The sequence below is a fragment of the Mesorhizobium sp. C264A genome (assembly GCF_040324515.1).
GTDB lineage: Bacteria > Pseudomonadota > Alphaproteobacteria > Rhizobiales > Rhizobiaceae > Mesorhizobium.
The window spans coordinates 168,783-223,660 of the sequence record NZ_JAMYVY010000001.1 but is presented as its reverse complement, the minus strand read 5'-3'; the positions used below and the strand labels follow the sequence as shown (position 1 = coordinate 223,660).

Sequence of the window (54,878 nt, the reverse complement as noted above, 5' to 3'; positions counted from 1 at the left end):
CAGCAAGGTGATCGTTGGCGAAGGACCGGAACTGGCCAGGCTCAGGGCGAAATACCCGCAGGCGCATTTTCTCGGCCATCGCCCGAACGATGAGCTGGCCGAGATCTACGCCTCGGCTGATGTTTTCGTTTTCCCCAGCCGCACCGACACGTTCGGCAACGTCATCATCGAGGCGCTGGCCAGCGGGACGCCGGTGGCCGCCTATCCGGTCACCGGACCGATCGACATTGTCGGCGACGGCATCGGCGGCGCGGTGTCGACCGATCTGCGCAAGGCCTCGCTCGCCGCGCTCAATGTCGACCGCGCCGAGGCGCGCGAACGCGCCATGCGCTACAGCTGGAAAGCCTGCGCCGAGATGTTCATGGACACGGTCGAAGAGGCGCTCGGCACCACGCGCAAGCTGGCCGCCTGACGCAATCTTCCTAAAATAGTCGCCCGCCGTCCGGCACCTTGCGCTCGATGGCGCCAAGCACCACGGCGCCTTCTTCATCAGGGAAGCCGAGCGTGAGCACTTCCGACATGAACGGACCGATCTGGCGCGGCGGGAAATTCACCACCGCAAACACCTGCCGTCCCACCAGCGTTTCCGGCGCATAGTATTTCGTGATCTGTGCCGAGGATTTCTTCACGCCGATCTCAGGGCCGAAATCGATCTTCAGCTTGAAGGCGGGTTTGCGCGCCTCGGGGAAAGGCTCGGCCTCGACGATCGTGCCGGCACGGATGTCGACACGATCAAAATCGGCAAAGCTGATCTCGGGCTTGCGCGCGCTGCTCGAACTCATGGAAGCTCAAGCGTTGCCATAGGTCTCGAACAGGACACCGGCCAGCGCATCCTTGGCCGAGGTTCCCGACCAGACAACGAACTGGAAGGCCTGGAAATAGCATTCGCAGGCTTCAAGCGCCGACGACAAAAGCACCTCGACCTGCTGGCTCGACGGTTCGACCCCGCCGGCGAGCAGCAGTGACTGGCGAAACATGATCGCGCCCTCCTGCTCCCAGAGATCGAAATGGCCAAACAGCATCTGCTCGTTGATCAGCGACAAAAGCCGCATCACTTCCAGCGCGCGGGCTTCCGGCACCTTGATGTCGAAAGCACAGGCCAGATGCAGCGCCTCGAAGTCCTCCATCCACGAGAAGGAGACGTGATAATCGGTCCAGCTGCCGGCAACCGAGATCGAGATTTCGTCGTCGCCGGCCCGTTCGAAGGACCAGTCATTGTTATGGGCGACCTGCTCGATGACATCCACCGGATGGATTTCGCGGGAGAATTCGAGTTCGAGAAGTTCCATGGAATGCTTCCTGTGTTCAGGGGAGCGCCACACGCTCCGCGGGGCACACACGACGAACAATCTTGTCTTGAACTCGGACGGCCAGGACTTCACGACACAAAGACCCCGGACCGGACCCCACCGCCCGGCCGCATGACCCTGCTCCGAATCATGCAACAAATTCAGTCTATTGATCGGGAGTCGCGTGAACAGCCTAATTTTTCGCACTGCGTCATCAGCATGTGGAAAGGCGCTGTCACAAAGATTCATGCATCGCCGGTAAACGATTCACGGCAAAGCATTTTTTCGGATTGTGCTTTGTGGAAAAGTTCAAATTTATTTTTTTGCTTTGGGCTTTGCCGCAGCCACAGGTGCGGCCTGTCCGGTCAATTCGGCAAGCCTGGCCTCGAGCGCATCGATGCGGGCGGCCAGCCTGGTGTTTTCTTCGCGGGCCTTGGCAGCCATGTCGCGGGCAGCCTCGAACTCCTCGCGCTGCACCACATCCATGGTGTTGAGGATGCGCTCGGCCTGCCCCTTGAAGGCAGTCTCCACCTCGCGGCGCACGCCTTGTGCGGCACCCGCGGCATCGGTCATCAGCTTGGCGAATTCATCGAGAATGCGGTTCGGTCCGGTCGACATGGCAAATCCTCGCTTGCTGGAATTGACGTAGTGGCACTGCCTGCGGAATGCAAGAACGTTGAAGCTGGTGCGGCTTCATGTCGGACGCGATTTGGCTCACGGTCCGGCCGACAGATTGCTATTATCGCAAATGGATTCTTGGAACGACGGTTGCCGTGACGGACAGTGCGGACTTGGAGAAGCGCTTTGCAGCACTCGATGCAGCACTCGCAAAGGGCATTTCGGATGCCAGTGCGGGCCGGGTCTAGCCTGGCGACGAGGTGCTGGACAGGCTTGAAGCCAAATACAGGGCAATGGCAGAGAGAACCAAGTGAAGTTACTGGTCTTCACAGACCAGCGGCCTAGTTTTCCTCACGACTTGCTCCAGGCAAGAGTCACTCTCATTCAGGATCAACCGATGGCAACGCCCCCGCGCCGACCGACCAATCCGATGGAAGCCGCTGAAGCGGCCTTCAAGCCGGTCAAGAAACCCGCGCCTCCCATTCGCGAACCCTCCGCCGCACCAAACGTTCGCGAGCTTGTCTCGATCAGGATCGATCGCGCCGTGCTCGACCATTTCCAGGAAGATGGCCCCGGCTGGCAAGACAGGATCAACGATGCGCTCAGGCAATTGGTCGCCGGCAAGCCGCAGGGTTGAGCCCATTATCTCTGACGATCAGGCTGTCGTCACCTTGCCTTGACCCCGCCAAAACCCTGCCGCATGGTCCGCGCCCTAACGCGAGCCCTCCCAGGAGATCCTGTTGAACGACTATTTCCCGCTGCCGATGGCGTCGCTGTCCTTCCCCAACATCGACCCGATCCTGGTTCAGATCGGCCCGCTGGCTGTGCACTGGTACGGCATCGGCTATATCGTCGGCATCCTGTTCGCCTGGTGGTACGCCAAGCGGCTCGTCACCAACACAAGGCTGTGGCCTGATGGCGTCTTGCCGATGAAGCCGATCGACCTCGACGATTTCATCGTCTGGGCCGCCGTCGGCGTCGTGCTCGGCGGACGCACCGGCTATGTGCTTTTCTACGATTTAAAGCGCTATATCGACCACCCGCTCGACATCTTCGCCGTCTGGCAGGGCGGCATGTCGTTCCATGGCGGCCTGCTTGGCGTCATCCTCGCCATGACGCTGTTTTCCCTCAAGCGCGGCATCCGCACCTGGACGCTGTTCGACGTGGTGGCAGCCGGCGTGCCGGTCGGGCTCGGCCTCGTCCGCATCGCGAACTTCGTCAATGCCGAACTCTGGGGTCGCGTGACCGACGTGTCGTGGGGCGTCGTCTTCTGCAACGAGCGTCTCCAGCAGACCGTGGCGGGTTGTGTCGCGGGCCTGGAGCCTCGCCATCCGAGCCAGCTCTACGAAGCGCTGCTCGAGGGCGCGGTGCTGTTCCTGGTCCTGCGCTTCCTCACCCATTCGCGGCTGAAGCTGAAGACGCCGCGCTTTGTCGGCGGCGCCTTCATTTGCGGCTACGGCCTGTCACGCATCTTCGTCGAGTTCTTCCGCGAGCCCGACCAGCAGCTCGGCTACCTCCTCGGCGGCTGGCTCACCATGGGCATGGTGCTGTCGCTGCCGATGGTGCTGGCCGGCATCTGGGCGATGGCCACAGCCAAACCGGCGCCGCAACCACAGCCGGCATGACACGGCTGAAGACCCGCATCGTCGACCTGATCGGCGCGCTCGGCCCCCTCCCCGTCAACGAGTACATGGCGCTCTGCCTGTTCGATCCCAGCGAGGGCTACTACACCACGCGCGAGCCGTTCGGCGCCGCCGGCGACTTCGTCACCGCACCCGAGATCAGCCAAATGTTCGGCGAACTCGTCGCCGTCTGGCTCTATCAGGCCTGGCTGGCGATCGGCCGACCCCTGCCGGTCACCATCGCGGAGATCGGGCCTGGCCGCGGCACGCTGATGAAGGACATGCTTCGCACCCTGACGCGGCTCGATCCGGCTATCGCCGCCGGAGCATCCTTCGCTCTGGTCGAGACCAGTCCGCGGCTGACTGAAATCCAGAAGCAGACGCTTGCCGAAACTTCGGTTGAGCTCGGCTGGCACGAAACCATCGCCACACTACCGCAGGCGCCGTTGCTGATTGTCGGCAACGAATTGTTCGACGCTGTGCCGATCCGCCAGTTCATCCGCGCCGGCGCCGGCTGGCGCGAACGGGTGATCGGCCTCGATGTCTCAGACGAGTTGAGCTTCTTCGCCGGCGCCGGCTCGGTCGAGGCGACGCTGCTGCCGGAAGACGCCGCCGAGGCGCCACAAGGCTCTATTTTCGAAATAGCACCGGCCCGCGCGGCACTGATGGCGACCATTGCCGAACGCATAGCCGACCACGGCGGCGCCGGGCTGTTCCCCGATTACGGCCATCTCCAGCCCGGTTTCGGCGACACATTGCAGGCCGTGCGCAGGCACGCCCCCGAAGATGTGCTGGCCAATCCCGGCGAAGCCGATCTCACCGCCCATGTCGACTTCGCTGCACTGGCCGCCGTCGTGCGGGCGCATGGCCTCGATGTGGAATTGGCGACGCAGGGCGACTTTCTGCTTGGCACGGGATTGCTTGAGCGAGCTGGCCAGTTGGGCAGCCAGGCAAGCCAAGAGGCACGACAAACCATTGCCGATGCCGTCGAGCGCCTGGCCGGCCCCGACGGCATGGGCACGCTGTTCAAAATCCTGAAAATCCTACCGCATCAGCCAGTCTGACCCTCAGAGATCGTTACAAGCCGTCTCGCCATGTCGCTTGTGGTCGCATGCCTGCTTTTGGCCAATGCAAAGTCGACGCGGCAGCACTGTCGCAATCACTCGGCCGAACTTCGCCTTGACGAAAACGCCGGCGCGGACAACAAACCCATCCATGCTGAATCAGACCAAACCGGATCCTGTTCGCTCGCCGCTGCTGGAAGCGGCCAAGCCGCGAGGTATCCGCCATGGCTATTTCACCCGTATCGGCGGCGTCTCCGGCGGCATCTATCAGGGACTTAACATCGGCACCGGCTCGGATGACGATCAGATGCTGGTCGCCGAGAACCGCCGCCGCGTCGCTGCCTGGATGGGTGTGCCGGCCAGCCATCTCCTGACCGCGCATCAGGTCCACTCGCCCGATGTCGTTATTGCCAGGGAACCCTTTCCCGGCCCGCGGCCCAAGGCCGACGCCATCGTCACCGACCGGCCGGGCATCGCCATCGGCGCCTCGACGGCCGATTGCGGCCCCGTGCTGTTCGCCGATGCGCAAGCGCGCATCATTGGCGCTGCACACGCCGGCTGGAAGGGCGCTTTCACCGGTGTGCTTGAAAACACCATTGCCGCGATGGAAAGCCTCGGCGCCCGCCGTGAGCGCATCATTGCGGTTCTCGGTCCTTCGATCGGCCCCGACAATTACGAGGTCGGGCCGGAATTCGTCGCCCGTTTCGTCGAAGCCGATGCCGAAAACATCGGCTATTTCGCGCCTTCGGCCAATCCGGCGCATGCAATGTTCGATCTCAACCTCTATACGGTCGACCGGCTGAAGAAGGCTGGCGTGACCGCGCAGGGGCTTGGCCGCTGCACCTATGCCGAGGAGGATCTCTTCTTTTCCTACCGGCGCGCGACGCATCGCAAGGAACCGGACTACGGTCGGCAGGTTTCGGCAATTGTTTTGGAGAACGGATAATGGCGCTGCATTTCGAACGGTCGGAATTTGACGCCCGGCGTGACCGGTTGATGATCGAGATGACGGAAAAGAAGCTCGATGCTGTACTGCTTTTCGCCCAGGAGAGCATGTACTGGCTAACCGGCTACGACACGTTCGGCTTCTGTTTCTTCCAGTGCCTGGTTGTGAAGGCTGACGGCTCGATGGTGCTGCTCACCCGCTCGGCCGATTTGCGCCAGGCGCGCCACACATCGATCATCGACAACATCGTGCTGTGGACCGACCGCGACGGCGCCAACCCGGCGGTCGACCTGCGCAACCTGCTCAACGACCTCAATCTCCTCGGCGCCCGCATCGGCGTCGAATACGACACCCATGGCCTGACCGCCTTCAATGGCCGCCGCGTCGACGAGCAGCTGCAGACCTTCGGCCAGATCGCCGACGCCTCCGGTATTGTCGGCCGTCTGCGCCTGTTCAAGAGCCCGGCTGAAATCGCCAAGGCCGAAAAGGCCGCCAACCTTTCCGACGACGCGCTCGACGCGGCCCTGCCGCTGATCAAGCAGGGCGGCGACGAAGCGCTGATCCTTGCCGCCATGCAGGGCGCGGTGTTTGCCGGCGGCGGCGACTATCCGGCCAATGAATTCATCATCGGCTCGGGCATCGACGCGCTGCTCTGCCGCTACAAGGCCGGGCGCCGCAAGCTGACCAAGAACGATCAGCTGACGCTCGAATGGGCCGGCGTGTTCCATCACTATCACGCGCCGATGATGCGCACCGTGCTGACCGGCAAGGCGTCGAAGCGCCATCAGGAGCTGTTCGACGCCGCCCGCGCGGCTCTTCTGGCGGTCGAGAAGGCGATGACGCCCGGCAACACCTTCGGCGACGTCTTCGACGCGCATGCCCGCACGCTGGAGGCGCACAGCCTGACCAAGCATCGGTTGAACGCCTGCGGCTATTCCGTCGGCGCCCGCTTCACCCCGTCCTGGATGGATATGCCGATGTTCTACCAGGGCAATCCCGAGCCGATCGCGCCCAACATGACATTGTTCGCGCACATGATCATCATGGACTCCGAAACCGAGACGGCGATGACGCTTGGCCGCACCTACCTGACCACCGAATCCCAGCCGAAGCCGCTTTCACGCCATGATCTCGACTTGATCGTACAGTGAATCCATAATGGTTGGTCCACGCGGGGGCGTTCGCGACTAAGGAGTTTTCGGGCAGATGAGACGATCGCATGTGACGACCGTGTCATTGCTCGCAGCGCTTGTGCTGGCCGCTTGCACCAATGCCAAGGACGTCCTTGAGCCGTCCGCCATCACGCCGCCGGCAGCCTCGGCCCAACCGGCTCAGCCCTTGGCTGCCCCGGGCATCGCGCCCGCCGCCACACCAGCGCCGGCCGTCGGCGCCACGACACCCGCCAACCCCGCGCAGAGCGCCGCCGCTTTGTCGAAGACCCGGCTGCAGATCGCGCCGATCGTCGGCGCCTCCGTGGAAGCGGCAACGCCGCTGACGGCCGAACTGCAGACACGCGCCAAGCAGCGCGGCATCACCCTTGCCGGCAGCGCCGACCAGGCCGCCACCCATGTGCTTAAGGGCTACTTCTCGACCATGACGGAAGGCAAGGATACCACCGTTATCTATGTCTGGGACGTCTATGACCCCGCTGGCAACCGGCTACACCGCATCAATGGCCAGCAGAAGGCGCCCTCGGTCAATGCCGCCGAAGGCTGGCCCGCGGTTGCACCCGCTACCATGCAGGCGATCGCCGACCAGACGATCGACCAGTTCGCGGCCTGGCTCGGCGGCAGCGCCGGCTGATCCGCCTGTTACCGGCTTCCGTTCACTGTTGACGTTTTTGAGATTAGCCGGCGGATTCCCGTCAACGAGGCTTGCAATACCGGCACGGCTCGCTACAAGCCCGATTAAGAGGACCTCCCCATCCTTCGCCAGGAACGGTGCATGAAGCTTTTCGCGGGCAATTCCAACCGGGTGCTGGCCGAAGCGGTCGCCCGCTATCTCAATGTCCCGCTGGGCAAGGCCAGCGTCAGACGCTTCGCCGATCAGGAAATCTTCGTCGAAATCCAGGAAAACGTGCGCGGCGAGGATGTCTTCATCCTGCAGTCGACCTCGTTCCCGACCAACGATCATCTGATGGAACTGCTCATCATGATCGATGCCTTCATGCGCTCCTCGGCCAAGCGCATCACCGCGGTCATCCCCTATTTCGGTTACGCCAGGCAGGATCGCCGGGCCTCGGGCCGCACACCGATCTCGGCCAAGCTGGTCGCCAACATGATCACCCGCGCTGGCGTCGACCGCGTTTTGACGCTCGACCTCCATGCCGGCCAGATCCAGGGTTTTTTCGACATTCCGACCGACAATCTGTTCTCGGTGCCGGTGATGGCCCGCGACGTGAAGGCAAAATACAAACAGCTTGCCAATGTCGTCGTCGTCTCGCCCGATATTGGCGGCGTGGTGCGCGCCCGCGCGCTCGCCAAACGCTTCGACGCACAACTGGCCATCGTCGACAAGCGCCGCGAACGTCCCGGTGAATCCGAAGTGATGAACATCATCGGCGCGGTCGCCGGCAAGGATTGCCTGCTGATCGACGACATCGTCGATTCCGGCGGCACGCTGTGCAACGCCGCCGATGCGCTGCTCGCCAACGGCGCTACCAGCGTCACCGCCTATATCACCCACGGCGTGCTGTCGGGCGGTGCGGTCGCCCGGATCAGCGGCTCGAAGCTGCAGGAACTGGTGATCACCGATTCCATCCAGCCGACGCAAGGCGTGCTCGACGCCCCGAATATCCGCGTCATCTCCATCGCCGACCTGATGGGCGAGGCGATTTCGCGCACAGCGACCGAAGAGTCCGTGTCGAGCCTGTTCGATTAATCCATGTTGCCCAAAAGCGTGCCCACGGGCCTGGCTCGGGGGTAATCTCCTTTTTGGAATCTGCCCCAAACCGTCGTGAAAGGAGCCAGCTGATGCGCAATCGAATCAAGGCTGCAGGCATCGCAGGAATGCTTCTCGCAATCGGCATCGCCAGCGCGGCCTATGCGCCGACAATCGCTCCGGTTTCGACCGCGCAGGCGCAAACGGAATATCTTCCCACCGAAAAGGATTTCATCGGCAAATGGAGCATCGCAGGGTCCGCAATCCGGCCACCGCGTGATCTGAAAGAGCCGGCGAAGCCCGACCAGGAAGCGTCTGCGACCGAATTTCAGCAGACTGTGACCGCCTTTTATGGCGCCTTCGACTATCTGGAGATCACGGCGGACGGCCGCTACAATTTTCACCAACCGGGTGACCCGGCATCGGGGCCTTGCGTCTGGTGCGGGACATGGTCGTTCAAGAACGATTCCCTGTGGCTCGAACTGGACACGGCGCCCAGGCTCGACATCTACGCCGAGGGCGGCGACATGCAGATGACCTACACGGCCGAGCCTGAAGAGACGTCACGATACAAATGGCTTGTTTTCAGCTGGACCAAGGCTGATTGAACTGAGGGGTGAGGCGTTCTCGCGCACGCCAACCGAAGCATCGGTGTCAAGCCCGATCTCCTGAGGCGGGCAGTCAGTCCATGGTTGCATTGTGCGAGGAGTTCACCATGGCCATACTGCCCCTCCAATCAACGGAGGAGTAGCAGATGCGGCGTAGGACTTTGCTCGGGCTCGCGGTTTCCATCGCAGCCACCCTTTCAGTACCGGCGGCCTGGGCCGCCGATTTTCCGGACCGGACCATCACCATGGTTGTCCCCTTTTCCGCCGGTGGCTCGACGGATCTGGTCGCGCGCCTAGTCGCCAACAAGATGTCCGAAAAGCTGGGCCAGCAGATTGTCGTCGAAAATGTCGGCGGCGCCGGGGGCAGCATCGGCGCTGCCCAGGTCGCCCGAGCCGAACCGGACGGCTACACGATCCTGATGGGCACGGTCGCAACCCACGCGCTCAACCCGCTGATCCTGAAGACAAAGCCCTACGACGCGGAGAAGGATTTTGCGCCGATATCGTTGCTCGTGCTGGTGCCAAACGTCCTGGTCGTAAACCCTGAATTCCCCGCCAAGGACGTCAAGGAACTGATCGAGATGCTGAAGAAGGACCCGGACAAATATGCCTACGCCTCATCAGGCAATGGCACCCCGCTGCATCTCTCCGGCGAGCTTTTCAAGACGATGGCCGGCGTCAGTATGCAGCACATTCCCTACAAGGGCGCCGGACCGGCCTTGAACGACGTTATCGGCAATCAGGTGCCGATGATGTTCGACAACCTCCCCTCTTCATCGGGCCATATCAAGAGCGGGACGCTGAGAGCGCTTGGCGTCACCACCAAGGAGCGCGTTCCCTCCTTCCCCGACATACCGGCCATTGCCCAAACCATTCCCGGCTATGAAACCTACAGCTGGAACGCTCTGTTCGCGCCCGCAGGCACGCCGCCGGAGGTCGTCGCCGTTCTTCAGAAGGCGGCAGTTGAAGCCCTGAAAGACCCTGATGTGATCGCCCGCATGGCCCAGTTCAGCGCCTCGATCGTGGCCTCCACCCCGGAAGAGCTTGGAGTGCATGTGAAGGCCGAACTCGCCAAATGGGAACCGATCGTCAAGGCCAGCGGCGTTCAGCTGGACTAGGGCCTACGGCAAAGTACTGCGGGCTTTTCCTGGCGCTACGGCGCCGGGGCCTCAAGTCGAGGCTGAGCCCGCCGAATGCCTTCGTCGCGGGCGCCGCGCATATAGCCGCGCGGCGAGGCGCCGAGCATGCGCTTGAACATGGTTATGAATGCCGGCACGCTGTCATAACCGAGGTCGAGCGCCACCCTGGTGATCGGCTCGCCATCGGCGAGCCTGGGCAGGGCCGCAAACAGGCAGGCCTGCTGGCGCCAAGTCGACAAGGACAGTCCGGTCTGGCGCTGGAAGGCGCGGGTGAACGAACGGCGGCTCATGCCTGCGGCATCCGCCCACTCGTCGATCGTGGCGTGCGGCGAAGGTGCCGCGACAAAGCGTCGGCAGAGCGCCGCCAGCTTCGGGTCGGACGGGAACGGCAGCCCGAGCGGCCGTTCCGGCAAGGTCGGGATCTCGTGCAGCAACAGGTTCATGATCAGCCCGCCGCGGCCTTCCAGTTCGCCGCCTTGCGGCAGCTTTTCCGATTCGACGATCAGGCTGTGCATCAGCTCGGTGATGCCGACGACGCGCAAACCTTCCGGCAGGCCGGGGATAGCGCCCGGCATGACATAGACCGAGCGCATCGAGACATCGCCCAGCATTTCGACAGAATGCTCGGTGCCGGCCGGTATCCACATTGCGTGGTCGGGCGGCACCATCCAGCGCCCGTACCTGGTCGTCACCAGCACGACACCGACCAGCGCATGCAGCAGCTGGCTGCGGCTGTGGCGGTGTTGCGGCACGAGGTAACCGTCGGGATATTCGGTCGGCAAAGCCACCGCCGGCCCGGAAACCTCCTCCAGCCACTGCCAGCGGCTTTCGTGCAATCGGCCGAGATCGGCATTGCCGGCGCGGAAGATGTCCCTGCCATGTGGCATCGGCTATGGCCCACTTGCGAAACTATTGGACCAAACCACGAAAGAAGTCGCCTCGCAAGCGGCTTATAAGGCAGCCATCCCCAAGGCGCTCCGCAGGGGCGTCGCCCAAGCGCTTCAGACGAGCGTCCTTAAGGCGGTCCGCGGGAGCGGCCGCCAAGCCTGCCCGCGGGCAAACACCCGCCAAAAAGACCTCGGAGCCTGCCTTGACCGATACGACAGCCACCAGCATTGCACCGCAGCCAAGCGCCAGCCTCCCTTCAGCCCAGGCGACCGCCTTCACCGTCATTCTGGCGGTGAGCTTTTGCCACGGCATCAACGACATCATGCAATCGCTGCTGCCGGCGATCTATCCGCTGCTGAAAGAGAATTACGGTCTCGATTTCTGGCAGATCGGTCTTCTGACCTTCACCTTCCAGGTCACGGCGTCGCTGCTGCAGCCGGTCATCGGCATGATCACCGACAAGCGGCCAATGCCCTATTCGCTGCCCTACGGCATGGCGTCCTCGCTGATTGGCCTGATCGTTCTGGCCTATGCCGGCCACTATGCGCTGCTTCTGGTCGGCGCCTCGCTGATCGGAATCGGCTCGGCGATCTTCCATCCGGAATCCTCGCGCATTGCCCGCTTTGCCTCCGGCGGCCGCTTTGGCCTGGCGCAATCTTTGTTCCAGGTCGGCGGCAATTTCGGCCAGTCGATGGGGCCGCTGCTCGCTGCCTTCATCGTTGTGCCCTTCGGCCAGACCAGCATTTCATGGTTCGCCGTCGGGTCTCTGATCGGCATCATCGTTTTGTCGCGGGTCGGCGGCTGGTACAGCCGGATGCGCGCCGCGCAGGGCAATCGCAAGGCGGCAAGCTTCGTCTCCCCCTTCCCGCGCAAGAAGGTGATGGGAGCGCTGGCGGTGCTGACGCTGCTGGTGCTGACCAAGAACGCCTACATCGCCTCGCTCTCCAGCTACTACACCTTTTATTCCATCCATAAGTTCGGCGTGTCGGTGCAGATGAGCCAGGTCATGCTGTTCCTGTTCCTCGGCGCCTCGGCGCTGGGCATCCTGCTCGGCGGACCGTTCGGCGACCGCTACGGCCAGAAGGCGATGATCTGGTTCTCGATCATCGGCGTGCTGCCGTTCACGCTGGCGCTGCCCTACGCCAATTTCGAATGGACGATGGTGCTGACGGTGCTGATCGGCCTGATCCTGTCCTCGGCCTTCTCCAACATCGTCGTGTTTGCGCAGGAGTTGGTGCCGGGACGTGTCGGCACCATCGCCGGGTTCTTCTTCGGCTTCGCCTTCGGCATGGGCGGCATTGCAGCCGCCGTGCTCGGCGTCGTCGCCGACATGAAGGGCATCGATTTCGTCTTCCAGATCTGCTCGTATCTGCCGCTGCTCGGCCTGCTGACGGTGTTCCTGCCCAACATGAAGGAAGCCAGGAAGACGCAAGCGGCGGCCAGATAAAACCGGTCGATTTTGCGGATTTGACGCAGGGCGCGGCATTGCTGCGCCCTCTGTGATTCTTTCACCATGCGCTGGTTGAAAAGCCTGCTAGAGATAGTCATCAACGAAGGCTTGGGGCCTTCGACGTCTCTGGGGGATGACATGCGCAAGATCGTATTGGCCGTATTGGGTGTGCTTCTTGTTACCTTGCCGGCGACGGCACGCATCGTTCCCTTTCCGCCGGGTTTCAAGACGCAGTCCGTCGAAACCAACGGCACCAAACTCTATGTGCGCGTTGGCGGCAAGGGTCCCGCCGTCGTGCTGCTGCACGGCTTTGCCGATACCGGAGACATGTGGGGCGCCGCGGCCATCGCCCTCGCAAAGGACCACACCGTCATCGTGCCGGACCTGCGCGGCATGGGTCTGTCGGCCCACCCGGAAGCGGGCTACGCCAAGAAGAACCAGGCCGTCGACATCGCCGGCGTGTTGGATGCCCTGAAGATCGACAAGGCAGATCTCGTCACCCACGACATCGGCAACATGGTCGGCTATGCGCTCGCCGCTCAGTATCCCAAGCGCATCACCAAATGGGTTATCATCGACGCGCCGCTGCCCGGCATAGGCGACTGGGAAAAGATCAAGCAAAGCCCGCTGCTTTGGCACTTCAACTTCCGCGGCCCTGATATGGAGCGGCTGGTCGCGGGGCGCGAGCGCATCTATCTCGACCGCTTCTACAACGAGTTGTCGGCTGACCCCAAGAAGATCGACGAGGCGACGCGCAGGCACTACGCCAAACTCTATGCCCGCCCGCATGCGATGCATGACGCCTTCGAGCAGTTCAAGGCGTTTGACCAGGACGCGATCGACAACCAGGCGATGCTTGCCGCCGGCGGCAAACTGACCATGCCGGTACTGGCTGTCGGCGGTGAAAAATCCGCTGGCACTACGCAGGCCGATCTCCTGCGGCTTGTTGCGACCGATGTCACGCGCGGCATCGTGCCCGCTTCCGGACACTGGATCATGGAGGAAAACCCCGACGACACCGTCAAACTGATCACTGGTTTTCTCGATAAATAGGCACTGTCCCGCTGACATTTCGACGAAAGCAAATGCACCCGCCCGGCGGCGGGTGCCTTGCCTATCCAACTGGACGATGTCTATTCAACTGAACGATTCTACGCCTTGAAGAACGCCAGCAGGTCGGCGTTGATCACATCGGCGTGCGTGGTCGCCATGCCGTGCGGAAAACCCTTGTAGACCTTGAGCTCGCCCTTTTTGAGGAGCTTGACAGCCACCAGCGCGGAGTCGGTGATCGGAACGATCTGGTCGTCGTCGCCATGCATGACCAGCACCGGCACGTCGATGGCCTTCAGATCGTCGGTGAAGTCGGTTTCCGAGAACGCCTTGATGCAATCGTAATGCGCCTTGGTGCCGCCCATCATGCCCTGGCGCCACCAATTCTCGACGACAGCCTGCGATACCTGGGCGCCGGGGCGGTTGAAGCCGTAGAACGGGCCGGCCGCAATATCGTGGAAAAACTGGGCGCGGTTGGCTGCCTGGGCGGAGCGGAAACCATCGAACACCTCGATCGGCAGGCCACCCGGATTGGCCGCCGTCTTCAGCATGATCGGCGGCACCGCGCCGAGCAGTGCGGCCTTGGCGACACGGCCACCGGAACCGTACTTCGCGACATAGCGGGCCACTTCGCCGCCACCGGTGGAATGGCCGACATGGATCGCGTCCTTGAGGTCGAGATGCGCCGCAAGCTCCGCGACATCAGCGGCGTAGGTGTCCATCTCGTTGCCGGTATCGGTCTGGGTGGAGCGGCCATGGCCGCGCCGGTCATGGGCAATGACGCGATAGCCCTTGGACAGGAAGAACAGCATCTGGGCGTCCCAGTCGTCGCTGCTCAGCGGCCAGCCGTGATGGAAGACGATGGGTTGTCCCGTTCCCCAATCCTTGTAGAAAATTTCGGTGCCGTCCTTGGTGGTGATCGTGCTGCTGCCGGGCTTGGTCATCTCGCTCTCCATTGATTGCTTCCGCGATAATCAATATCGCGATAACCATACGACTAACGCAGGTCCAAATCCTTGTCCACAGAAAATATGTACCGCGATATCATTTTTCGTGGTACATATTGATGTGCTCAGTCGGCAAAGGAATGCCTCGTGCCTCTCCCGTTGGACAACCAGCTCTGCTTCACGCTTTACGCCACCAGCATGGCAATCAATCGCACCTACAAGCCCATGCTGGACGAGATGGGCATCACCTATCCGCAATATCTCGTGCTGAACGCACTTGCCGAAGCCGGCGGGATGTCGGTCGGCTCGATTGCGCACAGGCTCGCTTTGGAATCGAGCACCATCACGCCGCTGGTGAAGCGCATGGAACAGGCCGGTCTCGTCACCCGCCAGCGCAGCCAGACGGACGAGCGCCAAGTGCAGGTCGACCTGACGCCTGCCGGCCGCGCGCTGCTCGTCCAGTGCAACTGCCTCAACGAAACCCTGATCGAACGCTCGGGCATGACGATGGCTGATCTCGATGCCTTGAATCGGCGGATCCAGGCGCTGCGCGAAGCGTTGAGCAGCAAGCCGGACTAGCTGCCCTACAAACACGCCAGGCTTAATCCTTGCCGGCCAGCCAGCGCACGACGTTGCCCATCAGCTTGCCGTAGAGCGGCCATCCCAAAAAGTCCTGCGACAGCCAGTGTGGGCCGATGTCGGTCGCCCACGCGACGGTGCGGCCACGGCCATGCTCACGAACCGCAAGCAGCGGCCAGTCCGTGCCGCGATACTGGCAAGTCGCCAGAAGCTGGGACGAGCCGTCGCGCCTGAAATCGAGTTTGTTCATGCCGAGGATCGGCGGCAACGGACCCGCGACACCGGCAAGGATCGGATGCGACGCCTGAAGGATCGACGGCTGCAGGCCTTGCGGCACTTCCAGCCCGTCCGAGAATGGCAGGCAGCGCACGGGCAGCACGTCCTCGACCGGGGTGTCGTGGAAACGCGCCGTGCCGAACATGCCTTGGAACCCCATATAGCCGCCGGCCAGCATCAGCCCGCCGCCGCCTTCGACATAGGCCTTGAGGACGTCGAGGCGGTTGACGCCGATGCGCCCGGCGCGGGCCTCCGGCGTGACCAGCAAGGTCAGCGCGCCGACATCGGAGATCACCACCGCCTGGTATTCGGCCAGCGCGTCGAGGTCATACGGAAATTCGGCCGCACAGCGATCGCCACCGATCTGCGTCACCGCTATGCCCTCTGCGGCAAGGGCGGCATTGAAGGCCGTCGCGCCATTCACCCATGTCGCACTTGTCAGAACGTCGCCGCCGGCAGCGACCGACGTCGTCGCCGCGAAGGTCTCGCCTGCCAGCAAAAGTTTCATCGTCGCCCTCACGCTTTTCGACTGAGGATTGAAAGGCGAGCGCCGGCTCGAGCCGGCGCCCGCAAAGCCTTGGGAGGCTTAGAGCAATTCCAGGAAAAGTGTGACCGGTTTTCCGTCCGGAATTGCGTAAAACAAAGGGATAGAGCGGTTCGCCGTTTCCGTGAAACGGTGAAACGCTCTAGAACTTAAACTCGGCCAGATTTTCCGGCGTCACGATCTTGGCCGGGCCGAGGATCAGTTCGCCGCTGGCCCCGATCGTGTATTCGCCGAGCCTGCCCGCCGTGAACTTCTCACCTTCCTTGCCGGTGATCTTGCACTGCGCCAGCGCCTGGGCCGCCTGATAGGTCAGGTAGCCGAGATCGGTGACATTCCACCAGATGTCCTGGGCGGCGCCGTCCTTGATGTATTTCGAAATCAGAGTGGCCGGCGCAAGGCCGGTCAGCTTGACCTTGCCGATCATGCCGGCTTCCTCGAGTGCGCGCGCGGCCGCCGGAAGGCCTATGCCTGCCGGCACGATGATCACCTTGAGATCCGGAAACGCCTGCACCAGCGCCAAGGCCTGCTGCTGGTTGACCTGCTCGCTCTCCTCGCCATAGGCGACCTGCACCAGTTTCATCTTGGCGTATTTCGGCTCTGCCGCCATCTTCGCCTTCATGAAGTCGATCCAGGCGTTCTGGTTGGTCGCCGTCGGCGTCGACGACAGGATGGCGAACTCGCCTTCGCCGCCGCTGAGGTTGAATGCGCTTTCCAGCATCATTTCGGCCAGACTGTCGCCCTTCACCTGGTTCACGAACACCGCGCGCGCATCGGCCGCGACGTCGGAATCGTACGATATCACCCGGACGCCTTGCTGAACGGCGCGCTTCAGCGCAGGCGCAACCGCATTGGCGTCGTTGCCGGCAATAGCGATGACCCCGACCTTCTGCGACACAAGGCTGTTGATAAATTCGATCTGTGCCTCGGCCGTCGCCTGCGACGGGGCGACCTGGGTGGCGGTGCCGCCAATTTCCTTCGCAGCCTCCTCGGCGCCGCCGAAAGCCACCTTGAAGTAGGGATCGGTGTCGAGCTTGGGCAGGAAGCCGACCGTTACAGGTTCCTTGGCGCATTCCTGGCTGTATGCCAGCGAGGCCGGCGCAAGCAGAACCGCGGATGCGAGCAGGGCTATTCTAAACGCTTTCATTGTGTCTCCTCCGTCAGAATTCGGGCTTGAAGAAAGGGGCCCGAGATCACCCCTTGGTTTCGCGCAGGACGCGCGATCTTGACAGCCGCTCCTCCAGGGAGCGCCAGTAGTTGGAGACCAGCAGCGAGCCGATCAGGAGCAGGCCGATGATCATGCCTTGGGCGTCGCCGCCGATCTGGTTGAGCGCCAGCACGTTGCGGATGATGGCAATCAAGAGCAGCGCCAGCATGACGCCGGTGAGCCGCCCCTTGCCGCCAAAGACACTGACGCCGCCGAGCAGCACGATGGTGATGACGTCGAGCTCCATGCCGAGCGCATTGTTGGCGCGGGCATTGGAAAGGCGCGCGGTGTAGACGATGCCGGCGATGGCCGCGACGACACCGGAGACGACGAATAGCCTCAGCACCATCTTGCGCGTGTCGATGCCGGAATAGCGCGCCACTTCGGGGCTGCCGCCAAGCGCATAGATGCGCTTGCCGGTCGGCGTCTTCTGCAGCACCACCGCGAAGATCGGCGCCAGCAGCAGGAACGGCACGATGGTCCACGGGATTTGTGTGCCCGGCAGATTGCTGATGCCGAAATCGACAACCGCCGGCGGCAATATGTTGACCGAACCGGTGCCGAGCAGGATGTAGCCAATGCCCCGATACAGCGCCATGGTGCCGAGCGTCACCACCAGCGACTGCAACCCGAGGCCCGACACCAGATAGCCGTTGAAGGCGCCGAGCAGGCCGCCGAAGACGAGCGTCAGCGGAATGGCGGCCAGCGTCGGCACGCCGGCCTGGACAAGCAGGCCAAAAATCACGGATGTCAACGCCAGCACCGAGGCGATCGACAGGTCGATCTCGCGGGTGATGATGAGCAGCGTCATCGGCAGGATCAGCAACGCCTTTTCCGAGGCGCTCGCCCCCAGCTGAGAAAGGTTAAAGCCGGAAACGAAATTCGGCACGAAGACCGCCGCATAGATAAAGACGGCGAGGCAGGCGGTCGCCAGCAGCAGATCCCAGAAGTCGATCGAGCGGATAAACTTTCTCATCTCGCCCTCGCCTGTCTTGCCTGTTCGGCACGCCGCACGATGAAGGTGTCGATGCCGATGGCAACCAGGATCACCAGGCCATAGACGCCCTGCAGCCAGAGCGGGTCGACACGCACCAGCGTCAGCCCGTTCTTGATGACCAAGAGAGTGAGCGCGCCAAGGATGATGCCGAGCAGCGTGCCCGAGCCGCCGCGGATGGCGACGCCGCCGACCACTGCAGAGGCGATCACCGTGAGTTCGAAGCCGAGCGCGACGCGGGCATCGATGGTGGCATAGCGCGATGCCCACAGCGCCCCGCACAGACCGCCGAGCAGGCCGGCCATGCCGAAGGCCAGCAGGATGCGCCGGTCGACCGGGATGCCGATCAGCCGTGCGCCGTCGGGATTGGAGCCGGTGGCAAACAGCTCGCGCCCGGTTGCGGTGCGATAGAGCAGCACATAGCCGGCGCACAGGATGACAATAGCGATGATGACGATCAGCGGCACGCCTGCGATCTTCAGCCCGGTCATGTCGAGCCAGGCTTGCGTGACTTCGTCGGCGCTGACCTGGTCGCCCGCCGCCCAGATCGAGTTGAAACCGCGGAAGATCGACATCGAAGCCAGCGTAACGACGATGGCCGGGATCTTTCCCCTGGTAACGACTAGGCCGTTGAGCAGTCCGGCAAAGCCGCCGACCGCGCAGGCGGTGATCAGGCCGATGCCGATGTCCAATCCGGGATAGGCCTGAACCATGCTGGCCGCCATATAGGCGGAGAGGCCGATCACAGCTGCGATCGACAGGTCGATGTTGCGGGTGATCAGCACCAGCATCTGCGCCAGTGCGGCGACAATCAGCAAGGCCGCGTCCATCGACACAGCGGTGAGGTTCGCCGCGCTCACCATGCGCGGGTTGATGATGGTGACCGGAATGGCGACGGCGAGCATTGCCGCAAGCAGGCCGAATTCCCGCCGCTTCAGAAAATCGAACGGTCCTTTTGCCTTTTCCTCCTCGGCGGCGCGTTCTATCTGCGCTGCCTGGCCGGCACGTTCATCGGTCCTGGTCGCCGCTTCCAGTACTTTTTCCTGCGTGGCTTGCCCGCGCGAAAACTCGGCAGTCTGGCGGCCTTCGCGCAGCACGATAATGCGGTCGCACATGCCGATCAGTTCGGGCATCTCTGACGAGATCAAAAGGATCGCCATGCCTTGCGCGGCAAGGTCCGCGATCATTGCATGCACTTCCGCCTTGGTGCCGACATCGATGCCTTGCGTCGGCTCGTCGAGGATGAGCACGCGCGGCTCGGTGCGCAGCCACTTGGCCAGCACCACCTTCTGCTGGTTGCCGCCGGATAACTCTTTCACCGGCTGCCCGTAGCCGGAAAAGCGCAGCTTCATGCGCTTCAGCCAGTCCGCCACCAGACCGATGGCGCGGTCGGTGCCGTAGAGACCGCGTTGTGCGGCCTTGTCGAGAACAGGTAGCACCGCATTGTCGAGGATGGAGAAATCCATCACCAGGCTCTGGCCCATGCGATCTTCCGACACATAGGCGATGCGCGCATCCATGGCGTCGCGCGCCGAGGCGAACTGCACGGGCTTGCCGTCGATCAGGATTTCGCCGGCGTCGGGCCGGTCGATACCGAACAGCACGCGCGCAATCTCGGTGCGTCCGCTGCCGACCAGGCCGCCAAGCCCCAGCACCTCGCCGGCGTGAAGCTTGAGGTCGATACCGGTAAAGCCGCCGGCGCGCGAAAGTCCCTTCCCCTCCAGCACCAGCGCGCCTGAGGCATGGCGCCGTTCGGGATAGAGGTCGGTGACTTCACGCCCGACCATCATGCTGATGGCGGCAGCACGGCCAAGCTCGGCCTTCGGCTTGACGCCGATCAGGCGCCCGTCGCGCAGCACCGCGATGCGGTCGGCGATGCGGAAGATCTCGTCCATACGGTGGCCGACGAACATCATCGCCACGCCGTGCAGCCTGAGATCGGCAACGACGGAAAACAGCCGCTCGACCTCGCGCTGCGACAGCGCCGCCGTCGGTTCGTCCATGATCAGCACGCGCGCATCCAGCGATAGCGCCCGGGCTATTTCGACCAGTTGCTGTTCTGAGGTACGCAGGGTTCCCAGCCGCGTTGCCGCCGGCACGTCGAGGCCGACGGTCGCCAGCACCTTGCGGGCGCCGGCCAGCATGGCGGCATTGTCGATGCCGCCAAAGCGGTCGCGCGGCATGTGGCCGAGATAGATGTTCTCCGCCACCGACAGATCGGGAAACAGGCCAGGATGCTGGTGCATGACCGCAATGCCGGCCGCCTGCGCGTCATGCGGCGAATGGAAGACGGCTGATTTGCCGTCAACCTCGACATGACCGCTGGTGGGAGAATGCACACCGGCCAGAAGCTTCACGCAGGTGCTCTTGCCGGCGCCGTTTTCGCCAAGCAGCGCCAGCACCTCGCCGGAGCGCAATTCGAAGGAGGCGTCCTTGAGCGCAATCGTGCCGCCGAAAGCCTTCGTCGCCTGAACCAGGGCAACAGGAACAGCCCGCACCACCGCAGCGTCGGCTTCGCTTTGTGTGCTCGAGTGCAGCACGTCTCCTCCCTGACTAGTTATTTTTTCAATTTGCTATATTAAATAGCGCAAAGGCGCAACGGCAAAATTGACTTCCATGGTTCCGACGCGCACTGTCGCCGCCAACATAGGCACCGCAGGGTGCGCTCGGCCGCAGGTGGTTTGCGGGCTTCGCGCCGGGAACGGGACATTTGGGGAGTGTGCGGGTTTTGTCAGGGAAAGGCAGCAATTCTGTCAAAGTTCGGCACTATAATGAGCGTTTCGTGCTCGACGCCATCCGTCGCCTCAAGGAAGCCTCCAAGTCCGATCTGGCGCGCGCGGCAAGCCTGACGCCGGCGGCCGTCGCTGCCATCGTCGACGGCCTGGAATCTTCCGGATTCGTAAAGCAAGTGGGAAAAAGGTTCGGGCAGCGCGGTTCGCCCTCCACGCTTTACCGGCTGACGCCGGAGCGCATCTACAGCGTCGGCATCAAGATCGGCCGGCGTGCGCTTGAAGCCGTTCTGGTCGACTTCGCCGGTGAAATCCGCGCAAGAGAGTCGCACGAATACCGCTTCCCCGATCCTGATTTGGTGCTGAAGGCCGGCAACATGGCGCTGGCCACCTTCGAAAAGCTGGTGGATGGGCTTGGCGATGCCAGCATCGTCGGCGTCGGCATTGCCTCACCCTATTTCCTCGGCGGCTGGAGCGAGGAACTCGGCTTTCCCGACGATCTCGGCAGCCGCTGGGAGGCGATCGACCTGACGACATGCTTTGCCACGCCGGCGAAGACGCCGGTGTTCGTGGAAAACGACGCCACGTCGGCGGCGCTGGCCGAACTTGTCCAGGGCGCCGGCGCCCGCTTTCGCGATTTCATGCACATCTCGATCGACACTTTTGTCGGCGGCGGCCTGGTGCAAGGCGGCAGGGTCCATACCGGGCCGCATGGCAACAGCGCTGCCCTCGGACCCTTGCCGGTCTCGCCCTCAAGCCTCGATTCGGTGGCGGCGAAGCCTGCGCGCTACCAGAGCCTGCTGCATCGCGCCTCGATCTATGTGCTGGTCAATCACCTGAGGTCGCGCGGCGTGGTGATCAATCGTGTGCGGGAACTCGATCCGTTGCCAGCCGAAGCGCGCGTGCCGCTGTTCGAATGGATCGACGATTGTGCGAGCGCGCTGGTCGAGGCGATCATCGCCATCACCTCCATCATCGACATCGAGGCCATCGTTCTCGACTCGATCCTGCCCAGGCCGATCCATCTCGAACTGCTGGCAAGGGTGCAGACCCAGTTCAACCAGGCCAGCGCAATCGGCATCGTGGCGCCGGAGATCGTGTCGGGGCAATTCGGCCCTGAGGCCTCCTCGATCGGCGCTGCCATGCTTCCGTTCTCGGCGCTGCTGGCGCCCGACAGCGGCGTGCTCATGATCGGCAAGGACCGGACGAAACTGCTGAGCGCTCTGTCCACGCTCGGTGGCGCCAAGGGAAACGGATCAAATCCGCCCACCGACCTGCCGGCCTGAGCGCAATGCGGCGCGCCCAACGCAGGCATCGGCCGCCCTTGCCCGCCATGGCTTGCACGCCTGCCCGCCTTCCGCTATAGAGCCGCCACCCGCGTAGACACCCTTGGAGGCAACGCGGCGGAAGGCTGCCTTCCCTTGTGATCCCGAACAAAGCTCCGCGTATGCGGTTTCTGGCATTCGGACATCCAGGCCTGGCGGCTTTCGACGTTTACGGTCCAGGCACACTGCCACCGCAAACGCTCCATAAAACGCGAAAGGAAATGCCATGAGCCACGATACTTACGAGCTCAAGGCCGAAGCGCGCGAACAGGTCGGTAAGGGGTCCGCCCGTGCAGTTCGCCGCAACGGTAAAGTGCCTGCAGTTATCTACGGCGACAGACAGCCTCCCCTGGCGATTGCGCTGAACTACAAGGACGTCTTCTACAAAATCCATGGCGGCGGGTTTTTGACCACGATCGCCACGATCGATGTCGACGGCAAGAAAATCCAGGTTCTGCCCAAGGATTTCCAGCTCGACCCGGTCAAGGATTTCCCGGTCCATGTCGACTTCCTGCGCATCGGCAAGGACACCGAGGTCAACGTCGACGTGCCCGTCCACTTCATCAATGAAGACAAGTCGCCCGGCATCAAACGCGGCGGCGTGCTCAACATCGTGCGTCACGAAGTCGAGTTCCACTGCCCGGCCAATGCGATCCCGGAATTCATCACCGTCGATCTCACCGGCGCCGACATTGGCGATTCGATCCACATCTCGGCGGTTACCTTGCCGGCCGGCGTCAAGCCGGTGATCTCCGATCGCGATTTCACCATCGCGACCATTGCCGGCTCCTCGGCGATGAAGCCGGAGACGGAAGAGACGGCGGAAGCGGCAGCCCCCGAAGCGGCGGCTCCTGCTGCCGAAGAGAAGTAATTTTCGGGCCCGGAGTTCACGATGCTTGTCTTTGCAGGCCTCGGCAATCCGGGCGCGAAATACGCTGATAACCGGCACAATGTCGGCTTCATGGCGGCGGACGCAATTGCCCGCCGCCATTCGTTTTCGCCCTGGTCGAAGAAGTTCCAGGGCCTGATCGCCGAAGGCACGATTGCCGGCGAAAAGATTCTTCTGATCAAGCCGCAGACCTTCATGAACCTGTCGGGACAGCCGGTCGGCGAAGCCCTGCGCTTCTACAAGCTCGGCCCCGAGGCGCTGACCGTCTTTTACGACGAGATCGACCTGCCGGCCGGCAAATTGCGGGTTAAGGTCGGCGGTGGCGCCGGCGGACACAACGGCATCCGTTCGCTCGACCAGCATGTCGGCAAGAACTTTCGCCGCGTGCGCATCGGCGTCGGCCATCCCGGCGTCCGGGAAATGGTGCAGTCCCATGTGCTCGGCGATTTCGCCAAGGCCGACCGCGAATGGCTGGACGTGCTGCTCGACACCATCGCCGACGATGCCGGGCTGCTGGCCAAGGGCGACGACAGTTCTTTCATGAACCGGGTGACGCTGGCCTTGCGCGACAAACTAACGCCAACCGGCGACGACGACCGGCCGCCGCCAAAGGCGCCGAAGGCTGAGGGCCCGAAAGCTCAAAGCCACATCCGCCAGGCACGGCCACAGCAGGCGCCGGCCAAGCTGCCGGAAAGCGGCCCGATGGCCGCCATGCTGAAGAAACTGTTCGGCAAGAAGGACTGAGCGTCGACAGGATCGGGACCGCGGGGCTTGACGTTGCTCACTCCTATCGCCCATAGCCCTCATCAAATTTCTAGTTTCCCGATAGGACCGGACACATGGGTTTCAAATGCGGCATCGTTGGCTTGCCCAACGTCGGCAAGTCGACGCTTTTCAACGCGTTGACCAGGACGGCGGCGGCGCAGGCCGCCAACTATCCGTTCTGCACCATCGAACCGAACACCGGCGAGGTGGCGGTGCCTGATCCGCGGCTGCAGAAGATCGCCGCAATCGCCAAGTCTAAGGAGATCATCCCGACCCGCATCTCCTTCGTCGACATCGCCGGCCTGGTGCGCGGCGCCTCCAAGGGCGAAGGGCTGGGCAACCAGTTCCTCGCCAACATCCGTGAGGTCGACGCCATCGTGCATGTGCTGCGCTGTTTCGAGGATGACGACATCACCCATGTCGAGGGCAAAATCGACCCTGTCGCCGACGCCGATACGGTCGAGACCGAGCTGATGCTCGCCGACCTCGACAGCCTCGAGCGCCGCATCGTGCAGATCCGCAAGCGCGCCGGCAGCAAGGACAAGGAAGCAACCACCGTGCTGCCGATGATGGAGGCAGCACTCGAGCTCCTCCAGGCCGGCAAGCCGACCCGCATCCTGCTCAACGGCATTTCAGCGGAAGACCTGCGCATCCTGCAGGGACTGAACCTCTTGACCTCGCACCCCGTGCTCTATGTATGCAACGTCGCCGAAGCCGACGCCGCCACCGGCAACGAGCACACCAAAGCCGTGGAAAAGATGGCGACCGCGCAAGGCGCCGGCACCGTGGTGATCTCGGCCGCGATCGAGGCCGAAGTCGCCCAGCTCTCCGACGAGGAAGAGATGGAGTTCCTGTCCTCGCTCGGCCTCGACGAGCCTGGCCTCAACAAGGTCATCCGCGCCGGCTACGATCTGTTGCATCTCATCACCTATTTCACCGCCGGGCCGAAGGAGACGCGCGCCTGGACGATCCACAAGGGCGACAAGGCCCCGCAGGCGGCCGGCGTCATCCACACCGATTTCGAGCGCGGCTTCATCCGCGCCCAGACCATCGCCTACAACGACTACATCACGCTAGGCGGCGAAGTGGCGGCCAAGGAAGCCGGCAAGGCGCGCGACGAAGGCAAGGAATATGTGGTCCAGGATGGCGATGTCCTGCTGTTCAAGTTCAACACCTGAGACGCCGAGGCTCTCGCGGCTCGCGCGCTGACGGCGGCCGATCACGGCTTCGTCAAGTGGAGGAGCCGGCATGCCGCTTCGCTTGACTGCCCTTGGCACCGGGTCTATGGCCGTTTGCATGCGACTTGGCCGTCCCCGTGGGAACGGCGGCGCGTGCAAGACCCATCGCTATTAAACGAAACCTTGGGCTCAACCAACGGAGACCGGCGATGATCAAGGCCTTCGTCGTCGACAATGATCGCCTGCGCCTCGCCGACGATCTCGTGGCCAATGGCGATCAGGTCGTCTGGGCCGACCTTCTCAACCCGACCAAGGAAGAAGAAACAACGATCGAGACCTGGCTCGGCGTTGCCATCCCGACGCGCGAGGAGATGGAGGAGATCGAGATTTCGAGCCGCCTCTACATCGAGGACGGCGCCTACTTCATGACCGCCACCTTGCCGGCGCAGACCGAAATCGATGATCCCTTGATGTCACCGGTTACCTTTGTGCTTGCCGGCCCGAGACTGGTCACCATCCGCTATCATGAGCCGAAGGCGTTCAAGACCTTCCCCCTGCGCGCCGAGAAGGTGGCGACAGGCTGCACCACCGGCAACACCATCCTGATCGGCCTGCTGGAGGCGATCGTCGATCGCCTAGCCGATATTCTCGAACGCGCCGGCCGTGACATCGAGACGATCTCGCGCGACATCTTCGAGGCGCGGTCGACCAAGGTGAACAAGCGCAATCGCGATTTCCAGGAACTGCTCAAGGCCATAGGCCGCAAGGAAGACATTGCCTCCTCGATCCGCGACAGCCTGATCTCGCTGCAGCGCCTCACCGGCTTCCTTGCCCACGTCGCGACCCAGATCAAGATGAGCAAGGACGTCCGCGCCCGCATCAAGACAGTATCGCGCGACGTGCTGTCGCTCGCCGACCATGCCACCTTCCTGTCGCAGAAGATCTCGTTCCTGCTCGACGCGACGCTCGGCATGATCTCGATCGAGCAGAACGCCATCATCAAGATCTTCTCGGTCGCCGCCGTCATCTTCCTGCCGCCGACGCTGGTGGCTTCGATCTACGGCATGAATTTCGACGTCATCCCGGAGCTGAAATGGGAGCTCGGCTATCCCTTCGCCATCGGCCTGATGATCCTGTCGGCGATCCTGCCGTTCTGGTATTTCCGCCGCCGCGGCTGGTTGTAGGCCCAATAGAATTCGCTTGACCAAACGCCGCCCGGACGGCATCCGGATGCCCGGTGATCGTACAACCGGATTGAGATCATGACCGCAAAAAGCTGGGCCTACGAGGATTTCACCGAGGGCGCATCGATCGACCTCGGCGCCAAGCAGGTGAGTGCGGCCGAAATCATCGAATTCGCCACCGAATTCGACCCGCAGCCGATGCATCTCGACGAAGCCGCCGGCAAGGCCAGCATCCTTGGCGGCTTGGCCGCCTCCGGCTGGCACACCTGCGCGATCTTCATGCGCATGCTGTGCGACGCCTTCCTGCTCGACTCGACCGCGCAAGGCGCGCCCGGCATCGACCAGGTCAAATGGAAGAAGCCGGTGCTGGCCGGCGACACACTGGCCGGCAGCACCAGCGTGCTTGCCAGGCGCCTGTCGAAATCCAGGCCTCAGCTCGGCCTCGTCACCTTGCGCAGCGAACTGTTCAACCAGCGCGGTGAAAGCGTCTTCGAACTTGAGAACACTGTCATGTTCTTGACCCGCGAGGCCGGCGCATGAGCCTCGACGCGTTCTTCCGCATCGGCGATACCATCAACCTCGGTTCGCACACATTCGAAACCGAGGCGATCAAGGCGTTCGCCTGCAAATACGATCCACAGATCTTTCATGTCGACGAGGAGGCGGCGAAGAAAAGCGTGTTCGGCCGCCTCTGCGCCTCAGGCTGGCACACCGCGGCCACCTGGATGAAGCTCAATCTCAAAAATCCTATGGACGCTTCTCAATGGACCGGACCCGGCCCGGTACCAGAATTCGGCCCCTCCCCCGGCTTCAGGAACCTGAAATGGCCAAAGCCGGTCTATGCCGGCGAAACCGTCACCTTCACCCGCACGGCCGTCTCCCACCGCCCGCTGGCCAATCGCCCCGGCTGGCGGCTGCTCGCGCTGCGCTCGGAAGGATTCGATTCGACGGGCGACAAGGTGCTGGAGTTCGACAGCGCGGTGCTGGTGAAGGCTGGGTAGGGCTAGGTTTAGGCAGTAGGGATTAGGCAGCAGTGGGTGCTGCGCCTTGCACGGAATGCGGAGCTTCCTCCCTACTCCCTACTCCCTACTCCCTACTCCCTAATGCCCCTCAAACCCGATCAACGTCCGCACCGGCACGCCCAGCGCTTCGAGCTTCGCCCGTCCGCCGAGATCCGGCAGGTCGATGACGAAGCACGCGGCAAGAATATCGGCGCCGATCTGCCTCAGCAGCTTGACCGCCGCCTCCGCCGTGCCGCCGGTCGCGATCAGGTCGTCAACCAGGATCACCTTCTCGCCCGGCGCAACGCCGTCCTTGTGCATCTCCATCTCGTCCAGCCCGTATTCCAGGCTGTAGGCGACGCGTACCGTCTCGTAAGGCAGCTTGCCCTTCTTGCGGATCGGCACGAAACCGGCCGAAAGCTGGTGCGCGACCGCACCGCCGAGGATGAAGCCGCGTGCCTCGATGCCGGCGATCTTGTCGATCTTCTGCCCGGCATAGGGATGCACCAGCTCGTCGATGGCGCGGCGGAAGGCGCGCGCATTGCCGAGCAAAGTGGTGATGTCGCGAAACAGGATGCCGGGCTTGGGGTAGTCCGGAATGGTGCGGATCGCGGCGAGCAGCGTGTCTTCGAGCGAGGATTTCATGGGTCGAGATTACCTGAAACGGAGGTTGTTGCGCGACAATTGTTCGATCGAACTGCAGCCCATCAGCTTCATGCCGCGCTCGATCTCGATCCGCATCTGCTCCAGCGCCCGCTCGACGCCCGGCTGTCCGGCCGCCGCTAGCGGGAACAGGTAATAGCGGCCGACGCCAACAGCCTTGGCGCCGAGCGACAGCGCCTTCAGCACATGGGTGCCGCGCTGCACGCCGCCATCCATGATGACGTCTATTCTGTCGCCGACGGCATCGACGATCTCGGCCAACTGGTCGAACGCCGCCCGCGAGCCGTCCAGCTGCCGGCCGCCATGGTTGGACAGCACAATGCCGCTGCAGCCGATCTCGACGGCGCGCTTGGCATCCTCCACCGACATGACGCCCTTGAGACAGAACGGACCTCCCCACAGTCTGACCATCTCGGCAACATCGTCCCAGGTCATCGACGGATCGAGCATCTCGGTGAAGTAGCGGCTGATCGACATCGTGCCGCCGCCCATGTCGACATGCTCGTCGAGCTGCGGCAGCTTGAACCCCTCATGGGTGAAATAGTTGATTGCCCAGCCCGGCTTCAGCGCGAACTGCAGCATGCCGGCAAGGTTGAGCTTGAAGGGGATGGCAAAGCCGGTGCGCTTGTCGCGCTCGCGGTTGCCTCCGGTGATGCTGTCGACGGTCAGCATCATCACTTCGACTCCAACCGCTTTCGCCCGCTGCATCATCGCCCGGTTGAGGCCGCGATCCCGGTGGAAATAGAACTGGTAGACCTGCGGGCTGCTGGTGATCTTGCGCGCTTCCTCAAGACTGACAGTGCCGAGCGAGGACACGCCGAACATCGTGCCGAATTTGGCCGAAGCCTTGGCCACCGCGCGCTCGCCTTGATGATGGAACAGCCGCTGCAAGGCGGTCGGCGAGCAATAGACGGGCATGGCCAGCTTCTGGCCCATCACCGTCACCGACATGTCGATCTCGCTTACCCCGCGCAGCACGTTGGGAACGAGGTCGCAGCGCTCGAAGCTCTCGGTGTTGCGGCGATAGGTGACCTCGTCGTCGGCCGCGCCATCGATGTAGTTGAAGATTGGCCCAGGCAACCGCTGCTGGGCCATGCGCCGGAAATCGGAAAAGTTGTGACAGTCGCGTAGCCGCATCATCGATCCCAAATGCCCCTTTAGCCCGCGATCCGCCGGGCGCGCGTGCAATACCAATCGCATGGCGCCGTGCCAACGGACTTCTTACTGGACGGCTGCTGCGCCAAGATGCGAACCATGCCCGGTTTGGCAAGCAAAAAGGGCGTCCGAAGACGCCCTTTCCATTTCCGAGGAATAAGATGCGGCTTAGTGCGCCACGCCTTCCCACACCTTGCGCTTGGTCAGATACATCAGCGCCCCGAACAGAAGCAGAAACACCAGCACGCGGAAGCCGGTCTTCTTGCGGTCTTCCATATGCGGCTCGGCCGCCCACATCAGGAACGCCGAGACGTCGCGCGAATACTGGTCGATCGTCTGCGGCGAACCGTCATCGTAGGTCACCTGGCCGTCGGAGAGCGGCTTGGGCATCTTCAGCGACACGCCGGACATGAAGTATGGATTGTAGTGGGTGCCTTCGGGGATCACCATGCCGGCAGGTGGCGTCTCGTCGTAGCCGGTCAGCAGCGAATGGATGTAGTCCGGGCCGCCCTGCGCATATTGCGTGAAGATATCGAAGACGAAGCGCGGGAAGCCGCGCTCGACGCCGCGCGCCTTGGCTAGCAGCGACATATCCGGTGGGGCAGCGCCGCCGTTGGAAGCGGCAGCCGCCTCCTCATTGGCGAACGGCGCCGGGAAATGGTCGGACGGCTTGCCCGGGCGGTCGAACATGTCCCCGGCATCGTTGGGTCCATCATGGATGGTGTACTCGGCCGACAGGGACTTGATCTGCGCTTCCGAATAGCCGAGGTCCTCCAGCGTGCGGAACGCCACCAAATTCATCGAGTGGCAGGCCGAGCAGACTTCCTTGTAGACCTTCAAGCCACGCTGCAGCTGCGCCTTGTCGTAGGTGCCGAACGGACCGGCAAAAGTCCAGTCCATCTCCTTCGGCTCGTGGATCGGGAAATGCGTCGGTGCCGCCGCGTTGTGCGCCTCTTCAGCGGCGATCGCCACACTGCCGACGGCTCCGATGCCAGCGGCAAACACGCCTAGCAGGGCGAGCGAGGTGAGAATCTTTTTCATGCCAAATCCCCTTAGATTCTCACTCAGCCTTTGGTTTCCGGCGCGGCGGTCGCACCGGCCGGATGTCCCCCTCCGGCACCCTTGTTCTTCTCCAGCACCGCCTCGGTGATCGAATTCGGCAGTCTGCGTGGCGTCTCGATCAGGCCAAGCACCGGCAGGATGACGAGGAAGAAGGCGAAGTAGAACAGTGTCGCCGCTTGAGCGTAGCCAACGTAGTTGCCCGAGACCTCACCTATCAGGAGGGTCAACAGACCGCCACCTTCCGCCGGCTGCGAGCCAAGCCAGCCAAGCAGGACAGCGTCGGCGACGAACAGCCAGAAGAACAGCTTGTACCAGGGCCGGTAGACCGCCGAGCGCACCTTGGAGGTGTCGAGCCACGGCACCAGGAACAGCATGACGATGGCGCCGAACATGCACAGCACGCCACCGAGCTTGGAGTTGATCGGCCCGATGTTGAAGGTGATCGCGCGCAGGATCGCGTAGAACGGCAGGAAGTACCATTCCGGCACGATGTGGGCCGGCGTCTTCAGCGGGTTGGCGATCGTGTAATTGTCCGGATGGCCGAGAAAGTTCGGCAGGTAGAAGACGAAATAGGCGAAGAAGAACAGGAACACGATCATGCCGAATGCATCCTTGATGGTCGCATAGGGCGTAAAGGCAACGGTGTCGGTTTTCGATTTCACCTCGATGCCGGTCGGGTTCGACTGGCCGACCACATGCAGCGCCCAGACGTGCAGCACGACGACGCCGGCAATCATGAACGGCAGCAAATAGTGCAGCGCAAAGAAGCGGTTGAGCGTCGGGTTGTCGACGGCGAAACCGCCGAGCAGCAGTTCCTGGATCCAGTTTCCGACCAGCGGAATGGCGCTGAAGAAGCCGGTGATGACGGTGGCGCCCCAGAAGCTCATCTGACCCCAGGGCAGCACATAGCCCATGAAGCCGGTCGCCATCATCAGCAGATAGATGATGCAGCCGAGGATCCACAGCAGCTCGCGCGGCGCCTTGTAGGAGCCGTAATAAAGCCCGCGGAAGATGTGGATGTAGACGGCGACGAAGAAGAACGAGGCGCCGTTGGAATGCATGTAGCGCAACAGCCAACCGGAATTGACGTCGCGCATGATCTTCTCGACCGAATTGAAGGCGAGATTGGTGTCGGCGGTATAGTGCATGGCGAGCACGATACCGGTCAGGATCTGCGCCACCAGCATGATCGTGAGGATGCCGCCGAAGGTCCACGCATAGTTGAGGTTGCGCGGCACCGGATAAGCGATGAAGCTGTCATAGATCATGCGCGGCAGCGGCATGCGGGCGTCGAACCAGCGTTCGATACCGGTCTTGGGCGTATAGGTCGAGTGTCCCTCGCTCATCGAAATATCCCCTGCCTCAACCGATAAGGATTTTGGTATCGGAAATGAACTTGAATACCGGCACGGCCATGTTTTCCGGCGCCGGGCCTTTACGGATGCGGCCGGCGGTATCGTACACCGAACCGTGGCACGGGCAGAACCAGCCGCCGAAATCGCCTTCCTGGCCAAGCGGAATGCAGCCCAGATGCGTGCAAACCTGCACCATCACCATCCAGGCTTCCTTGCCGGGCGTGGTGCGGTTGGCGTCGGTCGCCGGCGCATCGGCGGGCAGATTGGCGTTGCGGGCAATAGGATCCTTGAGGTCGGCAAGGTTCACGGCCTCGCCGTCCTTCATCTCCTGCTCGGTGCGGTTGCGCACCACGACCGGCTTGCCGCGCCATTTGACGATCAGCGACATGCCAGGCGTCAGCGAGGCGACGTCGACCTCGACCGAGGCCAGCGCCAGCGTCGAGGCATCGGGGCGCATCTGGTCGATGAAGGGCCAGGCAACGGCGCCTGCGCCAACCACTGCGGCCATGCCGGTGGCGACGTAGAGAAAATCACGACGGTTGGGATCCTGGGTGTCGGTTGCGCTCACGGGTGCCTGATCCTTTCGCCTCTTCCGAGCCGGCGGCCGAGCTTTGTCCCCGCTCCATCGCGCCGGCCCGACAGCGCATGGCGAACAAGCTAGCGAATTCCTCCGGCATTTGGATTTCGGTTTATGCGTGAAGCCCGTTTTTGTCCAGCGGGCTGAGGCCACAAGGGCAGATTGTCGCGGGCGTTCCGCACGAAGAGAAATTTGACGAGCTTGGCCGAATGTAGCAATATGTCTACATCTTCCGGATGGAGGTGTTGATATGAATATCTCGACGAAGACGATAACCATCATGTCGAGCCGTGAATTCAACCAGGACACGGCGCATGCCAAACGGGCAGCCAAGAACGGGCCGGTCATCATTACCGACCGCGGCAAGCCCTCCCATGTGCTGATGTCGATGGAGGAATATCAGCGTTTAGAGAAGAAGCCGAGAAGCCTCGCGGACGCGATTGCCGATGATCGCCCCGAAGCAGATTTCGACTGGGAACCACCTCGCCTGGAAGGACCGTTTTTCAAGATTCCCGAACTCGACTGATGTTCATTCTTGACACCAATGTCGTTTCGAATCTGCGTCGTCGGGACAAGGCCGATCGCAACGTTTTGGCCTGGTCAGAGACCCACGACATCGCCAGCTTTTTCATGTCGGTCATTTCGATCCTGGAACTCGAAATCGGAACATTGCTCTTGTCGAGGAAGGATACTCGCCAGGCCACCACGTACCGTGAGTGGTTGGATCAGACACTCATTCCACAGTTTGACGACCGGATATTGAGCATAGACACGGCTGTTGTCGTGCGTTGCGCAAACCTCCACGTTCCCGATCCAAAGCCGGAGCGCCACGCCCTCATAGCCGCTACCGCGCTCGTCAAAAACTTGACAGTCGTGACTCGCAACACCAAGGATTTTGAAGGCACCGGCGTGAAGCTTTTCAACCCTTGGATACCGACGAAGGGTTAGAGGCTATGGCACACATCATCGACCGCGAGACCTGGACCAGGACGCCCGGCCGCTGGCAGGGCGAACTGCAATGCGGCGCCTACGGCTCCAACTCCTGCCTGATTTTCAACTATCAGGAAGAGATTGGCGGCGGCCCGCGCCTGCACACGCATCCCTATTGTGAGATATTCATCATCCGGCAAGGCACCGGCCTGTTCACGATCGGCGACCAGCAGATCGAGGCCACGGCCGGCCAGATCCTGATCGTGCCGCCCGATACGCCGCACAAATTCACCAATCTTGGCCCAGGCCCGTTCGAAACGACCGACATCCACGAAAACGGCAGCTTCATCACCGAATGGCTGGAATGAATTTTGCCGGCTGATGACCTCTAGCTTGCACCGAGCCTGACCAGCACGGCCCTTGGGATATCGTATTCGCGGATGACCGACTCATGCCGGCGCAGGCCGCAGAGTTCACGCTGGATGAAATAGGCGTGCACCGCTGCGGCAGCCTCCTTGAGCAGCCGCGGTCGCTGCTCCTCGTCGTCGTTGTTCTGACGGAGCTTGGCCAGCGTTTCCTCGACCCGTTGGCCGGCACGGCCGAGCGCTGCGGCCTTTTCAGCCAGTATCTCATGGCCGAGGGCGTCGAACGCGGCTTCGGCAGCCGAGGCGCCTAGGGATGGCGGATGCAGTGACATCTCAGCCTCCTTTTCTGTCTTGAGAGAGCATCATGCGGTGCGTGACGAATTCTTCGCTCACCACCGGCTGGAAACCAAGCCGTTCATAGAACCCAAAGGCTTCTTGTGGCGCGCGGGTATTCAGCACGGCAAAATGCTGACGTGCCCTGTCAATGACGGTCTCGACCAGCATGCGGCCAATGCCGCTGCGGCGATGACGCGCGCTGACGAACAGGTGCCTGACCCGGCCGTGGTCCCTGCCTTCGAAATAAGGATCGATGTTCAACCCGCACACACCAGCGAGTTCTCGGCCATGCCATGCGCCAAACAGCGCCTCGCCTCGTTTCAGGAACTTGTTGCGGCCGCCTGCCCAGCCATCCGCCAGACGCACCAGCATCCAGTAGCCCTCCAGCCGGCTCTCCTCCTTCAGCGCGTCGAAGGCCGGCGCGGTTGGCCGCAGCCGCTTGAGGACGTAGCCGATATCAGGCGACGCTGCCATGCCCTACTCCGCCGGCCGCGCCTCTTCCAGCACGCTTTCCTCGTGGTAGAGGAAGCCGCCGGACTGCCGCTTCCACAGCCGCGCATAGAGCCCGTCGAGCGCCACCAGCTCGTCATGCGTGCCCTGTTCGACGATGCGGCCTCCGTCCAGCACCACAAGACGGTCGAGCGCGGCGATGGTCGACAGCCGGTGCGCTATGGCGATGACCGTCTTGTTCTCCATCAGCCTGGCCAGATTCTCCTGGATCGCCGCCTCGATGTCGGAATCGAGCGCCGAGGTCGCCTCGTCGAGGATCAGGATCGGCGCATCCTTGAGGAAGACGCGGGCGATCGCGACGCGCTGGCGCTGGCCGCCCGACAGTTTCACGCCGCGCTCGCCGACAAAAGCCTCGTAGCCGGTACGGTCCCGGTTGTCGCGCAGGCCCAATATGAACTCGTGCGCCTCGGCCTTCTTCGCCGCCGCGATCACCTCGGCGTCAGTTGCATCCGGCATGCCGAGCTTGATGTTGTCGCGTAGCGAGCGGTGGAACAGCGCCGTGTCCTGGCTGACCACGCCGATATTGGCGCGCAGCGAGTTCTGCGTCACCTCGGCGACGTCTTGCCCGTCGATCAGGATTTTCCCGCTCTCGAGGTCGTAGAGGCGCAGGATGAGATTGGCTGAGGTCGTCTTGCCCGCACCGGACGGCCCGACCAGCCCGACCTTCTCGCCAGGCTTGACCACAAGGTCGATGCCATTCAGCACGCCAAAACCCTTGCCGTAGTGGAACTCGACATTCTTCACCTCGATGCGGCCGCCGGCGACGACAAGCTCTTTCGCATCCGGCGCATCGACAAGGCCAAGCGGCTGCGAGATCAGCGCCTTGGAGTTCTCCAGCACGCCGAGATTTCGCAAAATGCCGTTGAGCTGCATCATCACGCGCCCGAGCAGCATGTTGAGCCGCAAGACCAGCGACAGCGTGAACGCGACGGCGCCGACGGTGATCGACCCTTCGACCCAGAGATAGACGGCAAAGCAGCCAATCGCGGTGATCATGATGCCCGACAGCGTCGTCAGCGCCATGCGCACGCCGGTCAGCCGGCGGGTGAAGGGCCGTAGTGCATCGAGATAGATGTCGAAGCCGTTCTTGATGTAGCGGTCGTCGCCGTCGGCCGAGAATAGCTTCAGCGTCTGCACGTTGGAATAGGAATCGATGATGCGCCCATTGATCATCGAGCCCGCTTCAGCCGTGGCCTCGGCATGCCTGCGGATCGAGGGCAGATAGAGCTTGGCCAGCCAGGCGAAAGCGAGAATCCAGATCACCACCAGCACGGCCAGGCGCAGATCCAGCCCGGCGACCAGCGCCAAGGTCGTCACCGTATAGATGAGCATGAACCAGATGACCTCGATGAAGCTCTCCATCAGGTCGCCGGTCGCCTGCCCCGCCTGCCAGACTTTTGTCGCGATACGGCCGGCGAAATCGTTCTGGAAGAAAGTGTAGGACTGCCGCGACACATGCCGGTGCGCCTGCCAGCGCACCAGATTGTAGAAGCCCGGCGTGATCGTCTGTTCGTTGACCAGCGCCGACAGGCCGACGACGACTGTGCGGATGACCGCCACCACGACGATCATGAACACCAGTTCAGGACCGGCGGCGGTCCACAGCGCATTCCAGCTGCGCTCGCCAGGAAGCTGGTCGAGAATATCGACCAGCCGCCCGACGAAGTAGAACAGCCCGGCCTCGATCAGCGGCGCGATGCCGCCGATGACCAGCATGGCGAAGAAGGCGAACTTCGCCTGGCCGACATAGTGCCAGAGGAAGCCGCCGACGCTTGGCGGTGGCCGAAGGTCCGCCGGCTCCCTGAACGGATAGACCCAGTCCTCGAACCAGCGATAGACGGCTGTCATCATGCTGACGTCATCACTCTGCGGCTTCACCCTTCACGCCGATGTCGTTGGCAACAGCGTCATTGGCGGCATCGACCGGACCGTCATCGAGCAGGAACCCGCCCGACTGGCGCTGCCAGAGCTGCGCGTAGAGCCCGCCGCTGGCGACGAGTTCCTCGTGCGACCCCTCCTCGATGACACGGCCCTTGTCGAGGACGACGAGCCTGTCCATTGCCGCGATGGTCGACAGCCGGTGCGCAATGGCGATGACGGTCTTGCCTTGCATGAGCTTGTAGAGATTCTCCTGGATGGCGGCCTCGGCTTCGGAATCCAGCGCCGACGTCGCTTCGTCAAGGATAAGTATCGGTGCGTCCTTCAACATAACGCGAGCAATGGCGATGCGTTGCCGCTGGCCGCCGGACAATTTGACGCCGCGGTCGCCGACATGAGCGTCGAGCCCTTTACGTCCGGTGTGATCCGAAAGCCTGCCGATAAACTCCAGCGCCTCGGCCCGCCCGGCTGCCTCGACAAGCATTTCCTCCGTCGCATCGGGCCGCCCGTAAAGAATGTTGTCGCGCACCGAACGATGCAGCAGCGAAGTGTCCTGCGTCACCATGCCGATCTGCGCGCGCAACGAATCCTGCGTCACCGAAGCGATCTCCTGGCCGTCGATCAGGATCCGGCCGTTCTCGAGGTCGTAGAACCGCAACAGGAGATTGACCAGCGTCGACTTGCCCGCACCCGAGCGCCCGACAATGCCGACTTTCTCGCCGGGCTTCACCGTCAGCGACAGGTTCTCGATGACGCCCTTCTGCTTGCCATAGTGGAAACGAATGTCGTCGAAGCGGATCTCGCCCTTGGTGACGGCAATGTCCTTCGCCCCCGGCCGGTCTTCAACCAGGCGCGGCAGCGAGATCGAGGCGATGCCGTCTTGCACCGTGCCGATGTTCTCGAACAGGCTCGACATTTCCCACATGATCCACTGCGACATGCCCCACATACGGAGCACGAGGCCGATGACCACGGCGACGGCGCCGATCGTCACCGCCTGGCCGAGCCACAGCCACAGCGCCGTCGCCGTCACCGAAAACAGGAGCAGCGCGTTGAGGATATAGAGCAGGCCGTAAAGCACCGTCACCAGCCGCATCGACCGGTAGACCGTGTCGAGGAAGCCTGCCATGCCTTCTCTCGCGAACGTTGCTTCGCGCCGTGCATGGGAAAACAACTTGACCGTCTGGATGTTGGTGTAGCTGTCGACGACGCGGCCGGTCATAGTCGAGCGCGCATTGGCCTGCGCCTCCCCGACCTTGCCCAGCTTCGGGATGATATAGCGCAACAACCCGATATAGCCGAGCAGCCAGACGCCGAGAGGTGCCGCCAGCCGCAAGTCGGCCGAGCCGACGATGAACAGCATGCCGAGGAAATAGACGATTACGTAATTGAGCACCTCGATCACCTTGATGACGCATTCGCGCACGGCGAGTGCCGTCTGCATCAGCTTGGTGGCGATGCGGCCGGCGAATTCGTCCTGGTAGAAGCTCATCGACTGCTTCAAGAGATAACGATGCACCTGCCATCGGATGCGCATGGGGTAGTTCCCCATCAGCGTCTGCTGGTTGAGCAAAGAATGCAGCCATACTGTACCTGGCAGCGCGAACAGCACGACGAAGGCCATGCCGGCGAGCTTCCAGCTCTCGGTCTGCAGGAAGGTTTCGCGGTTCTGCCCGGACAGCCAGTCGACGATGTGGCCCATGAAGCCGAACATCCACACCTCCGCGATGGCAATCGCCGTCACCAGCACCGCGTCGACGATGATGTATGGCCAGGCGCCGCGCGTATAGTGCACGCAGAAGGCAACCAGCGTCTTCGGCGGCTCGACCGGTTCCGCTGCGGGGAACGGATCGAGCCTTCTTTCAAACCAGCTAAACATAGTGATGCTCACAAAACTTTTGTCCGCTCATGCGGCGCGGGAAAAATCCCCGGGGCGCTCCGCGTCCCCAGACCGTACGTCGGCGGGGACCGACGGCCCGGAATCACCCGGGCCATCGGTCCTGCTTCGCGCAATATAGGGACTTGCGGGCTTTTCACCGACAGAAGCCTTCGACTGAGCTGACGGCACGCCGCCGCCAGTCCGGTTTTTCGCGCCCGGCCGGATCAGCCGGATGATCCGGCGCACCAGCGACGGCCGGCTGTGGTCAGGAACCGCACGCGAGAAATCGACATCCGGCAACATGCCGCGATGCGGACGCCGGCGCGTCTCGGCGTGAACCGCCGACGAATAGGTCTCGCCGACCAGCAACGCCCAGGTCGCCGTCTTGCGTTCGTGCAGGCTTCTTGAACCCGGTATCTTATAGGGATCGAACATCGGTCCGTCCTCCGTGTGAGAATAGACATAAAAAGGCGAAGCAATGTCGTGCGCCGGCATTCGGCCGGAGGCACGGATTGCATCCGTGGGGACACGAGGATTGGCCTCGGTCGCGACATGCTCAGCTGGGGCTCTAGGCCCCTTTAACCGGTTGAAAAACATCGCAGGATTCCTTCAAGAGCCGAAAATTGGGTTCGGCGGGAATCGGTGCGATCAGATCTAAGAAATCAGGTAAATCGTCGTACCGAAACGGCCGGCAGGCAGGTAAGCCCACGGGAGGGGCGCAGGATGTGCATGGTCATCATGAAATACCCCTCCATCGGTTCGGGTTGACAATGCCTGCGGTATAATCGACTTCGCAGAAAATGGCCACCCGCAGGTCCAGCAATTTCCAAAACCAGCCACCCGCTGTGGCCGATCTGCCACTTATTAGAAAGACGCGGAAATGAACCACCGTCTCCGCATCGCCCTCTACCAGCCTGACATCGCCGGCAACACCGGAACAATCCTGCGCTTCGCCGCCTGCCTCGGCCTTGGCGTCGACATTATCGAACCAGCCGGCTTTCCGCTCTCCGACAAAGCGCTCAAGCGCGCCGGGATGGACTACCTCGAAATGGCTGCCCTGACCCGGCATGTCGACTGGAACGCCTTCGAGGATTGGCGCAAGGGCCAAGCCTGCCGGCTGGTGCTGCTCACCACCAAAGCCGCGACCCCCTATACGGGCTTCAGCTTCGCCCAAGGCGACATCCTGCTGTTCGGCCGCGAATCCGCCGGCGTGCCGGATCCTGTCCATCAGGCGGCGGATGCGCGGCTGACGATCCCGATGCAGCCGGGCACGCGCAGCATCAACGTCGCGCTGTCCGTCGCCATGGTCGCCGGTGAAGCCATCCGGCAGCTCGGCTAGAACCTTCAACGCGTTGTCGTCATCGCCAACGGCCCTTGCGTCTTGCATCATTCTCACCCAGGCGCACATCGCCTTCTCCTCAATTGCCCTATCGACATTTCCTGGCTACAAGCTCAACTTAAGTTGAGGTCAAGCGGAAAATCGAGATGGCTCCGGTAAAGGAATTGACGGTCGGCCAGTTGGCCATGCGCAGCGGCGTGGCGGTGTCGGCGCTGCATTTCTACGAGGCGCGCGGGCTGATCCGCAGCCACCGCACGTCGGGCAACCAGCGGCGCTATGGCCGCGACGTGCTGCGGCGGGTGGCGATCATCCGGATCGCCCAGGAGGTCGGCATCTCGCTGGCCGAGATCGGCGCCGCACTTGAATCGCTGCCAGAAGGCCGTACCCCGACGCGCGAGGACTGGAACCTGTTGTCGACCGGCTGGCGCGACGACCTCGATCGCAAGATCACTCAGCTAAAGAAGCTGCGCGACGGCCTTACCGACTGCATCGGCTGCGGCTGCATGTCGATCGACAAATGCCCGCTGCGAAACAGGGAAGATCGCTTGAGTGCGCAAGGGCCGGGCGCAAGGCGACTGCTTGTGGAATCCTAATCCGCCGCGGGCAGCCGCCGTATGGTGAATTCGATTACGTCGCCCGGCCGCTCGAACCAGCTTTCGATCTCGGTCCAGTAGGCCTGCTTGGGAAAACGCTCGAACCATTCCTTGGCCTTGAGCCGCGCATCCGGGCGCGGCAGGACGAAGGTCTCGCGCAAAAACCCGTCACGCGGCATGCGCTCGCGCTCGGCGCGTGAACGATCGAGCCTTTTCTTCAGGCCATGCAGCGGCGGTCTTGCCGGCGTGCGCATGAAACAACTCCTGGGCCGAACCAGATGACACTTGACCCTTGCCCCTAAGAGATTAGGGATCGCGCCCGGAAAAGGCTAGTGGTCCGATTCCAACATTCGCCTCCCTAATCCCCAGGCGCCGTTGCGAATGTTGGAATCACAAGGACCGCTAGCAAGTTTATGTTTCTGGTGGAGTTTTCGAATTTGACATTTGCATCGTGCCCTGCGCCACGCTGTGTGCAAATGTCAAATTCACTCCACTAGGTCCTTTGTCGGCCGCGACCGGAGACAGCATTTTGGAACGACCAGAAATACCGGCAGGCCTGCCACCCGACATCGAACAGAAGAAAATGAAGGCTAGGCTCTGGTTCGAGACGCTGCGCGAGCGCATTTGCACAACCTTCGAGCAGATCGAACAGGAACTGCAGGGACCACTGGCCGAATGGTCGCCCGGCAGCTTCGAGAAGACGCCGTGGGAACGCGACAATGGAAAGGGCGGCGGCGGCGCCATGTCGATGATGCGCGGCCGCGTCTTCGAGAAGGTCGGCGTCCATACTTCGACCGTCTATGGCGAATTCTCGCCCGAATTCAGGAAGCAGATGCCCGGCGCCGAGGAAGACCCGAGCTTCTGGGCATCAGGCATTTCGTTGATCGCGCATCCCTGGAACCCCAACGTGCCGGCCGTGCACATGAACACCCGCATGGTCGTGACGTCGCGCCACTGGTTTGGCGGCGGCGCCGATCTGACGCCGGTGCTCGACCGCAACCGCACGGAAGATCACCCCGACACGGTCGCCTTCCATCGAGCCATGCAGTTCGCCTGCGAGAAGAATGCCGCGGTCGCCGACCACCCGAAGTTCAAGGCCTGGTGCGACGAGTATTTCTATCTGCCGCACCGCAACGAGCCGCGCGGCGTCGGCGGCATCTTTTTCGACTGGCTGCATTCGGGGGAGGAGAAAGGCGGTTGGAATGCCGATTTGAACTTCGTCCAGGATGTCGGGCGTTCTTTCCTTGTCGTCTACGGACACCTGGTTCGCGCCCATTTCAACGAGAACTGGACCGACGACGACCGCGACGAGCAGCTCATTCGCCGCGGCCGTTACGTCGAATTCAACCTTCTTCACGATCGCGGCACCATCTTCGGCCTGAAGACCGGCGGCAATGTCGCTTCGATCCTGTCCAGCCTGCCGCCGGAGGTCCGGTGGCCGTAAAAAATCGGTGAGCGAAACGTGAGCCGCATTGACGTCCCATTCGCCGAATCTGGGCAGCCAATGTGGCATCGCCATTATTTTTTTCGTCTAATAGGCGATTGAAATAAAACGACTATTTGTCGTTTCGGGCCGGGAAGCGCCGGCGGTTCAGTCCCGAACCGCGACACGACGCTACCGGACGGCCCTGAACAAGGCGGAGCATTTTCCAAACGGATGCCCGCATTTCCAGGAGTATTACATGCGAAAGCTCATTGTTTCGGCAGCCGCCGCTGCCCTTCTCGCTTCCGGCTCGATTGCCTTTGCCGCGGTCAAGCACACCACGGGCACGGTCAAGACCTATGATGGCACGGCCATGAGCCTCGTTCTGGACGATGGATCGACCTTTACGCTGCCCAAGACCTTCAAGGATCCTGGCCTGAAGGCAGGCGAAAAGGTCCGCGTTTCCTGGGACATGAGCGGCAAGAACAAGGTTGCCGAGTCCGTCAAGATCGAGAAGTGATCGGGACAAGACCGAACGTTCTCGCCTTGGCTTAGCCTGGCAAGAGGGGGCGGAGCAGCGCTGCTCCGCCTTTTTCGCCCCCACGGCAACCAAACTCGTGGAACCGTGTTATGCTAACTCCCCCGTGCGCGCCCCCGAAACCCGACTGCTGTGACAGGGCGCGGAACAGAGATGGCGGAGCTTCGTGTGCCCATGAGAGGCACAGGCTCCAAGGAGGAAAAGGAGTAAATCCATGAAGGAATTCCATTGCGGCTCGCTGGTTCCCGGCTGTGAGTGGCACACCCGTGCCGGTGAGGAAGCCGAGGTCATGCGCCGCGCCGTCGACCATATGCGCGAGACACATGGCGAAACGGTCATTCGCGAGACGATGATCGAGGCGATCCGCTCGCGCATCGAGAAAGTTCGCGACGCGGCCTGAGCAGTCCTATCTGGCCTTCAAGGCTTCCGCGGCGCGCTCCAGCAGCGCGTCGCGATCGAGCGCAAAGCCGGACCCGATCCATTCCTTTTCCAGGTTTTTCAGGATCGCACCGAGTATTGGCCCCGGCGACGCGCCAAGCGCCGTCAGATCGCCGCCCTTGACTGGGAACACCGGTTTTTCCCATTTCAGCGCAAAAGCGAGCAGGCGCGAAAACCCGCCGGCCTGAACCAGCGCGTCATTGTCCTCGAGAGCCCGCGCTCGCGCCGACGCCAGCGACAGCCGCAGGCGATCGAGAAAACCCTGGCGCTCGCCGGAATAGAGTTTCTTGGCCAGTTCCGCTTCGCTTGTCTTGGGCTCGACGGCAGCCGTCAGCGCCCAGTGGCGCAGGCGCTCCGCCTCAGTGGTCGAAAGTTTCAGCCGCTCGGCCAGTGTCTTCATCCGCGCCGCATCGGGCGGCACGATCGCCTCCAGCCTGAGCAGCGGGTCCGGCGCCCAGCCCAGATCCTTCTCTGTCTTGGTCAGCCCATGAATGGCATCGATGCCCCATTTCTCGCTTTCCGGCAGGGCGCTGGTGAGCACGCCGGCCTGGCGCATCCACAGCAAGGCGCGCGACGGATCTGGGGCCGATAACAACTTCTTCAGCTCGGACCAGATGCGTTCGGCCGAGAGATGGGCGAGACCGTCCTTGAGCCGGGCGCAGGCCTTCAATCCCTCGGCATCGGGCCGACCCTCGCCATACCAGGCGAAAAAGCGGAAGAAACGCAGGATGCGCAGATAGTCTTCGCGGATCCGCTGCTCGGCATCGCCAATGAAGCGCAGCGTTCGTGCCTCGATATCGCCGACGCCGCCAACCAGGTCGACCACCGTCCCGTCAGCCTCCGCATAGAGCGCGTTGATTGTGAAATCGCGCCGTTCGGCGTCGGCCTTCCAGTCGCGGCCGAACGACACTTTAGCGCGGCGGCCATCGGTCTCGATGTCGGCGCGCAGCGTGGTGACCTCATAGGGCGCGCCGCCGGCAATCACCGTGATCGTGCCGTGCTCGATGCCGGTCGGCACCGCCTTGAAGCCCGCCGCCTCGGCCCGGCGAACGGTTTCCTCGGGCAGGCAAGTGGTAGCAACATCGATATCGGCGACCGGCTGCCCAATCAGCGCATTGCGCACCGCGCCGCCCGCGATGCGGGCTTCCTCGCCGCCCTGCGCCAGCACGGCAAGCAGCCGTTGCAGATGCTTTTCACCCAGCCAGTCGGCTCTGCCCGCCAGCGATACCGGATCACTCAAGCATAGAGCCTTTCATAGAGGGTGCGGATGATGCCGGCGGTGACGCCCCAGATGCGCTGGCCGCCATAGGGCATATCGTAGAAGAACCATTCCAGATCGTTCCACATGCGGCTGTCCCTGGTGTGGTTAGCCGGATCCATCAGGAACGAGAGCGGCACTTCGAAGGCGGCATCGACCTCGTCGGCATTGAGCGACAGCGTAAAACCGGGCTGCACGACCGCCAGCACCGGGGCGATGCGATAGCCGCTGCCGGCGACATAATCGGGCATGCGGCCGATGATCTCGATGCGGTCCTGGCCGAGCCCGATCTCCTCGAAGGTTTCGCGCAAGGCCGCTGCTTCCGGGGTCGCATCGGTGGGATCAATGGTGCCGCCGGGAAAAGCCACCTGCCCGGAATGGCTGCGCAGTTTTTCCGCCCGCTTGGTCAAAAGCACGGTCGCATCGCGTCCATGATCGACGACCGGGATCAGCACCGCGGCGTCGCGCAGCGCTTTGAGCTGCGTCAACCGTGGATGGCCGGGGTTGAAGCGATGATCGCCATAATCGTCGCCGGCATGGGCTTCAGCTTGCGCCGCGACCCGCGCGCGAAAATCCGCTGTGGAAAACGGCGGCGGCCTCACCTGATCCATCATGCGCTCAGCCGCTTCAGTTTTTCCGCCGGCATGATCGGATAGATTTCGCCTTTCGAGCGCACGGCAAACATCGTCTTGCCGCCGATATCGATCTCCTCGCCATGCCCGACCAGTTCGTACATCACCGGCCGCGCCACCAGCGCTTCCAGCCGCCCGCGCACCAGCACATAGGGTTTTAGCCCGCCGGTCTCGTTCTCGTCGACGAAGCGCAGCGGATGGCCAGGTCCGGCCTCGACGACATCGCCGACATTGGTGCGGAAAGTGATGGTCTGCTCGGCGCCGGCGCCGGAAACATCCATTTCAACCGCGATGAAAGGCGCGTCCACGACGCGGATGCCGACCCGTTCGACCGGCGTCACCAGATAGGTCCTGCCATCCTCGTCCTTGCGCAGCACGCTGGAAAACAGCTGCACCAGCGGCATGCGGCCGATCGGCGTGCCGAGATAGAACCACGTTCCGTCTTGTTTGATCTCCATGTCTAGATCGCCGCAAAAGTCGGGATTCCAGCGCTCCACCGGCGCCGCGCCCTTGCCGGCGCGAGCCGCACGCGAGATCAACGCTTCGAGACCGCGCGCCTCGGTTGCGGCAGCAAGGCTGTGCTCGCGATGTTCGGAGCGTTCCGTCATGGTCACGAAATAGTCACTGTTGTTCCGCTTGTCAGCCTAAGTCTGTGATTTAAATTCATTCGTAGGCGCCAGGCGAAGCCGAATCGCGGCATTCTAAGGCACTACAGTGCAAGCCGGTACTTCCAGCACAAGGATCGATGCGGCATGAGCGTAATGGTCAAGGAAAGCCCAATCAGCGAAAAGGACATGATCGCCCAGGCCGAGACTGCGCTGGCCGATATTTCCAGGGTGCGCGACGGCGTCGGCCGCGTCATTTTCGGCCAGGAAGTGGTGGTCGAGCGCACGCTGGTGGCGCTGCTTGCCGGCGGCCATGCGCTGCTGGTCGGCGTGCCCGGCCTTGCCAAGACCAAGCTGGTCGAAACGCTCGGTGTCGTGCTCGGCCTCGATTCGCGCCGCATCCAGTTCACACCCGACCTGATGCCGTCGGACATTCTCGGCTCAGAGGTGATGGAACAGGACGAGGCCGGCAAGCGCTCCTTCCGCTTCATCTCCGGCCCGATCTTCGCGCAATTGCTGATGGCCGACGAGATCAACCGCGCCTCGCCGCGCACCCAGTCGGCGCTGCTGCAGGCGATGCAGGAATATCACGTCACCATCGCCGGCATTCGCCACGACCTGCCCGCGCCCTTCCATGTACTGGCGACGCAAAACCCGCTGGAGCAGGAAGGCACCTATCCCCTGCCCGAAGCACAGCTCGACCGCTTCCTGATGCAGGTCGACATCCTTTATCCCGAAATCGAGGCCGAGCGGCGCATCCTGCTCGAAACCACCGGCATCGAGGACGCCAAGGCGCAAAACGTCCTGCAGCCGGCGCGGCTGAGGGAAATCCAGACGCTGATCCGCCGTATGCCGGTGCCCGAAAGCGTCGTCGACGCCATCCTCAAACTGGTGCGTTCGGCGCGTCCCGGCCAGGGCAATGCCGAGACCGACAAGCATGTCGCCTGGGGTCCCGGCCCGCGCGCCAGCCAGGCGCTGACGCTGTGCGCCCGTGCGCGCGCGCTTTATGACGGGCGGCTGGCGCCGTCGGTGGACGACATCCGCGCGCTGGCCGAACCGGTGCTGCAGCACCGCATGGCGCTGACCTTTGCCGCCCGCGCCGAGGGCACGACCGTGCGCGACGTGGTAGCGAAACTGGCCAAAGGAATCTGATGGCGCGTATCGGCGAAGTCCAGGCACCGGCAGCGACGCGCGACGCGCTCGCCAGGGGCCGGTTGCGGGCTTCGCTGGTGCCGGACCTGCTGGTCGAGGCACGCCGTATCGTCAATACGGTAATTGCCGGCTGGCATGGCCGCCGCAAGCGCGGCATCGGCGAGAATTTCTGGCAGTTCCGCCCCTATGTCGAAGGCGATTCCTCGCGCATCGACTGGCGCCGTTCGGCCCGGGACGACCACACCTATGTGCGCGACCGCGAATGGGAAGCAGCCCACACGGTGTGGCTTTGGGCCGACCCATCGCCCTCCATGCTCTACAAATCGACTGGCGCCAGCGTTTCCAAGGAATCGCGCGCGCTGGTGCTGGCACTGGCCATGGCCGAATTACTATCTCGCAGCGGCGAGCGCATCGCCTGGCCCGGCCTGACCGATCCGTTCACCGCCCGCAACGGCGCCGAGCGCATCGCGGCGCAATTGATGCACGCCGCCGACCCGCCGGCAAAGCCTGACCTGTCCGCCATCCGCCGCTTCTGCGACATCGTCGTCGTCAGCGATTTCCTCGACCCGGTCGAGGAGACCATGGAATGGCTCGATGTGCTGGCGCGGCATGGCGTGCGTGCGCATCTGATCGAGGTTGCCGATCCGGCGGAGGAGACCTTTCCCTATGCCGGCCGCACCGAATTCACCGATCCCGAGACCGGCGACAAGCTGACCGCCGGCCGCGCCGAAATGCTCGGCGACGAATATCGCCTGCTCTACACCGCCCGCCGCCAGGAGCTGGCCAGCTGGTGCAAGCGCCTCGGCTGGAGCTATACCGTCAACCACACCGACCGCCTCGCTTCCGAGGCGCTGGTGCGCATCCACATGGCGATGACCGCCGATGGCGCATTCGTGGGAAGGGCCGGCGCATGAGCTGGCTGCCGCTCTCCTTTGGCGCTCCCATGGTGTTGTGGGGCCTGCTGGCGCTGCCGGTGATCTGGTGGCTGCTCAGGCTCACACCGCCCAAGCCGCAGTCCGAAATGTTTCCGCCGCTGAAGATCCTCGCTCGCGTGCTGAAGCGCGAGGAAACGCCGCAGCAGAGCCCGTGGTGGCTGACGCTGCTGCGGCTGTTGATGGCAGCCCTTGTCGTCGCGGCATTAGCCGAACCCGTTTTCAATCCGCGCGAAAAATTGCCGGCCGAGGGCGCCGCCCTGGCACTCGTCATCGACAATGACTGGGCGAGTGCCGCCGACTGGGGCAAGCGCGTCGCCACCGCCCAGCGGCTGATCGCCGATGCCGGTTCGAACGGCGTACCGGTCGTCATCGCCTTCACCGCCGAAAAGCCGAACGCCGAGATCGGCCCCTTCGATGGGGCGGCTGCCCTCGACCGGCTGCGCGCCGCCAAGCCGAGGCCGATCCCGACCGACCGACCCGCTGTCTATGCCCGCGTCGCCGGCGTGCTGGAAACCTTGCCCGGCGCCAGCGTTGCCGTTCTCACCGACGGCCTTGCGGCAAAGGGCGACGAGGCCGCCTTCAACACCCTGCTGTCGAAAAGCGCCGCCCGTGTCGTCTGGGCCAATTCCGACCGGCTGGCGCTGACTGGGCTCACTGGCGCCGAAAATCAGGTCGACGGCTTCGCCCTGACCGCCATCCGCGCGCCCGGCGATCCGGCGCCGGCCCAAGTCACCGCCGGCGCCTTCGACGATAAGGGCCGCCGCATCGCCGACGCGACGCTGACCTTCGCGCCGGGTGAGACCACCGCCACCGGCACGATGGCGGTGCCGTTCGAACTGCGCAACGACTTCGCCTCGATCGCGCTCGACGGCGAACGCCAGGCAGGTGCGGTGCGCGTGCTCGACGAAAGCTCCAAGCGCCGCCGCGTCGGACTTTTATCGCAGGCCGAGGCCGACCAGGCGCAGCCGCTCCTGTCGCCGCTCTATTACATCAGGCGCGCGCTGCAGCCTTTCGCCGATCTGGTCGAACCGTCGAGCGTCGATCTCGCCGACGCCATCCCGCAGCTTCTCGACCAGAAGCCGGCGATGATCGTCATGGCCGATATCGGTACCATTCCGCCGCAGGTCCATCAGCGGCTGGTCGACTGGGTCGACAATGGCGGCACGCTGGTGCGCTTTGCCGGTTCGCGGCTGGCCGCCGCCGGCAATGACGATGATCTGTTGCCGGTCAGGCTGCGCACCGGCGAGCGCTCGCTTGGCGGCGCGCTGTCATGGACGACGCCGCAAGCGGTGACCGAATTCCCGAAGAACGGCCCGTTCGCCGACCTCGCACCGCCGGCCGAGATCACGGTGAGCCGGCAGGTGTTGGCCGAACCGACGCCGGACATCGTCGAACGCACCTGGGCAACCCTTGCCGATGGCACCCCGCTGGTGACCGGGTTGAAGAAGGGCAAGGGCACGCTGGTTCTGTTCCACATCACCCCGGAAGCGACATGGTCGACGCTGCCGATCTCCGGCAGCTTCGTCGAGATGCTGCGGCGCATTGTGCAGCTGTCGCGCAACCAGGGTGCGGCGGTCGCCAACGCTGAAGCCGCTGCTACGTCGCTGGCGCCTTATCGCATGATAGCCGCCGACGGCACTTTGGTGCCGCCGACGCCGGACGCACGACCGCTGGTCCCCGGCGCCGGCTCGCTGCCGGTGACGTTCGAGAACCCGCCCGGCCTCTATGGCTCGGAAACCGGCGTTTTCGCCCACAATCTGCTCGACCCGGCCACCGCCTTCGCGCCGCTGGTGCGCCCGCAATTCACAGTGCCGGTGACCAATATCCAGTACGCTTTCGATGAATCGCGCGACCTCAAGGGATCGCTGGTCACAGCGGCACTTGTGCTTATGCTACTCGACACGCTGGCGGTGTTCTGGATGGGCGGGCTGATCTCGCGCCGGCCGCGCCGCGCCCGCTCGGCTGCGGCAACGACGGCTGCGCTGCTGCTTGGCCTCGGCATGCTGTTTGGCCATGCCGACCTCGCCCGCGCCGACGATGCCAAGCCCGGCGATGCCGCGGCTATCGAGGATATTGCCAAGACCCGCATCGCCTATGTGCTGACCGGTGTGCCCGGTGACGATTCGATCAGCCGCGCCGGGCTCGAAGGCCTGACCCGCTTCCTGATCGAGAAGACCGCGCTCGAGCCGGGCGCGCCGGCGGGCGTCGATATCTCGAAGGACGAGCTTTCCTTCTATCCGCTGATCTACTGGCCGATCGACCCCTCCGCGCCGATGCCGAGCCAAGCCGCGATCGCCCGCATCGACGCCTATATGCAGCAGGGCGGCACGGTGCTGTTCGACACGCGCGACCAGTTCGCCAACGGCATCGGTGCGGATTCGGCGAGCCCGGCGACGGAACGGTTGCGCGACATTCTCGGCAATCTCAACGTGCCGCCGCTGGAGCCGGTGCCCGCCGACCATGTGCTGACCAAATCCTTCTTCATCCTGCCCGAATTTCCCGGCCGCTTCTCCGGCAGCCCGCTCTGGGTGGAAGCCTCGCTCGAGGCCAGCAATGCCGAGAATCGGCCGGTACGCGTCGGCGACGGCGTCTCGCCGATCCTGATCACCGCCAATGATTTTGCCGGCGCCTGGGCCGTCGACGAGAATGGTGACCCGCTTTTGCCGACCGTGCCATCGGATCCGATGCAGCGCATCTATGCGCTGCGCGCCGGCGTCAACATCATGATGTACATGCTGACCGGCAACTACAAATCCGACCAGGTGCACGTGCCGATCCTGCTCGAACGGCTGGGGCAGTAAGCCTATGAACTGGTCGGTTTCCTTCGAACCGCTGCTGTCCTGGCCCTTGCTGGCTTTGGTGCTCGCACCGCTGCTGGTGCTGGCGGCTGTCGGCTTGTGGTTTCGCCAGCGCGGCGCGATCTTCCGCTTCGCGGCGCTGATTGCGCTGGGCGCAGCACTCCTCAATCCGGTCTTCCTCGATGAGGAGCGCGAGGCGCTGAAGAGCGTCGTTGCCGTCATCGTCGACCGCAGCCAGAGCCAGGATATCGGCGACCGGACCAAACAGACCGACGAAGCGCTTGCCGGTTTGCAGCAGCGCCTTGGCCGCTTCAAGCAGTTCGACGTCCGCGTCGTCGAGGCCGGCAAGTCGGAAGCTGCCGACGAGCTCACCGAGACCAAGCTTTTTGCAGCGCTTGAAGGCGCCTTCCGCGACGTGCCGCCCTCGCGCATCGGTGGCGCCATCATGATCACCGATGGCGAGGTGCATGACGCCCCGGCCGCCCCCGACTTCAATGCGCCGCTGCACGCGCTGATCACCGGCAACGAGCACGAGAAGGACCGCCGCATCCGCTTCGAGAACGCGCCGCGCTTCGGCCTCGTCGGCAAGCCGCTCGACATGACCTACCGCGTCATCGCCACCGACGGCGAAACCGGCCCGGTCGATGTCCGCGTCTCGGTCAATGGCGAGCAGGTCGCGGTCGAAGAGGCGACCATCGGCCAGGCGATGCCGCTGCAGGTGACCATCCCCGGCGCCGGCCGCAACATCGTCGAACTCTCCATTGACCGCGAGCCGGGCGAACTGACCGACGCCAACAACCGCGCCATCGCGCTGATCGACGGCATCCGCGAGAACTTGCGCGTGCTTTTGGTTTCCGGCGAACCGCATGCCGGCGAGCGCACCTGGCGCAATCTGCTGAAATCCGACGCCTCGGTCGATCTCGTCCATTTCACCATTCTGCGGCCGCCGGAAAAGCAGGACGGCACGCCGATCAACGAACTGTCGCTGATCGCCTTCCCGACCCGCGAGTTGTTCGTCGAGAAGATCAAGGATTTCGATCTCATCATATTCGACCGCTACCAGCACCGCGACGTGCTGCCGATCCTCTATTACGACTACATCTCCGAATACGTCGAAAAGGGCGGCGCGCTGCTGATCGCCGCCGGGCCGGAATATGCCGGCGACTCCTCGATTGCCCGCACCCCGCTAATGTCGTCGCTGCCGGCAATGCCGACCGGCGAAGTCATCGACAAGGCCTTCTATCCGCGCCTCACCGATCTCGGCCAGCGCCATCCGGTGACGCGCGGCCTCGACGGCTCGGCGACCGAGCCGCCGCGCTGGAGCCGCTGGTTCCGCACCATCGGCGTGCAGAACCCCGAAGGCGAAGTGGTGATGAAGGGCGCCGACAACCGCCCGCTGCTTCTGCTCGATCATAAGGGCGAAGGCCGCGTCGGCATGCTTCTGTCCGATCAGGGCTGGCTATGGGCGCGCGGCTTCGAGGGTGGCGGGCCGCATGTCCAGCTTTACCGCCGCATCGCCCACTGGCTGATGAAGGAACCTGAACTCGAGGAAGAGCGGCTGACCGCCGACGGCCGCGGCATGATGCTGGAAATCCGCCGCCAGACGATGAGCGACGATCCCGGCCCGGCGCAGGTGATCACCCCTTCGGGCAAGGCGCTGATCGTCAAGCTGGAGAAGTCCGAACCCGGCGTTTTCCTGGGCAGCATCGAGACCAAGGAGATCGGCCTCTACCAGATCGGCAATGGTGACCTGACCGCACTCGCCCATGTCGGCCCGGTCAACGCGCCGGAATTCTCCGACGTCGTCTCTACCGAGGACCGCTTGAAGGCTCCGACTGAGGCCACCGGCGGCAGCGTGCGCCGGCTGGCGGCCTCCTCCACCCTTGGCCAGCTCACCGGCAGCGTCGCCCTGCCCTCCATCGTCCCGGTCCGCGCCTCCGGTGCGGCCTCGGGCGCAGACTGGATCGGCCTGCGCAGCACCGACGACAGCGTGCTCAAAGCCGTCTCGCGCGTACCCCTGTTCGGCGGCTTCCTCGGCCTTTGCCTGCTGCTGCTGGCCATGGGCGCGATGTGGTACAGAGAGGGAAGGTAAGGATCCCTTCTCCGTCACTATACGGGGAGAAAGACGCTCAACCTACTCCTCCGGCTCCGTCGTAAACAGCAGCGGGTACCCCTTGGCCTTGGCCGCGTCGACGGCCCGTGTCGCCTTGGTCTCGGCGACATCCCTGGTGAAGACGGCAACGACGCAAACGCCGAGCCGGTGCGCGGTGATCATCACCCGGTTAGCCTGGTCTTCGCTGAGCTTGAACTCGCCCTTCAGCACCGTCACCACGAATTCGCGCGGCGTAAAATCGTCATTGATGAGGATGACCTTGTAGAGCTTCGGCCGCTCGGTCCGCGGCTTGGTCTTGGTGCGGGGTTTGGAACTGATTTCAGGCATCGGGAACCGGTATCGCGCGAGGGGTCGCTCTCACTTTGTCATGGGGGAAAGCCGTCGTCCATTTTGATCGGCGCGCCAAACCGGCTTCCCGGAAGTGCTGCCGTTCACAAATTTAGGAACTGTACGCTGCGGTTCAACGGCTCTGGCGATCGGCGACGCGACGAGCCTGGAATTGCCGTGCGCTGGATGCCGCATCCGGCCTTGATCCGGCCGCCTTGTATTCGACCCAGGCGACCGCGAGCCAGCCGAAGAAGCAGGCCAGCGCCGCGCCGGTGATCACGGTAAGCAGCAGGCTTTGCCATGGTGTGATGTATTGCCAGCTGCTGGAGATTGCCGGTGCAAACAGCGACGGCTCCGTGCGCCCGCTCACCGGATCGGGCACCGGGCTGGCGGTGAACTGGATCAGCACCCTGACCATTGCCGAGGCCACAAGGCCGCCGATGGCCATCGAGCGCAGAATGGATGAAAGCCGCTTCTTCATGCGGGCTATCCTACCGGACCGGCATTGCAAACGGGTTAAAGTCCTGGGTGGCCGGCACCCATCAACGGGTAATCATGCACTCACACGACAAGGCCGCTCCAGCCGGGGGGTGCTGGAGCGGCCTTGTTACAGACAAGCCTGTTGGCTGTCTGGATCAGGCCTTCGGGGCGTCCGTCTTGACGACCTTCTTCGCCTTCTTGTGCTTCTTGACGGGCTTCTTGGCGACGACCTTCTTCACCGGGGGCTTGGCGGTCGTGGTCGCCGGAGCGGTGGTCGTGGAAGCAGCCGGAGCAGCGGTCGTGGTGGCAGCGGCATTGCCCAGAGCCGGCATTGCGAAAGCGAGAGCGACGGCGAGACCGGTGGCGGAGAGGATGGACTTTTTCATGGCTTCATTTCCTTCTTTGTGCGGGTCGAGTTTCGAGTGTCACTGAACCGGGTCGATCGGTGTCACTCCAAGCAGCTTCAAAGCGTTCGCGAGCATCCGGATACCCTGTGCCTGTTTCTTGTTGGCGCAGAACCGGTTTCCCTTTCTTTGCAGTGCTTTCGCCGCGGTGACCTGCGTTGCCGCGGCATGGGTTTCAAGGGCTTCGTCTACCTGGCGATTGAGATCGATGCAGCGCTCGCTCCTTGTGATCGGCGTCACCTTTGCGGTTGTGGCTCCGACCGCGGCTGTGACGAGCGGAATGCTGAGCAGCGCACCCATCAAGCTGATCGTGAACCTGTGCATTGGTGATGTCCGTTACTCCGGAGACTTCGCGTCGCAGCCGATGTCCTGACCGCCACGGCACCTTTTATGCCCTTGATTTTTTTCGGGAGTTTTTCCGGACTATAGAATTTTGTTTCTGGATTGTTTCTGGCAAATCGGCTTTGCGGGCGATCATCGCCGCTGGCCAACATGTGGCCAGAATTCTATCGTGTGGGTGACGCCACAGAAGCAGACTCAGAAGGCAGCCGCCGACCGGCCGCCAGCAATGACAGGATCGCCGTGAAATCCGATGCGCACATACTGATCGTCGACGACGACAAGGGCATTCGCGACCTGCTTCAGGAATTCTTCCAGAAGCGGGGCCTGCGCACTACGGTTGCCGCCGACGGCGTCGAGATGGAAGACATACTGCGCCGCACGCAGGTAGACCTGATCGTGCTTGATGTGATGCTGCCGGGAAAGAGCGGGCTGGAGCTCTGCCGCGACCTGCGCGCCAGCTACTCGACGCCGATCATCATGCTGACGGCGGTGACCGAGACCACCGACCGCGTCGTCGGCCTGGAGATGGGCGCCGACGACTATGTGCCCAAACCCTTCGATCCGCGCGAGCTGCTGGCCCGTATCCGCGCCGTTTTGAGGCGCAATGGTGCTGCCGAGCCGAAGCGCGCCACCACCAAGCAGATCTATCATTTCGCCGGCTGGACGATGGACTGCTCGCGCCGCCGGCTGATGGCGCCGGGCGACGTCAGGGTCGAGCTGACGATGGCGGAGTTCAACCTGTTGCAGACCTTCGTTAAAAGCGCGCAGCGAGTGCTCACCCGTGACCAGCTCATCGAGCTTTCCGGCGGCGACAGCGACTATTCCTTCGATCGCAGCATCGACATCCTGGTCAGCCGCCTCAGGCGCAAGATGGAAGACGACCCCAAGACGCCGAAACTGATCCTGACCGTGCGCAGCGGAGGCTACCAGTTTCTGCCCGAGACCACCTCCGAATGAGACGTTTCCTGCCGCAAACCCTGCCGGTCTGGGTTTTGCTCATCGTCATTGCCGGCCTGCTGATCAGCCAGGTCGCTACGCTCTATATCGTCTCGCGCGATCGCGCCGTCGCCAATGACGAGGTCGATCTCTACCGGCTGAACGACCGCGCCTATTCGCTGGTGCAGCTGATGCATGACGACACGCCGGAGCAGCGCAAGCTGACGGCCTCCGGTCTGTTCAACGCCACCTATGCGCTCACCGTTTCGGACACGCCCGCGGTCACCTCGTCGATCGCCGGCGACGACGAACTGGCCGAACTCGAGGACATCCTGGTCGGGCGGCTGTCGAAATTCGGCATCACCGACGCCCGCGTCCGGCGCGATCCGGCAACCCAGGCAGCCAACGCGCCTGGCGGTGTGGCCGTGACCAAGGATGTCGGCGCGGTGGAGCGTGACCTGCTATCGCTGGCGGCGAGCTTCGCCCAGAGCGACAAGCTGACGGCATCTGTCCGCTTCGCCGACGGCCAATGGCTGAATTTCACCGAGCCCAACACGCCGGTCGGACCGATATTGAGCTTCGACAGCCTGCCGCTCTATTCGCTGATCGCGGCCTTGGTGGTGATCATGTCGATCTGGTCGCTGCGCCGGCTGACAGCGCCCTATCGGATGATGGAAACGGCGGTC

The 54,878-nt window shown here is 63.1% G+C and carries 61 protein-coding genes (2 of these 61 cut by a window edge); 34 read left to right on the top strand and 27 right to left on the bottom strand.

Translation table 11 applies throughout. The annotated features are described in order from the left end of the window. Positions 1–412: the end of a glycosyltransferase family 4 protein gene (locus tag NKL04_RS01155; protein WP_023701587.1), read on the top strand. 611 nt of this gene lie to the left of the window's left edge; 412 of the gene's 1,023 nt are visible here — the last part of the coding sequence; its start codon lies beyond the left edge, outside the window; its stop codon occupies positions 410–412. Positions 413–422: 10 nt separating this feature from the next. Here NKL04_RS01155 and NKL04_RS01150 read toward each other — a convergent pair whose 3' ends face one another. From NKL04_RS01150 to NKL04_RS01140, 3 genes are all read right to left on the bottom strand, one after another. Further along, positions 423–782, bottom strand: a complete 360-nt coding sequence (locus NKL04_RS01150; protein WP_023672028.1) for a tRNA-binding protein — start codon at positions 780–782, stop codon at positions 423–425. Positions 783–788: 6 nt separating this feature from the next. Continuing rightward, positions 789–1,289, bottom strand: a complete 501-nt coding sequence (locus NKL04_RS01145; protein WP_006202532.1) for a type III secretion system chaperone family protein — start codon at positions 1,287–1,289, stop codon at positions 789–791. A 315-nt stretch (positions 1,290–1,604) separates the two neighbouring features. After that, entirely contained in the window at positions 1,605–1,907 is a 303-nt protein-coding gene (locus tag NKL04_RS01140) for an accessory factor UbiK family protein (protein ID WP_023672029.1), read from the bottom strand. A gap of 397 nt (positions 1,908–2,304) precedes the next feature. Between NKL04_RS01140 and NKL04_RS01135 the strand changes: the two genes are divergently transcribed. From NKL04_RS01135 to NKL04_RS01095, 9 genes are all read left to right on the top strand, one after another. Further along, complete coding sequence (locus tag NKL04_RS01135; RefSeq protein WP_023683720.1) at positions 2,305–2,544, top strand: BrnA antitoxin family protein; 240 nt, start codon at positions 2,305–2,307, stop codon at positions 2,542–2,544. 103 nt (positions 2,545–2,647) lie between these two features. After that, entirely contained in the window at positions 2,648–3,532 is an 885-nt protein-coding gene (gene lgt / locus NKL04_RS01130) for a prolipoprotein diacylglyceryl transferase (protein ID WP_023672032.1), read from the top strand. Then, on the top strand, positions 3,529–4,593 hold the full coding sequence (locus NKL04_RS01125; protein WP_023701586.1) for a class I SAM-dependent methyltransferase: 1,065 nt from the start codon (positions 3,529–3,531) through the stop codon (positions 4,591–4,593). The genes lgt and NKL04_RS01125 overlap by 4 nt, the downstream gene beginning before the upstream one ends. Positions 4,594–4,744: 151 nt before the next feature. Beyond that, the gene (gene pgeF, locus NKL04_RS01120; RefSeq protein ID WP_023695793.1) at positions 4,745–5,539 is read left to right on the top strand and encodes a peptidoglycan editing factor PgeF; all 795 of its coding nucleotides are present in this window, start codon (positions 4,745–4,747) and stop codon (positions 5,537–5,539) included. Then, entirely contained in the window at positions 5,539–6,690 is a 1,152-nt protein-coding gene (locus tag NKL04_RS01115) for a M24 family metallopeptidase (protein ID WP_023683716.1), read from the top strand. Before pgeF ends, NKL04_RS01115 begins: the two co-directional genes overlap by 1 nt. A gap of 55 nt (positions 6,691–6,745) precedes the next feature. Continuing rightward, positions 6,746–7,342 (top strand): hypothetical protein, encoded by a 597-nt coding sequence (locus tag NKL04_RS01110; RefSeq protein ID WP_023686118.1) that lies wholly within the window; start codon positions 6,746–6,748, stop codon positions 7,340–7,342. Positions 7,343–7,483: 141 nt separating this feature from the next. Beyond that, positions 7,484–8,419 (top strand): ribose-phosphate pyrophosphokinase, encoded by a 936-nt coding sequence (locus NKL04_RS01105; RefSeq protein ID WP_023686119.1) that lies wholly within the window; start codon positions 7,484–7,486, stop codon positions 8,417–8,419. A gap of 92 nt (positions 8,420–8,511) precedes the next feature. After that, positions 8,512–9,027 carry a hypothetical protein gene (locus NKL04_RS01100; RefSeq protein WP_023686120.1) on the top strand — a complete coding sequence of 172 codons (516 nt, stop codon included), beginning with the start codon at positions 8,512–8,514 and terminating at the stop codon, positions 9,025–9,027. A 146-nt stretch (positions 9,028–9,173) separates the two neighbouring features. Further along, complete coding sequence (locus tag NKL04_RS01095) at positions 9,174–10,145, top strand: Bug family tripartite tricarboxylate transporter substrate binding protein (protein ID WP_031209489.1); 972 nt, start codon at positions 9,174–9,176, stop codon at positions 10,143–10,145. Between the two features lie 35 nt (positions 10,146–10,180). Here NKL04_RS01095 and NKL04_RS01090 read toward each other — a convergent pair whose 3' ends face one another. Further along, on the bottom strand, positions 10,181–11,053 hold the full coding sequence (locus tag NKL04_RS01090; protein ID WP_023670047.1) for an AraC family transcriptional regulator: 873 nt from the start codon (positions 11,051–11,053) through the stop codon (positions 10,181–10,183). 203 nt (positions 11,054–11,256) lie between these two features. Here NKL04_RS01090 and NKL04_RS01085 point away from each other — a divergent pair, with 203 nt between their 5' ends. Both NKL04_RS01085 and NKL04_RS01080 read left to right on the top strand, forming a co-directional pair. Then, complete coding sequence (locus tag NKL04_RS01085) at positions 11,257–12,501, top strand: MFS transporter (RefSeq protein WP_031209488.1); 1,245 nt, start codon at positions 11,257–11,259, stop codon at positions 12,499–12,501. 141 nt (positions 12,502–12,642) lie between these two features. Next, positions 12,643–13,557 carry an alpha/beta fold hydrolase gene (locus NKL04_RS01080; protein WP_023701580.1) on the top strand — a complete coding sequence of 305 codons (915 nt, stop codon included), beginning with the start codon at positions 12,643–12,645 and terminating at the stop codon, positions 13,555–13,557. Between the two features lie 98 nt (positions 13,558–13,655). Here the strand turns inward: NKL04_RS01080 and NKL04_RS01075 are convergent, their stop codons facing one another. Next, on the bottom strand, positions 13,656–14,498 hold the full coding sequence (locus NKL04_RS01075; protein WP_156951488.1) for an alpha/beta fold hydrolase: 843 nt from the start codon (positions 14,496–14,498) through the stop codon (positions 13,656–13,658). A gap of 150 nt (positions 14,499–14,648) precedes the next feature. Here NKL04_RS01075 and NKL04_RS01070 point away from each other — a divergent pair, with 150 nt between their 5' ends. After that, positions 14,649–15,080, top strand: a complete 432-nt coding sequence (locus NKL04_RS01070; protein ID WP_023670043.1) for a MarR family winged helix-turn-helix transcriptional regulator — start codon at positions 14,649–14,651, stop codon at positions 15,078–15,080. A gap of 22 nt (positions 15,081–15,102) precedes the next feature. On the opposite strand, the gene NKL04_RS01065 is transcribed toward NKL04_RS01070, so the two are convergent. The 4 genes from NKL04_RS01065 to NKL04_RS01050 form a co-directional block, all read right to left on the bottom strand. Further along, entirely contained in the window at positions 15,103–15,864 is a 762-nt protein-coding gene (locus tag NKL04_RS01065) for a glutamine amidotransferase (protein WP_023701577.1), read from the bottom strand. A gap of 178 nt (positions 15,865–16,042) precedes the next feature. Next, entirely contained in the window at positions 16,043–17,044 is a 1,002-nt protein-coding gene (locus NKL04_RS01060) for a rhamnose ABC transporter substrate-binding protein (RefSeq protein WP_023701576.1), read from the bottom strand. A gap of 46 nt (positions 17,045–17,090) precedes the next feature. After that, positions 17,091–18,080 carry an ABC transporter permease gene (locus NKL04_RS01055; protein WP_023701575.1) on the bottom strand — a complete coding sequence of 330 codons (990 nt, stop codon included), beginning with the start codon at positions 18,078–18,080 and terminating at the stop codon, positions 17,091–17,093. Further along, positions 18,077–20,638, bottom strand: a complete 2,562-nt coding sequence (locus NKL04_RS01050) for an ATP-binding cassette domain-containing protein (RefSeq protein ID WP_352712010.1) — start codon at positions 20,636–20,638, stop codon at positions 18,077–18,079. Before NKL04_RS01050 ends, NKL04_RS01055 begins: the two co-directional genes overlap by 4 nt. Before the next feature lie 242 nt (positions 20,639–20,880). On the opposite strand from NKL04_RS01050, the gene NKL04_RS01045 reads away from it, so the two are divergent. The 7 genes from NKL04_RS01045 to NKL04_RS01015 all read left to right on the top strand — a co-directional run bounded on the left by NKL04_RS01045 (position 20,881) and on the right by NKL04_RS01015 (position 27,169). After that, complete coding sequence (locus NKL04_RS01045) at positions 20,881–22,113, top strand: ROK family transcriptional regulator (RefSeq protein WP_023701572.1); 1,233 nt, start codon at positions 20,881–20,883, stop codon at positions 22,111–22,113. Between the two features lie 265 nt (positions 22,114–22,378). Further along, positions 22,379–23,023, top strand: coding sequence for a 50S ribosomal protein L25/general stress protein Ctc (locus tag NKL04_RS01040; protein ID WP_023686131.1), 645 nt, complete (start codon positions 22,379–22,381; stop codon positions 23,021–23,023). A 21-nt stretch (positions 23,024–23,044) separates the two neighbouring features. Further along, a complete protein-coding gene (gene pth, locus NKL04_RS01035; RefSeq protein ID WP_023701571.1) occupies positions 23,045–23,785 on the top strand; it encodes an aminoacyl-tRNA hydrolase in 741 nt (246 codons plus the stop codon). Positions 23,786–23,880: 95 nt separating this feature from the next. After that, entirely contained in the window at positions 23,881–24,984 is a 1,104-nt protein-coding gene (gene ychF, locus NKL04_RS01030; RefSeq protein ID WP_023701570.1) for a redox-regulated ATPase YchF, read from the top strand. A 209-nt stretch (positions 24,985–25,193) separates the two neighbouring features. Beyond that, positions 25,194–26,168 carry a magnesium/cobalt transporter CorA gene (gene corA / locus NKL04_RS01025; RefSeq protein ID WP_023701569.1) on the top strand — a complete coding sequence of 325 codons (975 nt, stop codon included), beginning with the start codon at positions 25,194–25,196 and terminating at the stop codon, positions 26,166–26,168. 78 nt (positions 26,169–26,246) lie between these two features. Further along, the gene (locus NKL04_RS01020; protein ID WP_023670033.1) at positions 26,247–26,708 is read left to right on the top strand and encodes a MaoC family dehydratase; all 462 of its coding nucleotides are present in this window, start codon (positions 26,247–26,249) and stop codon (positions 26,706–26,708) included. Further along, a complete protein-coding gene (locus tag NKL04_RS01015; RefSeq protein ID WP_023701568.1) occupies positions 26,705–27,169 on the top strand; it encodes a MaoC family dehydratase in 465 nt (154 codons plus the stop codon). Before NKL04_RS01020 ends, NKL04_RS01015 begins: the two co-directional genes overlap by 4 nt. 99 nt (positions 27,170–27,268) lie before the next feature. On the opposite strand, the gene NKL04_RS01010 is transcribed toward NKL04_RS01015, so the two are convergent. From NKL04_RS01010 to petA, 5 genes are all read right to left on the bottom strand, one after another. Continuing rightward, positions 27,269–27,814, bottom strand: a complete 546-nt coding sequence (locus NKL04_RS01010) for an adenine phosphoribosyltransferase (protein WP_013529989.1) — start codon at positions 27,812–27,814, stop codon at positions 27,269–27,271. Positions 27,815–27,823: 9 nt separating this feature from the next. Then, a complete protein-coding gene (locus tag NKL04_RS01005; protein WP_023821603.1) occupies positions 27,824–28,969 on the bottom strand; it encodes an alpha-hydroxy acid oxidase in 1,146 nt (381 codons plus the stop codon). A 186-nt stretch (positions 28,970–29,155) separates the two neighbouring features. Beyond that, the gene (locus NKL04_RS01000; protein ID WP_023670029.1) at positions 29,156–30,028 is read right to left on the bottom strand and encodes a cytochrome c1; all 873 of its coding nucleotides are present in this window, start codon (positions 30,026–30,028) and stop codon (positions 29,156–29,158) included. A gap of 23 nt (positions 30,029–30,051) precedes the next feature. Next, positions 30,052–31,395: a cytochrome b gene (locus NKL04_RS00995; RefSeq protein ID WP_023683697.1), complete on the bottom strand. Its 1,344-nt coding sequence runs from the start codon at positions 31,393–31,395 to the stop codon at positions 30,052–30,054. A gap of 16 nt (positions 31,396–31,411) precedes the next feature. Then, positions 31,412–31,972: a ubiquinol-cytochrome c reductase iron-sulfur subunit gene (gene petA / locus NKL04_RS00990; RefSeq protein WP_023670027.1), complete on the bottom strand. Its 561-nt coding sequence runs from the start codon at positions 31,970–31,972 to the stop codon at positions 31,412–31,414. Positions 31,973–32,231: 259 nt separating this feature from the next. On the opposite strand from petA, the gene NKL04_RS00985 reads away from it, so the two are divergent. From NKL04_RS00985 to NKL04_RS00975, 3 genes are read left to right on the top strand one after another with little or no spacing between them, the layout of a single operon-like run. Next, positions 32,232–32,507: a type II toxin-antitoxin system Phd/YefM family antitoxin gene (locus NKL04_RS00985; RefSeq protein WP_023701566.1), complete on the top strand. Its 276-nt coding sequence runs from the start codon at positions 32,232–32,234 to the stop codon at positions 32,505–32,507. Beyond that, entirely contained in the window at positions 32,507–32,929 is a 423-nt protein-coding gene (locus NKL04_RS00980; RefSeq protein WP_352594782.1) for a type II toxin-antitoxin system VapC family toxin, read from the top strand. The genes NKL04_RS00985 and NKL04_RS00980 overlap by 1 nt, the downstream gene beginning before the upstream one ends. 5 nt (positions 32,930–32,934) lie before the next feature. Then, on the top strand, positions 32,935–33,279 hold the full coding sequence (locus NKL04_RS00975) for a cupin domain-containing protein (RefSeq protein ID WP_023701564.1): 345 nt from the start codon (positions 32,935–32,937) through the stop codon (positions 33,277–33,279). A 20-nt stretch (positions 33,280–33,299) separates the two neighbouring features. Here the strand turns inward: NKL04_RS00975 and NKL04_RS00970 are convergent, their stop codons facing one another. From NKL04_RS00970 to NKL04_RS00950, 5 genes are read right to left on the bottom strand one after another with little or no spacing between them, the layout of a single operon-like run. Continuing rightward, complete coding sequence (locus NKL04_RS00970) at positions 33,300–33,608, bottom strand: DUF6665 family protein (RefSeq protein ID WP_023701563.1); 309 nt, start codon at positions 33,606–33,608, stop codon at positions 33,300–33,302. Between the two features lies 1 nt (position 33,609). Then, a complete protein-coding gene (locus tag NKL04_RS00965) occupies positions 33,610–34,086 on the bottom strand; it encodes a GNAT family N-acetyltransferase (RefSeq protein ID WP_023686138.1) in 477 nt (158 codons plus the stop codon). 3 nt (positions 34,087–34,089) lie between these two features. Continuing rightward, the gene (locus NKL04_RS00960; RefSeq protein ID WP_032997348.1) at positions 34,090–35,973 is read right to left on the bottom strand and encodes an ABC transporter ATP-binding protein; all 1,884 of its coding nucleotides are present in this window, start codon (positions 35,971–35,973) and stop codon (positions 34,090–34,092) included. A 10-nt stretch (positions 35,974–35,983) separates the two neighbouring features. Continuing rightward, positions 35,984–37,879, bottom strand: coding sequence for an ABC transporter ATP-binding protein (locus tag NKL04_RS00955; RefSeq protein ID WP_023701561.1), 1,896 nt, complete (start codon positions 37,877–37,879; stop codon positions 35,984–35,986). A gap of 27 nt (positions 37,880–37,906) precedes the next feature. Further along, on the bottom strand, positions 37,907–38,314 hold the full coding sequence (locus NKL04_RS00950; protein WP_023705916.1) for a hypothetical protein: 408 nt from the start codon (positions 38,312–38,314) through the stop codon (positions 37,907–37,909). A gap of 445 nt (positions 38,315–38,759) precedes the next feature. Here NKL04_RS00950 and NKL04_RS00945 point away from each other — a divergent pair, with 445 nt between their 5' ends. Next, complete coding sequence (locus tag NKL04_RS00945; protein ID WP_023670018.1) at positions 38,760–39,218, top strand: tRNA (cytidine(34)-2'-O)-methyltransferase; 459 nt, start codon at positions 38,760–38,762, stop codon at positions 39,216–39,218. 146 nt (positions 39,219–39,364) lie between these two features. Beyond that, on the top strand, positions 39,365–39,811 hold the full coding sequence (soxR, locus tag NKL04_RS00940) for a redox-sensitive transcriptional activator SoxR (RefSeq protein WP_023691595.1): 447 nt from the start codon (positions 39,365–39,367) through the stop codon (positions 39,809–39,811). On the opposite strand, the gene NKL04_RS00935 is transcribed toward soxR, so the two are convergent. After that, on the bottom strand, positions 39,808–40,065 hold the full coding sequence (locus NKL04_RS00935) for a hypothetical protein (RefSeq protein WP_023683688.1): 258 nt from the start codon (positions 40,063–40,065) through the stop codon (positions 39,808–39,810). The two genes, soxR and NKL04_RS00935, sit on opposite strands and share 4 nt — an antisense overlap. A 275-nt stretch (positions 40,066–40,340) precedes the next feature. Between NKL04_RS00935 and hemF the strand changes: the two genes are divergently transcribed. The 3 genes from hemF (at position 40,341) to NKL04_RS00920 (ending at position 42,172) form a co-directional block, all read left to right on the top strand. Further along, entirely contained in the window at positions 40,341–41,255 is a 915-nt protein-coding gene (gene hemF / locus NKL04_RS00930) for an oxygen-dependent coproporphyrinogen oxidase (protein WP_023686143.1), read from the top strand. Positions 41,256–41,493: 238 nt separating this feature from the next. Further along, positions 41,494–41,754, top strand: a complete 261-nt coding sequence (locus tag NKL04_RS00925) for a DUF1344 domain-containing protein (RefSeq protein WP_023686144.1) — start codon at positions 41,494–41,496, stop codon at positions 41,752–41,754. Between the two features lie 232 nt (positions 41,755–41,986). After that, complete coding sequence (locus NKL04_RS00920; protein WP_023670013.1) at positions 41,987–42,172, top strand: DUF1059 domain-containing protein; 186 nt, start codon at positions 41,987–41,989, stop codon at positions 42,170–42,172. A gap of 6 nt (positions 42,173–42,178) precedes the next feature. Here the strand turns inward: NKL04_RS00920 and NKL04_RS00915 are convergent, their stop codons facing one another. The 3 genes from NKL04_RS00915 to NKL04_RS00905 are packed head-to-tail and all read right to left on the bottom strand — an operon-like array spanning position 42,179 to position 44,708. After that, entirely contained in the window at positions 42,179–43,450 is a 1,272-nt protein-coding gene (locus tag NKL04_RS00915; protein WP_023701558.1) for a CCA tRNA nucleotidyltransferase, read from the bottom strand. Then, positions 43,447–44,079: a CoA pyrophosphatase gene (locus NKL04_RS00910; RefSeq protein WP_031209473.1), complete on the bottom strand. Its 633-nt coding sequence runs from the start codon at positions 44,077–44,079 to the stop codon at positions 43,447–43,449. Before NKL04_RS00910 ends, NKL04_RS00915 begins: the two co-directional genes overlap by 4 nt. Continuing rightward, the gene (locus NKL04_RS00905; RefSeq protein WP_023701556.1) at positions 44,079–44,708 is read right to left on the bottom strand and encodes a DUF1285 domain-containing protein; all 630 of its coding nucleotides are present in this window, start codon (positions 44,706–44,708) and stop codon (positions 44,079–44,081) included. Before NKL04_RS00905 ends, NKL04_RS00910 begins: the two co-directional genes overlap by 1 nt. 144 nt (positions 44,709–44,852) lie before the next feature. Here NKL04_RS00905 and NKL04_RS00900 point away from each other — a divergent pair, with 144 nt between their 5' ends. The 4 genes from NKL04_RS00900 to NKL04_RS00885 are packed head-to-tail and all read left to right on the top strand — an operon-like array spanning position 44,853 to position 51,682. Next, the gene (locus NKL04_RS00900; RefSeq protein WP_023670009.1) at positions 44,853–45,857 is read left to right on the top strand and encodes an AAA family ATPase; all 1,005 of its coding nucleotides are present in this window, start codon (positions 44,853–44,855) and stop codon (positions 45,855–45,857) included. After that, a complete protein-coding gene (locus tag NKL04_RS00895; protein ID WP_023701554.1) occupies positions 45,857–46,771 on the top strand; it encodes a DUF58 domain-containing protein in 915 nt (304 codons plus the stop codon). Before NKL04_RS00900 ends, NKL04_RS00895 begins: the two co-directional genes overlap by 1 nt. Then, positions 46,768–49,593, top strand: a complete 2,826-nt coding sequence (locus NKL04_RS00890; protein WP_023701553.1) for a DUF4159 domain-containing protein — start codon at positions 46,768–46,770, stop codon at positions 49,591–49,593. The genes NKL04_RS00895 and NKL04_RS00890 overlap by 4 nt, the downstream gene beginning before the upstream one ends. A 4-nt stretch (positions 49,594–49,597) precedes the next feature. Continuing rightward, a complete protein-coding gene (locus NKL04_RS00885) occupies positions 49,598–51,682 on the top strand; it encodes a membrane protein (protein WP_023691601.1) in 2,085 nt (694 codons plus the stop codon). Between the two features lie 42 nt (positions 51,683–51,724). Here NKL04_RS00885 and clpS read toward each other — a convergent pair whose 3' ends face one another. The 4 genes from clpS to NKL04_RS00865 form a co-directional block, all read right to left on the bottom strand. Then, positions 51,725–52,030, bottom strand: coding sequence for an ATP-dependent Clp protease adapter ClpS (gene clpS / locus NKL04_RS00880; protein WP_023670006.1), 306 nt, complete (start codon positions 52,028–52,030; stop codon positions 51,725–51,727). 133 nt (positions 52,031–52,163) lie between these two features. Further along, positions 52,164–52,511, bottom strand: a complete 348-nt coding sequence (locus NKL04_RS00875; RefSeq protein ID WP_023670005.1) for a hypothetical protein — start codon at positions 52,509–52,511, stop codon at positions 52,164–52,166. 154 nt (positions 52,512–52,665) lie between these two features. Beyond that, positions 52,666–52,896 (bottom strand): hypothetical protein, encoded by a 231-nt coding sequence (locus tag NKL04_RS00870; RefSeq protein WP_023670004.1) that lies wholly within the window; start codon positions 52,894–52,896, stop codon positions 52,666–52,668. Between the two features lie 39 nt (positions 52,897–52,935). Next, positions 52,936–53,238, bottom strand: a complete 303-nt coding sequence (locus NKL04_RS00865) for a hypothetical protein (RefSeq protein WP_023683677.1) — start codon at positions 53,236–53,238, stop codon at positions 52,936–52,938. Positions 53,239–53,496: 258 nt separating this feature from the next. Between NKL04_RS00865 and NKL04_RS00860 the strand changes: the two genes are divergently transcribed. Next, positions 53,497–54,213, top strand: a complete 717-nt coding sequence (locus tag NKL04_RS00860; RefSeq protein WP_023670002.1) for a response regulator — start codon at positions 53,497–53,499, stop codon at positions 54,211–54,213. Continuing rightward, positions 54,210–54,878, top strand: partial view of an ATP-binding protein gene (locus tag NKL04_RS00855; RefSeq protein ID WP_023701550.1) — the beginning only. Its footprint extends 741 nt past the window's final position; the window shows 669 of its 1,410 coding nt (coding positions 1–669); the start codon lies at positions 54,210–54,212; its stop codon lies off the right edge, out of view. Before NKL04_RS00860 ends, NKL04_RS00855 begins: the two co-directional genes overlap by 4 nt.

What these genes read in the sequence shown, in the direction of transcription:
- NKL04_RS01100 (WP_023686120.1), top strand. Translation starts at nt 8,512, where the DNA reads ATGCGCAATCGAATCAAGGCTGCAGGCATCGCAGGAATGCTTCTCGCA.
- ychF (WP_023701570.1), top strand. Translation starts at nt 23,881, where the DNA reads ATGGGTTTCAAATGCGGCATCGTTGGCTTGCCCAACGTCGGCAAGTCG.
- NKL04_RS00970 (WP_023701563.1), bottom strand. Translation starts at nt 33,608, where the DNA reads ATGTCACTGCATCCGCCATCCCTAGGCGCCTCGGCTGCCGAAGCCGCG.
- NKL04_RS00865 (WP_023683677.1), bottom strand. Translation starts at nt 53,238, where the DNA reads ATGCACAGGTTCACGATCAGCTTGATGGGTGCGCTGCTCAGCATTCCG.
- NKL04_RS01015 (WP_023701568.1), top strand. Translation starts at nt 26,705, where the DNA reads ATGAGCCTCGACGCGTTCTTCCGCATCGGCGATACCATCAACCTCGGT.
- NKL04_RS00980 (WP_352594782.1), top strand. Translation starts at nt 32,507, where the DNA reads ATGTTCATTCTTGACACCAATGTCGTTTCGAATCTGCGTCGTCGGGAC.
- NKL04_RS00945 (WP_023670018.1), top strand. Translation starts at nt 38,760, where the DNA reads ATGAACCACCGTCTCCGCATCGCCCTCTACCAGCCTGACATCGCCGGC.
- NKL04_RS00890 (WP_023701553.1), top strand. Translation starts at nt 46,768, where the DNA reads ATGAGCTGGCTGCCGCTCTCCTTTGGCGCTCCCATGGTGTTGTGGGGC.
- NKL04_RS00875 (WP_023670005.1), bottom strand. Translation starts at nt 52,511, where the DNA reads ATGAAGAAGCGGCTTTCATCCATTCTGCGCTCGATGGCCATCGGCGGC.
- NKL04_RS00960 (WP_032997348.1), bottom strand. Translation starts at nt 35,973, where the DNA reads ATGATGACAGCCGTCTATCGCTGGTTCGAGGACTGGGTCTATCCGTTC.
- clpS (WP_023670006.1), bottom strand. Translation starts at nt 52,030, where the DNA reads ATGCCTGAAATCAGTTCCAAACCCCGCACCAAGACCAAGCCGCGGACC.
- NKL04_RS01140 (WP_023672029.1), bottom strand. Translation starts at nt 1,907, where the DNA reads ATGTCGACCGGACCGAACCGCATTCTCGATGAATTCGCCAAGCTGATG.
- NKL04_RS01020 (WP_023670033.1), top strand. Translation starts at nt 26,247, where the DNA reads ATGACCGCAAAAAGCTGGGCCTACGAGGATTTCACCGAGGGCGCATCG.
- NKL04_RS01005 (WP_023821603.1), bottom strand. Translation starts at nt 28,969, where the DNA reads ATGCGGCTACGCGACTGTCACAACTTTTCCGATTTCCGGCGCATGGCC.
- NKL04_RS01150 (WP_023672028.1), bottom strand. Translation starts at nt 782, where the DNA reads ATGAGTTCGAGCAGCGCGCGCAAGCCCGAGATCAGCTTTGCCGATTTT.
- NKL04_RS00895 (WP_023701554.1), top strand. Translation starts at nt 45,857, where the DNA reads ATGGCGCGTATCGGCGAAGTCCAGGCACCGGCAGCGACGCGCGACGCG.
- NKL04_RS00965 (WP_023686138.1), bottom strand. Translation starts at nt 34,086, where the DNA reads ATGGCAGCGTCGCCTGATATCGGCTACGTCCTCAAGCGGCTGCGGCCA.
- NKL04_RS01095 (WP_031209489.1), top strand. Translation starts at nt 9,174, where the DNA reads ATGCGGCGTAGGACTTTGCTCGGGCTCGCGGTTTCCATCGCAGCCACC.
- NKL04_RS00955 (WP_023701561.1), bottom strand. Translation starts at nt 37,879, where the DNA reads ATGTTTAGCTGGTTTGAAAGAAGGCTCGATCCGTTCCCCGCAGCGGAA.
- NKL04_RS01065 (WP_023701577.1), bottom strand. Translation starts at nt 15,864, where the DNA reads ATGAAACTTTTGCTGGCAGGCGAGACCTTCGCGGCGACGACGTCGGTC.
- NKL04_RS01145 (WP_006202532.1), bottom strand. Translation starts at nt 1,289, where the DNA reads ATGGAACTTCTCGAACTCGAATTCTCCCGCGAAATCCATCCGGTGGAT.
- NKL04_RS00870 (WP_023670004.1), bottom strand. Translation starts at nt 52,896, where the DNA reads ATGAAAAAGTCCATCCTCTCCGCCACCGGTCTCGCCGTCGCTCTCGCT.
- NKL04_RS00950 (WP_023705916.1), bottom strand. Translation starts at nt 38,314, where the DNA reads ATGTTCGATCCCTATAAGATACCGGGTTCAAGAAGCCTGCACGAACGC.
- soxR (WP_023691595.1), top strand. Translation starts at nt 39,365, where the DNA reads ATGGCTCCGGTAAAGGAATTGACGGTCGGCCAGTTGGCCATGCGCAGC.
- pgeF (WP_023695793.1), top strand. Translation starts at nt 4,745, where the DNA reads ATGCTGAATCAGACCAAACCGGATCCTGTTCGCTCGCCGCTGCTGGAA.
- NKL04_RS00920 (WP_023670013.1), top strand. Translation starts at nt 41,987, where the DNA reads ATGAAGGAATTCCATTGCGGCTCGCTGGTTCCCGGCTGTGAGTGGCAC.
- NKL04_RS00885 (WP_023691601.1), top strand. Translation starts at nt 49,598, where the DNA reads ATGAACTGGTCGGTTTCCTTCGAACCGCTGCTGTCCTGGCCCTTGCTG.
- NKL04_RS00975 (WP_023701564.1), top strand. Translation starts at nt 32,935, where the DNA reads ATGGCACACATCATCGACCGCGAGACCTGGACCAGGACGCCCGGCCGC.
- NKL04_RS01135 (WP_023683720.1), top strand. Translation starts at nt 2,305, where the DNA reads ATGGCAACGCCCCCGCGCCGACCGACCAATCCGATGGAAGCCGCTGAA.
- NKL04_RS01090 (WP_023670047.1), bottom strand. Translation starts at nt 11,053, where the DNA reads ATGCCACATGGCAGGGACATCTTCCGCGCCGGCAATGCCGATCTCGGC.
- NKL04_RS01115 (WP_023683716.1), top strand. Translation starts at nt 5,539, where the DNA reads ATGGCGCTGCATTTCGAACGGTCGGAATTTGACGCCCGGCGTGACCGG.
- NKL04_RS00985 (WP_023701566.1), top strand. Translation starts at nt 32,232, where the DNA reads ATGAATATCTCGACGAAGACGATAACCATCATGTCGAGCCGTGAATTC.
- NKL04_RS01125 (WP_023701586.1), top strand. Translation starts at nt 3,529, where the DNA reads ATGACACGGCTGAAGACCCGCATCGTCGACCTGATCGGCGCGCTCGGC.
- NKL04_RS00905 (WP_023701556.1), bottom strand. Translation starts at nt 44,708, where the DNA reads ATGACGGAACGCTCCGAACATCGCGAGCACAGCCTTGCTGCCGCAACC.
- corA (WP_023701569.1), top strand. Translation starts at nt 25,194, where the DNA reads ATGATCAAGGCCTTCGTCGTCGACAATGATCGCCTGCGCCTCGCCGAC.
- pth (WP_023701571.1), top strand. Translation starts at nt 23,045, where the DNA reads ATGCTTGTCTTTGCAGGCCTCGGCAATCCGGGCGCGAAATACGCTGAT.
- NKL04_RS01075 (WP_156951488.1), bottom strand. Translation starts at nt 14,498, where the DNA reads ATGACCAAGCCCGGCAGCAGCACGATCACCACCAAGGACGGCACCGAA.
- NKL04_RS01010 (WP_013529989.1), bottom strand. Translation starts at nt 27,814, where the DNA reads ATGAAATCCTCGCTCGAAGACACGCTGCTCGCCGCGATCCGCACCATT.
- NKL04_RS01080 (WP_023701580.1), top strand. Translation starts at nt 12,643, where the DNA reads ATGCGCAAGATCGTATTGGCCGTATTGGGTGTGCTTCTTGTTACCTTG.
- NKL04_RS00935 (WP_023683688.1), bottom strand. Translation starts at nt 40,065, where the DNA reads ATGCGCACGCCGGCAAGACCGCCGCTGCATGGCCTGAAGAAAAGGCTC.
- NKL04_RS00900 (WP_023670009.1), top strand. Translation starts at nt 44,853, where the DNA reads ATGAGCGTAATGGTCAAGGAAAGCCCAATCAGCGAAAAGGACATGATC.
- NKL04_RS00995 (WP_023683697.1), bottom strand. Translation starts at nt 31,395, where the DNA reads ATGAGCGAGGGACACTCGACCTATACGCCCAAGACCGGTATCGAACGC.
- NKL04_RS00910 (WP_031209473.1), bottom strand. Translation starts at nt 44,079, where the DNA reads ATGGATCAGGTGAGGCCGCCGCCGTTTTCCACAGCGGATTTTCGCGCG.
- NKL04_RS01055 (WP_023701575.1), bottom strand. Translation starts at nt 18,080, where the DNA reads ATGAGAAAGTTTATCCGCTCGATCGACTTCTGGGATCTGCTGCTGGCG.
- NKL04_RS01110 (WP_023686118.1), top strand. Translation starts at nt 6,746, where the DNA reads ATGAGACGATCGCATGTGACGACCGTGTCATTGCTCGCAGCGCTTGTG.
- NKL04_RS01000 (WP_023670029.1), bottom strand. Translation starts at nt 30,028, where the DNA reads ATGAAAAAGATTCTCACCTCGCTCGCCCTGCTAGGCGTGTTTGCCGCT.
- NKL04_RS00925 (WP_023686144.1), top strand. Translation starts at nt 41,494, where the DNA reads ATGCGAAAGCTCATTGTTTCGGCAGCCGCCGCTGCCCTTCTCGCTTCC.
- NKL04_RS01105 (WP_023686119.1), top strand. Translation starts at nt 7,484, where the DNA reads ATGAAGCTTTTCGCGGGCAATTCCAACCGGGTGCTGGCCGAAGCGGTC.
- NKL04_RS01040 (WP_023686131.1), top strand. Translation starts at nt 22,379, where the DNA reads ATGAGCCACGATACTTACGAGCTCAAGGCCGAAGCGCGCGAACAGGTC.
- NKL04_RS01060 (WP_023701576.1), bottom strand. Translation starts at nt 17,044, where the DNA reads ATGAAAGCGTTTAGAATAGCCCTGCTCGCATCCGCGGTTCTGCTTGCG.